The following is a 53051-nucleotide window of genomic DNA, read 5'->3' on the forward strand; positions in this document are numbered from 1 at the left end:
GTGCCAGCGGAACGAGGCTTGGCTGCGCGGCAGCTAGGGCGCAAGGTCACCCAGGGCCTCGGCATCATCGTCGGGAATGGGTCGCTGCCGCGGCCGGCGAGGCGGGACGCCGTTCTCGTCGAGGCCGACCAACTGGTTCACGTAGAGCGAAAGGGCCCGAACGTCCTCCAGCTCGGGCGGATCGTGGAGCTTGCTCGTGACCCAAGTCTTGTCCCGCGACATGCCTAACCAGTCGCTGGAGTAGATCGGCACTTGAAGTAATCGAGTGAACGAGTACTCGCCTTGGCTCGGGATTTGCAGCCCCTGCCATGCCTTTACGAAGTGCTGCGGCAGCTTGATGATAATTGCTTCCGGGTCACGGTCTCGTTCCAGTCGGACTTCCTTGATCAGGAGGTCGCGTTCCTTCGCGATGATCTCCCGGAAGTGTTGGGCCAGCGGAGCGACTTGGAACACGGGGAGCCATGGTAGCGCGTGCCCCTCCAGCCTCTCGACAAAGAGCTGCCGACCTGGAGGCTTCTCCGGCCTGAGGCGCTGCCTCCTGCGTTCGAGGTTCCTCTCATCGAGCTTTCCCTTCAAGTCATAGCTGAGGTTGGCGTAGATGACGCGACGGGTGATCGGCATGGCGCCGTCCTACCGCGCCGCGGTTGACGCTTCGTCTATGCCGCCTCGCCCAGCGAGGCCACCGTCTCGTCGAGACTGGGAGCGAACTCCTGACCCTTTCCCGACCTTGAGCTTCATGCTCTCCTTGATCCGCTGTGCTGCTAAAAGCGAACACCCTGCAGGTGAACATAACGCCCGGATATCATTGCCATTAGGCGACGCGGCTTTGCCCTTGCATCCGCGCATTCTTTGGCTGTCAAAGGACAGCCTCGGTTCCTTGCCTGCGTCGAGAAACTGAACCGACTGTGCCGCTACGTCTGCGCTGGACCGCCGATCTGAAGCCTTTCGGTCGCACGAGCGTTCATGCCACTCTTGTGCGGTCGCCCCGGGATCGCGCATAAGCACCGCGATGGACACTGGCGGTCTGCATAGGCGTCGCGTCGCGGCGCGAGAGTGGTGGGTGCTCAGCGCCCGCGCGCTCGTGCTCGCCCTGGCCCTGTTCATCGTCGCTCCCGTCGCGGGCGTCGGTGAGGACCTCGCGTTCCACGCCCCCCGTCACCACGGACTGACCGAGATGGCTGCCCTCGACGCGGCCGCCCCCGAAGAGGCTGCCGACCCGGGCTTCGCCTGTCATCTCCATTGCGGCTGCCACCAGGTGGCTCCGCCACAAGTGTCGGCCGACGTCACGCTGGCACCGGAGTTCGCCGCCCTGACCTATTCCTGGGTGGCCGAGATGCCGGCCTCCGTTGCTCCCGACCGCCTGACGAGACCGCCCCGCGCGTGAGGTGACGCCGCGCCCATGAGCGCGCGTTCGCCCGGCCGTCCGACGCGGCGCCGGGCTCGTCTCCTCACCTGAACCAACGGGAGCGACCGCGACCGCCCAGAGGGGCCGTCCGGCATCCCGGCCGAGCGGTCCCCATGCGCATCCTCCTGTTCGCGGTCCTCCTGGCCGCCGGCATCGCCATCGGCGCAGCCGTCCCCGCCGTCACCGGCTTCGTCCAAGGCAGCCTGTCCGCCGCCGGCCTGCCGAAAGACCTGTTCGCTTTCACCGCGGGCCCGGCTCCCGCCAAGCCCGAGCCCGAGCCCGCACGAGCCGGGGCCGGGCAGGACGGCGATGACGACAAGGGAGCCGCGTCCCCCGAAAAGGCCCACGGTAAGGAACCCGGAGTGCACGGGCACGAGGCGGCCGAGGGGCACGCCGAGGCCGAGGCAGGCGTGATCAAGATGGCCCCAGAGCAGGTCTCGGGGCAGGACATCTCGGTCGTGAAGGTCGAGGGCGGCACCCTCGCCCGGCACCTTCTGGTGCCCGGCACCATCACCCCCGACACCGACCGGATCGCCCGTGTCCCGGCCCGGGTCGTGGGTACCGTCGCGGAGATGCGCAAGCGTCTCGGCGACCGGGTTGCCAAGGATGAGGTCGTCGCCGTCCTCGAAAGCCGGGAGGTCGCCGACGCCAAGAGCGAGTATCTCACCGCCTCCGTGCGGGCCGAGCTGGAGAAGACCAACTACGATCGCCAGCAGGCGCTCTGGGACAAGCGCGTCTCGTCGGAGCAGGTCTACCTGCAGGCCAAGGCGACCTATACGGAAGCCACCCTGCGCGTCGACCTCGCCCGCCAGAAGCTCTCCGCCCTGGGGCTGAGCGCGACCGAGGTCGCGGCCGCGCAGAAGCGGGACGAGGCGACGCCGAACCAGTCCACCCTGCGCCGGTACGAGCTCCGCTCGTCGCTCGCCGGCCGCATCGTCGAGCGCAAGGTCGACGTCGGGACGAAGGTCGGCGGAGAGGGGGACCCGGCCGACGTCTACACCGTCGCCGACCTCTCGACCGTCTGGATCGAACTCTCGGTGCCGACCACCGAGCTTGCCAAGGTGCGGGAGGGCGCACCGGTCGCGGTCACCCCGGCCCAGGAAGGCGGCGACCGCCACGCCGACGGCAAGGTCGTCTTCGTCAGCCCGTTCCTGAACCCGGACACCCGCTCGGCCCGGGTCATCGTCGCCCTGCCGAACCCGGACCTCGCCTGGCGCCCCGGCACCTTCGTCACCGCCGAGGTCGAGATCGCGCACGACGCGGTCGAGGTGCGCGTCCCGAAGGCTGCCCTGCAGACGGTCGGGGGCGAGCGCGTCGTCTTCGTGCGCACGGAGGAGGGCTTCGAGAAGCGCGAGGTCGAGCTCGGGCGCTCGGACGACGATTCCTACGAGGTCGTCTCCGGCCTGAAGCCGGGCGACCCCATCGCGGTCGCCAACTCCTTCCTCCTCAAGGCCGAGCTCGGCAAGTCCGAAGCCGGCGACGACGACTGAGCGGGAGACCGGACATGATCTCCCGCATCCTCGACTTCTCCGTCCGGCAGCGCTGGCTCGTCGTGCTCCTGTCGCTGCTGGCCGCCGGCTTCGGCGTCCACGCCCTGACGAAGCTGCCCATCGACGCGGTGCCCGACATCACCAACAACCAGGTGCAGATCAACACCGTCGCGCCCGCGCTCTCGCCCTTCGACATCGAGAAGCAGGTCACCTACCCGGTCGAGACCGCGCTCGCCGGCATCAAGGGCCTCGAATACACCCGCTCCCTCTCGCGCAACGGCTTCTCCCAGGTCACGGCGGTCTTCGCCGACGACGTCAACGTCTACTTCGCACGCCAACAGGTGGTGGAGCGCCTGAGCGAGGCGCGCGAAGGGCTGCCGTCGGAGATCGAGCCGCACATGGGGCCGATCACGACCGGCCTCGGCGAGATCTACATGTGGACCGTGCGCTACGCGGCGCCCGGCGAGCGGAAGGCTTCGCGCCCGGGCAAGCCCGGCTGGCAGGCGGACGGCAGCTACCTGACGCCCGAGGGGCAGCGGCTCGCGACCGAGCTGGAGCGCGCGGCCTACCTGCGGACGGTTCAGGACTGGGTGATCCGGCCGCAGGTCAGGACCGTGCGGGGCGTCGCCGGCGTCGACAGCATCGGCGGCTACGAGAAGCAGTACCATGTCCAGCCGGACCCGACGAAGCTGACCGCGCTAGACCTGTCCTTCGGCGACGTCGCCCGGGCGCTCCAGGCGAACAACGCGAACCAAGGCGCCCGCTACCTGGAGGACAACGGCGAGGGCTACGTCGTCCGCTCCTCCGGCCGCCTGGAGAGCATGGACGAGATCGGCAACGTCGTGGTCACGACCCGCGGCGGCGTCCCGGTCCGGGTGAAGGACATCGCCGAGGTGCGGATCGGACGCGACCTGCGCACCGGCTCGGCCAGCGAGGACGGCCGGGAAGCCGTCGTCGGAACCGCCCTGATGCTCATCGGCGAGAACAGCCGCACGGTCGCGGCCGCCGTCGACGCCAGGATGCGCGAGATCCGGCGCTCGCTCCCGCCGGGCATCGAGGTCCAGACGGTCCTCGACCGGACCCGTCTGGTCGAGGCGACCATCCGGACCGTGGCGACGAACCTCACTGAGGGAGCGGCCCTCGTCGTCGTCATCCTGTTCCTGCTGCTCGGCAACATCCGCGCCGCCGTCATCACGGCCCTGGTGATCCCGGTCGCGATGCTGATGACGACGACCGGCATGGTCGAGGCCGGCATCTCGGCCAACCTGATGAGCCTCGGGGCGCTCGACTTCGGCCTCATCGTGGACGGGGCGGTGATCATCACCGAGAACGCGCTGCGCCACCTCGCCGAGCGGCAGCACGCCCTCGGGCGGGTCCTCACCCTGGAGGAGCGCCTGGCCACGGTGCGGGGCTCGGCCGAGGAGATGATCAAGCCCTCCCTCTACGGGCAGGCCATCATCATCCTGGTCTACGTGCCGCTACTGACCTTCACCGGGGTCGAGGGCAAGATGTTCGAGCCGATGGCGCTTACCGTCATCATCGCCCTCGCGGCGGCCTTCGTCCTCTCCCTCACCTTCGTCCCGGCGATGGTGGCCATCGTGGTCACCGGCAAGGTGACCGAGAAGGACAACCTCATCATCCGCGCCCTCAAGGCGGCCTACCGCCCGATGCTCGGCGCCGCGGTCCGCGCCCCGCTGGCCTTCGTGGCGCTGGCCCTGCTGCTCCTCGCCGGGAGCGGCGTGCTGCTGGCCCGGCTCGGCACGGAGTTCATCCCCACCCTCGACGAGAAGAGCATCGCGCTGAACGCGCTGCGCATCCCGTCAACCTCGCTGTCGCAGTCCCAGGCGATGCAGCTCAAGGTGGAGGAGGCCATCGGACGCTTCCCCCAGGTCGCCTACGTCTTCTCGAAGACCGGCACGGCGGAGGTGGCGACAGACCCGATGCCGCAGAACTCCTCGGACACCTTCGTCATCCTCAAGCCCCAGGAGGAGTGGCCCGACCCGGGCCTGTCGAAGGCAGAGCTGCAGGAGGAAATCGAGAAGGCGGTGGGCCGGCTCGCCGGCAACGTCTACGAGTTCTCCCAGCCGATCCAGCTCCGCTTCAACGAACTCCTGGCCGGGGCCCGCGGCGACCTTGCCGTCAAGGTCTTCGGCGACGAGTTCGAGCCGATGACGCGGGCGGCCGACCGCATCGCCGACATCCTGCGGGGCACGCAGGGCGCGGAGGACATCAAGGTCGAGCAGACGGCCGGGCTTCCGATCCTGGAGATCAAGGTCAACAAGACCGAGGCCGCACGCCTCGGGCTCAGCACCGGCGCCATTCAGGAGGTGATCGGCGCGGCCATCGGAGGCCGGCAGGCGGGTCTCCTGTTCGAGGGCGACCGGCGCTTCCCCATCGTGGTGCGGCTCACCGACAAGGTGCGCGAGGACCGCGAGGCGCTGGAGAATATCCCGGTTCCGCTGCCGCCCGGGCCCAACGGGCGCTCGACCTCCGTCCTCCTGAAGCAGGTGGCGAGCTTCTCGGTCTCGGAGGGACCGAACCAGATCAGTCGCGAGAACGGCAAGCGGCGCGTCGTCGTCACCGCGAACGTGCGCGGGCGCGACATCGGCTCGCTCGTGGCCGAGGTCCAGGGGAAGGTCGCCGAGCAGGTCCGGATGCCGCCCGGGTACTACGTGACCTGGGGCGGTCAGTTCGAGAACCTCGCCTCGGCCAAGCGCCGGCTGACGGTGGTGGTGCCGGCGTGCTTCTTCCTGATCTTCCTCCTGCTCTACTCCGCCCTGGGCTCGGTCCGGGACGCGCTTCTCGTGTTCAGTGCGGTGCCGCTCGCCCTGACCGGAGGCATCGCGGCCCTGTGGCTGCGCGGCATGCCGTTCTCGGTGCCGGCCGCCGTCGGCTTTATCGCCCTGTCCGGTGTGGCAGTCCTCAACGGCCTCGTGATGCTGACGTTCATCAAGCAGCTCGTCGCCGAGGGACGCCCCCGCCGGGAGGCGATCCTGGAGGGCGCCATGACCCGGCTGCGGCCCGTCGCCATGACTGCCCTCGTCGCCTCGCTCGGGTTCGTTCCGATGGCGTTGGCGACTGGGACAGGCGCGGAGGTCCAGAAGCCGCTCGCGACCGTGGTCATCGGCGGCCTGATCAGCGCCACCCTGCTGACCCTAGTCGTCCTGCCGGCCCTCTATGCGCGCTTCGGCGGCTCCCGCGCTACGCCGCCGGTCAACCATGACGAGGACGCCGGTGGCGCCGCGCCGTTCCGGCAGGCCGCCGAATAGCCCGCCTGCCGCAGGCATCGAGGGGCAGCCCGAGCCCCTCGATGTCTTCTCCGTTCAGCCGATCCGACCTAGCGCCGGAAAGGTCTCCATGATGAGGGAGGCCACATCGGTCATGCGGTCGGTGACCATCAGCAGCCCCATCGCCACCATTACGCCCCCGCCGACGAGCTGAAGCGCACGGCCGAACCAGCGTAGGGTCCGGAGGTGCGCCACGAAGCCGGACATAAACAGGGCCGCCGCCACGAACGGCACGCCGAGCCCGAGCGAGTAGACGGTGAGCAGGGCGACGCCCTTGCCCGAGGCCGAGGAGGCCGTGACCGCCAGGATGGCACCGAGGACGGGACCGATGCATGGGGTCCATCCGAAGGCGAAAGCCGTTCCGAGGAGATAGGCGGCGACGGGTCCCCGACCCGGCGGATCGCCGTGCCAGCGCAGCTCGCGCTGCAGCCAAGCGGGCCGCAGCAGACCGGCAGTGAACAGGCCGAACAGGATCACCAGCAAGCCGGAGGCGAGGTTCAGCGTCTCGCGATGAGCGAGCAGGGCGAAGCCGAGCGCGCTCGCCCCCGCGCCGAACGCGACGAAGACGGTCGTGAACCCGAGCACGAAGCAAAGGCTCAGGCCGAGCGTGCGAAGGCTGTCGCGCTCGCCGGCGGCCGACTGCCCGGCGACGTAAGACACGTAGCCCGGAACGAGAGGCAGCACGCAGGGCGATAGGAACGATACGGCGCCGGCCGCGAAGGCCGCGAGGAAGCCCACGCTTGAGGCGTCGATGGCCATCGGTTCAGCCCCGGCGGAGTGATGGACGCAGGATCGTCACTCCTGATCGGCCCCGGCCGCGGCGAAGATCTTGAGAATGCGTTGGCGCTCCGCCTCGGTCCCGCCGGGCCCCGTCGGCTTGAGCGCCGCCGCGCCCCGGACCGGATCGCGCTTGCCGGCGAGAGCAACCGGGCCCGCGGCCGGCACAGCGACCTCACGCGGCCCTGCGGCCAGAGCCTCGGGGCGGCTCACCTCGCCGAGACCGCCTCCGGCCGCGACCATGGTCTCTCGGAACGACCGGTGCTGGCCGCCGTCCTCGTACACCAGCCGGACGGCGGGCGTCCCGCTCGCCACGAGGGCGGCGACCTGCCGCTCGTCATCCGCCTGCTTCCGCGCGACCGCGCCAGCCGTGGCCTCGTCGCCGGCATCGAACACGTATCGGCCATCGGCGACGCCGACGCCCGGCTCGGCCCTCGTGACCTCGAACCGGTCGGACCCCTCCTTGAGGTTCCTCCAGAACGCGATGTTTGGGTCCTGCCGGTGCCGGGCCATGTTTTCCGGCGTCATACGGAACGGGTAGGACTGGAACTGGACGGCGCGCTGGCCGCCCGCGAAGGCCTCCCGCACCACGGCATAGAGTTCCGAGATCGCCTCGTCCGTCATCGCGAAGCAGCCCCGCGACGAGCACGAGCCGTGCACCATCAGGTGCGCACCGGTGCGTCCCAGGGAGCGGTCGTACTCGTTCGGGTACCCGAGATTGAACGAGAGGTAGAGGCTCGAATTCGGGTTCATGGACGCGGGCGTCACCGCGTAGAAGCCCTCCGGCGCCTGCCGGTCCCCCTCCCGGGTCTTGGGCCCCAGCTGACCCGACCAGCGGCACATCGGGTAGGTCTTCAGGAGGGCGTACTTGCCGTCCGCGCCGCGCTTCCAGAGCTCGATCTCGGACTCCTTCTTGTAGGCCCGCATCAGGATCGGGTCCGCCGGCGAGACACCCTTGGCCGACATCAGGGCCAGGGTCGCCGGCGGGATCGGCGCGAGGTGGCGCGTCGAGGCCGCGTATTGGCCGTCCTGGCAGGCGGACAGCGCCAGGAGGAGGGCCAGACCGAGCGTTATCGTCTTCAGCATGTCGGCCTCGCCGAGGTCGGCTTCCGAGCCTGGGCTCGAAGGATTGATGACAGGTTGCCGTGGGTGCGGTTCGGCGGAATCGGGCCCCTCACGGGATTGGCCCCCCGGCACTGCGATGCCCCCGCCGCAGAGGAAGTCCGTCGAGGAGCAGCAGCACCACACCCGCCGAGATCCAGACGTCCGCCAGGTTGAAGGTGAACCAGCGGATGCCGCCGGTGTGCAGGTCGAGGTAGTCCGTGACGACGCCGTCCATGAGCCGGTCGACGAAATTGCCGGCGGCCCCGCCCGCTATCGCGGCGAGCCCGAGGCGTTCGAGCCCGCCGCCCGCGGCCAGGGCCCAGCCGGCCACAAGGCAAGTGAGCGTGCCCTGGATGGCGAGGAGCAGCGCCAGGGAGGACTGGTCGTGCGCCGGGAACAGGCTGAAGCTGATGCCGTGGTTGAACGACAGGCTCAGGTCGATGAAGGGCAGCGCGCCCCTGACGGCGCCTTCCTCCAGCCACGCCTCGGCCACCGCCTTGGCGACGAGGTCGATGGCCGCAGCGGCCCCGGCCACCCCGGCCACGGTCGCGGCCCGGCCGGCCCACCCTGACAGGGAGATCATCAGGCCCTCAGGAGACGGAGCGCGTTGGCCGTCACCAGGACGGTCGCGCCGGTGTCGGCCAGGATGGCCGGCCAGAGGCCGGTGATGCCGGCGATGGTCGTCACCAGGAACACGGCCTTCAGGCCGAGGGCGATCGCGACGTTCTGGCGGATGTTGCCCAGGGTCGCCCGAGAGAGGGAGACCAGCGCGGCCACGTCGCCCACCCGGTCGTTCAGCACCGCCGCGTCCGCCGTTTCCAAGGCCGCGTCGGTGCCGCCGCCCATCGCGATGCCGACGCTGGCGGCGGCGAGCGCCGGCGCGTCGTTGATGCCGTCGCCGACCATCGCCACCGGACCCGCCGCCTTCAGGGCCGCGATCTCGGCGAGCTTGTCCTGGGGCAGGAGCTCGGCCTTCACGTCGAGCCCGAGTTCGGATGCGACCGCCTCGCCCGTGCGCCGGTTGTCGCCGGTCAGCATCACGCTGCGGACGCCGAGCTTCCGCAGGGCCGAGATGCCGGCCGCCGCGTCGGCGCGGGGTTCGTCCCGGACCGCGATGGCGCCCAAGGCCTCGGCGCCGCGGACGACGATGACCACCGTCTTGCCGGCGGCTTCCAGGTCCGCGATCCCGCCCTCGGCCTCGGGGCCGAGCCGCGCGCTCTCGGCGGCGTGGCGTGGGGAGGCGACGAGCACCGTCTGACCCATCACCGTGGCCGACACCGCCTTGCCGGGGATGGCGCGGGCGTCCCGCGTCGGGCGCAGCGGCACCCCGTCCGCGCTCGCCCGGTCGAGGATGGCCCGGGCGATGGGGTGGCTGCTTCCGCTCTCGACCGCGGCGGCCAACCCGAGAAGCGAGCGCTCCGACGCGTCCGGGGCGAAGACCAGGATGTCCGAGACCCGCGGTCGTCCGGCGGTCAGCGTCCCGGTCTTGTCGAACGCGACCGTGCGAACCCGCCCGATGACCTCCAGCGCGGCGCCGCCCTTGACGAGCAGCCCGCGTCGCGCTCCAGCGGCCAGTCCGGAGGCGATGGCCGCCGGGGTCGAGAGCACCAGCGCGCAGGGGCAGGCGATGAGGAGGAGCGCCAGGCCCCGGTAGATCCAGGTGCCCCAGTCGGCGCCGAGCAGCGGCGGCACGACCGCGACCGCGGCCGCGAACGCGAACGCGATGGGCGTGTAGACCGCGCTGAACCGATCGATGAAGCGCGCCGTGGGCGATTTCGACGCCTGCGCCTCCTCGACGAGATGCAGGATGCGGGCGACCGTGTTGTCGGCCGCCGTCTTGGTGACCCGGACCTGGAGCGCGCCGTCGGCATTGACGCTGCCGGCGTAGACAGGGTCGCCGACCTCCTTGGGCTTCGGGACCGACTCGCCGGTGATGGGGGACTCGTCGAGGCTCGAAGCGCCGTCGGTGATCACCCCGTCGGCGGGCACGCGGTCGCCCGGCCGCACGACCACGACCTGACCGACGGCCAGCGACGCGGCGGCCACCTCGCGGATGGTGCCATCGGCCTCGTCGACCAGGCGGGCGGTCTTCGGCACCAGGGCGGCGAGCGCCTTGATGCCGGCCCGCGCCCGGCCCGCGGCCACGACCTCCAGCATCTCGCCGACCGTGAAGAGCAGCACGACGATGGCGGCCTCCTCGGCGGCGTGGATGGCGAGCGCCCCCGCGGTCGCGACCGACATCAGCATCTCGATGGAGAAGGGCGTGCCGGCGAACGCCGCCACGGCCGCGCGGCGGCCGTAATAGGCGAGGCCGACGAGCGCCCCTGGCCAGTAGGCGTACTCGCCCACCACGCCCGGCGCGACCCGCTCGACCAGGAAGCCGGCGGCGAACAGGGCGCCGATCAGGATGCCCAGCAGCGCCTTCCGGGTCCGCCAGAGCGGCGGCTCGGGCTCCTCCGCGGTCTCAACGGGCGGGGCCCCGCCCGAGGCTTGCGCCAAGGCCAGTTCCGCGGCCGTGGGAAGCGGCGCGACGCCGTAGCCCAGGCGCTCGATGCGCCCCTCCAATTCGGTCCTCGGCGTCGCGGCCTCGTCGAGCGCGAGATCGAGGACTTGGCTGCCGTAGTTCACGCGCACGTCCGCGACGCCCGGCAGCCGGGAGACGGCGGTCTCGATCTTCCCGGCGCAGGTCGGGCAGTCCATGCCCTTGACCCTGTAGCGCAGAGCCTGCGGTCCGTTCGTGGGGAAGGATGTGCGGTCCGCGCCGGCGGCCTGGTTCATGGTGCGCTCCGTTCGCCGGGCTCCTGGTCCGGACTGGGAAGGCCCCCTACATGCACCCTGTAGTCACTACAGGGTCAAGGCCGTGCGGACTGCCTCTTCCATGACCATCGGCAGCCTCGCGGAGGCCACGCAGACCCGTGTCGAGACGGTCCGGTGGTACGAGAAGGTCGGGTTGCTGCCCCCGCCGGCGCGGTCGAGCGGGAACTACCGGCTCTACGGGCCCGAGCACCTGCGCCGGCTGAGCTTCATCCGCCGCGGTCGCGCCCTGGGGTTCACCGTGGAGCAGATCCGGGACCTGCTCGCCCTGGCGGACGACCGTGAGCGCTCCTGCGGCGAGGTCGACACCATCGCCCGCGCCCATCTCGCCGATGTGGAGCGCAAGCTGGCCGACCTGACCCGGCTCGCCTCGGAACTCCGCGAAGTCATCGGCCAGTGCGGCTGCGGGTCGGTCGCGGATTGCCGCATCATCGAGGCCCTGTCGCCGTTGGGTGAGCCCGCGTGACGGACCTGGGCCCAGGTCAGCGAGCGACGTAGGGGGGCATCAGCACACGGCTCTCGAACAGCCCCTTGGCCACGAACCCGCAGCACGCGACGGCGAGGACGGCGACCGTAATCGCGACGAAGGCTCGGCGCGCGGCGGCCCGGACATGCGGCCTGACGCGACGGCGACGACCCGCGTTCCTCTGGCCCCAGGAATGACGCTCCTTCATCACCAGCTCGGCCTTTCCTGAAATGGAGGCTTGTCACGATTGCACCGTCACGACGCCCGCTAGGCACTAGCTCCGCCTTAGAACCGAGAGGCGGATTTGCGGTGAGATGTATGCCCGACCTGCCACCGTGAGGTAATTACGGAGGCTGGCAGATGTACACCAACCAGCCGACGCTTCGCCCAGGAGCGGCTAGGCATACGGGGATCCGCAGCGACCACATAAGCGCAAGCCGAGCGACTACTTCGACCCAACTGGCATGGGGGCGAAATTCCTCGGTGATTGACCCGCGACGTCAGCGTTTAGGCCAGGAATGCGCGACCAACCCTGCGAGCCGGGGAAGCTGAGCGCCCTGATTACCTCCTCGAACCGGGCTCGCGCGTCCGACCAGCCCTGCGCGAAATCAAACAGCTCCCGCAGGGCCGGCGAAATCTCCTTGTAGGCCGCGAGTGCGGCGACCAGCGCCCCGAGCGAGAGCCGTCCCTGGATGACAAGGTAGCCGCCGACCGAGAAGAAGAAGAACGGCGTCAGGTTGGCCGTGTAGTTGTAGATGCCCTTGAGCCGGCCCTTCAGATCGGCGATCTCGACACGCACCCGCTCCAGCGCCTCGGCCTGGCGCATCTGCCGGAGGAGGACCGGGGGATGTTCCGCGGTTCCGGCTTCAGGCGCGGTCAGGAGGCCGCCGAGAGTCCGGGTCGCATGCACCCGCTCACGCACCTTGGCGTTCAGGCGCCGCTGCAGCCGCGGCAAGAGCGTGAGCTGCACCGGCAGCATCACCAACGCGGCCAGCGCCAGGGCGGCATCCTGGAGGAGTAGGAAGGCCACGCTGGTCAGGAGCGTGCCGCCCTGGACGAAGGGCACGGCCACCAGGCCCGCGCCGGCGTAGCCGATGGGCTCGACCTCCTGCACGGCGACGGCGGCCAGCGCGGCGCGGCGCTCGGGCGACCGCTCCCCACGGGCACGCCGGAAGACGGCGAGGCGTAACCGGCGCACGAGGCGCTCGTTGAGGCCGCCGCGCGTCCGGTTGACCGCGTACTTGGCGAGGCCGCCCAGCGTCAGCACGGCGAGGTAGCTCGCGCACAGCGCGAACAGGAGTTCGACACGTCCCAGTTCGAGCCCGAGGAAGGCCATCCCGGGATGGCCGTCGCCCTCCGCGTCCGAGAGGGCGTGGTTGATGATGTGCTTGGGGATCTCCAGGAGGAGCCACGCGGCCGGCAGCGTCAGGAGCGAGAGCAGCAGCAGCCGCAACTGCGGGCGCAGCGTCGCCCGCAGGACGAAGCGCTCAAGGCGCCACTCTTCGGGATTTCCCGCGCCGCGCCGGCGCCGTTCGCGCAGCGTGCGCCAGGCGAGGCGCAGCGCCATCCACCCCGTCCAGGCCGGCGCCACGACGAGAGCAAGGACCGACACGAGCTCCATCCACCAATGGCCGTGGGGTCCGTCGAGGCCGGCGACACGGTGGATCAGGTCGTGGACGACGATGGGCGTGAACAACAATGGCACCGCGACGGGAAGGTGGATACAGGCGGAACAGGTCCCCCCGCGCAATCAAGCCGGATGGGAGGCCGTGCCGGCCTACATGCGTTCCTTGATGCCGGAACCGACGAGCCACCAGTTGACGGGGTAGCTGGTCAGGAATCCCGCGACCATGGCGAGCTGCATGGCGGCCCAGAACTCGACCGAGTTCACCGGGGCCCGCTGCCCCGCGAGGTGCGGGAACAGGTAGAACTGCGCGAAGGCCATGAAACCGTACATGCCGACCTGCCAGGCGATCAGCGAGGCGGTGTCCGCCTTCACGGCCGCCACGAGGCCCTCGCCGGGGGAGAGCCCCCGCATCGGCACGATGGCGTAATACTGGAACACGATCCCCAGCGCGTAGGCGAAGACGAAGTCCAGCACCCAGACCGCGTACATCTTCTCCTCGAACAGGGAGTGCCAGCCGAACCAGACCGCCACCGCCGGCACCAGGAAGGCGAGCCACTCGGCGGCGACGTCGCCCAGCATGCAGCCGCTGCCACAGTGGAGCGCGCCCTTGCCGACCATCACCGAGAACGGAGTGCCGGTCATGTTCGGCGGCTCCTCGCCCCGCTCCTTGGCGTGGTGGTGCGCCTCCATCGTGGCGAGGCGACCGTATCGGAAGTAGGCCCACACCACGGCGACAGTTCCGAACAGGGCGCTGACCGGCCAGACCACGTTCATCACGGTCATGTGCTGCGGATGGCGGATGACCTGCACCGACAGCAGCAGGGCGCACGCGACCCCCAGCAACAGGGACGCGACGGCGAGGGCGTGGAGCCAGGTCGGGAACATGCAGGCTCCTAGCGGGCGGACGAGGGGTCGAGCTTCGTCGCCCGCAGGCGCAGGGCGTTGCCGATCACGCTGACCGAGGACAGCGCCATCGCCGCGGCCGCGATGACCGGCGAGAGCAGGATGCCGAGGAACGGGTAAAGCAACCCAGCCGCCACCGGCACACCGGCGGCGTTGTAGACGAAGGCGAAGAACAGGTTCTGGCGGATGTTGCCCATCACCGCCCGAGATAGCCGCCGCGCCCGCACGATGCCGAGGAGGTCGCCCTTGAGCAGCGTCAGGCCCGCGCTCTCGATGGCCACGTCGGTGCCGGTCCCCATTGCGATGCCGACGTCCGCCGCGGCGAGCGCGGGAGCGTCGTTCACGCCGTCTCCGGCCATCGCGACGACCTGACCGGCGGCCTTGTGCCGCTCGACCACGGCGGCTTTCTGGTCGGGCAGCACCTCGGCCTCGACCTCCTCGATGCCGAGCCGGCGCGCCACAGCGTCGGCAGTCGTTCGGTTGTCCCCAGTCAGCATCACGACCCGGATGCCCTCGGCCCGAAGCGCGGCGAGCGCCTCGGGCGTCGTCGCCTTGACGGGGTCGGCGATGGCGATGACGCCGGCCACGCGCCCGTCGACGCCCGCGAAGATCGCCGTGGCGCCGTCGCGCCGGAGCTCGTCGGCCTCGGCCGCGTGGGCCGAGACATCGACGCCCTGCTCACGCAGGAAGGCTGCGTTGCCGAGGGCCACGCGGCGGCCCTCGACGGTGCCGAGCGCACCCTTGCCGGTCGGGCTGTCGAAATCCTCGACGGGGGAGGCCGCGATCCCGCGCTTCCCGGCGGCCGCCACGATGGCCAGGGCGAGCGGATGCTCGCTCGCCCGCTCGACGCTCGCCGAGAGGCGCAGCACGGTAGCCTCGTCGAAGCCTGTCGCCGCCACGACCCGCGTCACCGCCGGCTTGCCCTCCGTCAGCGTCCCCGTCTTGTCGACCACCAGCGTGGTGACCCGCTCCATGCGCTCCAGGGCCTCGGCGCTCTTGACCAGCACCCCGGCCTGGGCGCCGCGGCCGACCCCGACCATGATCGACATCGGCGTGGCGAGGCCGAGCGCGCAGGGGCATGCGATGATGAGCACCGCGACCGCCGCAAGCAGCGCGAACGTGAAGCGCGGCTCAGGCCCGAACGCCATCCAGGCGACGAATGCGAGCACCGCCACGCCGATGACCGCCGGCACGAACCAGCCGGCGACCTGGTCGGCGAGGCGCTGGATGCGCGCGCGCGAGCGCTGCGCCTCGGCCACCATCTGGACGATGCGGGCCAGCATGGTGTCGCGCCCGACCTTGGTCGCCTCGACCACGAGCGAGCCGGACTGGTTGAGGCTGCCGCCGATGACGCTGGCGCCGACCTCCTTGCCGACGGGCATGGATTCCCCTGTCACCAGGCTTTCGTCCACCGAGCTGCGGCCCTCCACGACGGCGCCGTCGACCGGCACCTTCTCGCCGGGGCGCACGCGCAGACGGTCGCCGACGCCGATGGCGTCGAGCTGCACCTCCTCGTCCGTACCGTCGGGGTGGATGCGCCGGGCCGTCTTCGGCGCGAGGTCGAGTAGCGCGCGGAGCGCGCCACCGGTGCTCTCGCGGGCGCGCAGTTCCAGCACCTGCCCGAGCAGCACCAGCACGGTGATGACCGCGGCCGCCTCGAAATAGGCCGGCACCGCCCCGCCATGCCCGCGCAGCGCCTCCGGGAAGAGCCCGGGCGCGAACGTCGCGACCACGCTGTAGGCCCAGGCCACCCCCGTCCCGAGGGCGACCAGGGTGAACATGTTCAGGTTGCGCGAGACCACAGAGCGGTAGCCTCGCACGAAGAACGGCCAGCCGGCCCAGAGCACGACCGGGGTCGCCAGCGCGAACTGTATCCAGTTGGACGTCTGCTGGCCGAGGCGCTCGGTGAGGCCGAACAGGTGGCCGCCCATCTCCAGCACGAACACCGGCAGGGTCAGGACGAGCCCGACCCGGAACCGCCGGGTCATGTCGATGAGCTCCTCGCTCGGTCCTTCGTCGGCGCCGACCATCGCCGGCTCCAGGGCCATTCCGCAGATCGGGCATGCCCCGGGGCCGACCTGCCGAACTTCCGGATGCATCGGGCAGGTGTAGATCGTGCCTTCGGGCACCGGGTCGGCCTTCGTCGCGGCTTGGCCGGGATCGACGTAGCGGACCGGGTCGGCCTCGAACTTGGTCCGGCAGCCGTTCGAGCAGAAGTAGTACGGGTGGCCGCCGTGCTCGGCCCGGTGCTTCGTCGTATGCGGGTCGACCATCATCCCGCAGACCGGGTCCTTCACACGGTCGGCACCCGCGTCGTTCGCCGCGATGCCGGCTTGGTCGCCGTGCGCTTGGCCATGTGCATGCCCGTGCCCGTGACTGGCATGGCCGTGGCCGCCCGCGCAGGCGTGGCCTCCCGGGGCGGGGTGATGTCCCTGTGGCGCGTCGCTCATGACCGCTCCTTCCGCATGGCCGAGGAAGCGCCGCCGGGCCACGAGCGACCCGACGGCAGCCGGCGGCTTACTGGCGGCCTTCCTTCTGGGCGTTCTTGTCGAGCCAGGACGTAAGTTCCTTGATGCTCTTCTCCTGCTCCTGGATGGTCTTCTCGGCGATCTTCTTCGCCTCGGGATTGTCGCCGTTCTTGAGCCCGACCTGGGCCATCGCGATGGCGCCCTGGTGGTGCGGGATCATCGCGCAGATCCAGGCGACGTCGGCGTCCTTGGCCATCATCCCCTGCATCATGGGACCGTTCATCGACATCATGGCCTGCTGCAGGCCCTTCTGGGCCTCGGTCATCTGGCCGCCCATGCCCTGCATGGCCTGGGACATGTGACCCTGCATGTCCTTCATCGAGTCCTCCTTGGCGGCCGACGCCGCCTTGCAGGCCGCGGGAAGCTCGAACGAGGGCCCCTGCATGGAGCCGTGGTCGTGGTCGGCGGCGAAGGCCGCTCCGGTGCCGGCGAGCGCCAGGGTCGCGGCGAGGGTCAGGGTGCGAACGAACAAGATTGCCTCCTCAGGTTGGTTGGCGGGGGCGGCCGGTCGAGCCGCCGCGTCGGGTTCAGGCGGCCATCTTCCGGCAGCTCTCGGCGCAGGCCCGGCACTGCCGGACGCAGTCCTGCATGTCGCCGACCTGCTCGCAGCTCCTGGCGCAAGCCTCGCAGACCTCGGCGCAGGCCCGGCAGGTGTGCTTGTGCTCGGGGGTGCCGATCAGCATGAAGTGCGCCGAGGTCCGGCAGATCTCCGCGCAGGCCATCATCAGGCGGAAATGCCCCGGCTCGACGTGCTTCCCGCCGGCCGGCAGGCAGTGGTTCGAGGCCATGCCCAGGCAGGTCTGGTAGCAGCGCAGGCACTCGTCGATGCATGATTGCATCTCGCTCGACACGTGGCTCATTCAGGCATCCTTCTCGCTTATATTGGCGAATGAGGGCAAAGCTAGAGATCTGACAAAGTATTAACTCGATCAGCCAGCTATAACCTGGATAGCAAACTCCCCAATCCGCGAAGCGTTCAGAAATAAATACTCTGGACGATCACGGATTTGGGAGAGCCGCCTACCTGCGCGAGGGCGACCTCACTGGGTGCCCTTCTTCTTGAGGAAGGCCTCCATCTGGGCGATCTCGACGTCCTGGGCCTTGATGATCTCCTCGGCCAGCTTCCGGATCTCGGGGTCCTTGGAATGCTGGAGGGCGACCTTGGCCATGGCAACGGCCCCCTTGTGGTGGGGGATCATGCCGCGCACGAAGTCGACGTCGACGTCGTTCGTGTAGCGGATGTCCATGTCCCGGTGCATCTCGGCGCCGACGTCCCGGAACGCCTTCGTGGCCGGCGTGTCCGCCTTGTCCGTCGCCGTCATCGTGGCGTGGTCGTGCCCGGCATGTCCGGCATGGTCGTGGGCCTCGTGCGCCAGGGCGATGCCCAAGAGACCGAGGGCCAGGGCCGCGGCGGCGAGTGTCGAGGTCAGCGTCTTCATCGAAGGATTCTTCCTGGTGCTTCGGGTCAGTTGAACTTGCCGCTGGCGGTCGCGCCGTCGGGGCCTGTGAGCTGCACCGCGCCCTTCGGGCTGTCGCCGAGGGCCGCCGCGGCCTTGCCGGTCAGGCGGTTGCCGTCGGCGGGCTCCAGGGGCACGCGGGTCGGCTTGCCGCCGACGACGAGGATGGCCGTGCCCTTGAAGCCCGCGGCCGGGACCGGCTTCTGGCCCTCGTCGGACACGAACACGTTGACGGTCTCGCCCTTGGCGACGAGCTCGACGTGGAACTTGCCCGCGTCCGCCACCCGGCCGCCGTGCTGGCCGGCGGTCTCGTGGGCGTAGGCGGCGGTCGCGGCCAGGAGGGCGCCGGCCAGGGTCAGTCTCGGAAGCATCATGCTCAGGTCTCCTCTCGGGGTTCAGTAGGCCTCGGCCGGGCGCGGGCGCGCTCCGTCCGGGGATGGGTGGGCCGGCGCCTCGGCGTGGAGGGCGCGCAGCCGCTCAAGCGGCTTGCGTCCGAAGCGCAGGAACAGGACGGGGGTGAGGAAGGTGTCGAGCAGCGTCGCACTGACGAGGCCGCCGAAGATCGTGACCGCGACCGGGTGCAGGATCTCCTTGCCCGGGCTCGCCGCGTCGTAGAGCAGCGGTACCAGGGCCACGCCGGCCGAGAGCGCCGTCATCAGTACCGGGGTCAGCCGCTCCAGGCTGCCGCGCACCACGAGGTCGGGGCCGAACGGCACGCCCTCATGCAACGACAGGTTCAGGTAGTGGCTGATCTTCAGGATGCCGTTGCGCGCGGCGATGCCGGTCAGCGTGATGAAGCCGATCATCGACGCCACGGACAGCGGCTGCCCGACGAGCCACAGCGCCGCCACCGAGCCGATCAGGGCGAGCGGCACGTTGCCCATGATGATGAGCGCCAGCGCGGGCGAGCGGTATCGGCTGTAGAGGATGGCGAAGACCAGGGCCAAGGACAGCGCCGAGAGCGCCGCGATGGTCCGGCTCGCCTCCTCCTGCGCCTGGAAGGTGCCCTCCAGGCTGGTGAAGAAGCCGGGCGGCAGCGGCTCCTTCGCCACGGCCTCGCGGATGGCCGCCACGATGGTGGCCATGTCGCTCTCGCCGTTGGTGTTGGCCTGGACGACGATGCGGCGGCGGGCGTTCTCGCGCAGGATCTGGTTCGGCCCGTCCGTCTCGCGGATGTCGGCCACCTGGCGCGCCGGAACCCAGCCCGAGGGCGTCTCCAGCAGCAGGTCGCCGAGGCCCGTGGTGGTCCGGCGGTTCTCGGAGAGGCGCAGCACCACGTCGAAGCGGCGCACGCCGTCGACCACGGTCGAGACCACCCGCCCGTTCGAGAGGCGGCTGATCTGCTCGACGACGGCGGCCGGCTGCACGCCGTAGAGGGCCGCCCGGGTGTAATCGACCCGAACCTCAAGCTGCGGGATGCGGACCTGCCGCTCGACCTGAAGGTCGACGAGCCCCGGGATCGCGGCCATCCGGTCGCGCAGGGAGTTGGCGACCCGACGAAGGGCGTCAAGGTCCTCGCCGAACACCTTGAGCGCGATCTCGGCCCGCACGCCCGAGAGCATGTGGTCGAGCCGGTGCGAGATCGGCTGGCCGACGTTGACGGCCACCGGCAGGGCCGCGAGGCGCCCGCGGATGTCGGCGACGAGCGCCTCCTTCGGACGCTTGGCGCCTTCGTCGAGCGCCACCTCGATCTCGGACGAGTGGACGCCCTCGGCGTGCTCGTCGAGCTCGGCCCGGCCGGTTCGGCGGCCGACCGCCTTCACGCCCGGGATGTCCAAGAGCAGCTTCTCGGCGATCAGCCCGACCCGGTTGCTCTCGGCCAGCGAGATCCCCGGGTTGAAGGTCATGTTGACCGTGAACGAGCCCTCGTTGAACGGCGGCAGGAAGGCCCGGGGCAGGTTCCAGGCGGCCACGCCCGCGGCCACCACCGCCGCCGCGACGGTGCCGACCAGCAGGCCCTTGTGGCGGAAGGCGACCCGCAGCAGGGCGGCGTTGCCGCGCTTGAGCAGCTTGAGGAAGCGGCTGTCGTGCTCCTCCAGGTTCCTGAGCCCCGGCAGCAGGAGCGAGGCCAGCACCGGGGTCAGGGTGATCGAGGTGAGCAGGCTCGCCAGGATCGAGATGATGTAGGCCTGCCCCAGGGGCGCGAAGAGCCGGCCCTCGATGCCGGACAGCGCGAAGAGCGGCACGAACACCAGGATGATGATCAGCGTCGCGTAGACGATGCCGGAGCGGACCTCGTTCGAGGCCTCGACCACCACCTGGAACACGCTCTTCGGGTTGCCGGCCCGCCGGTTCTCGCCGAGCCGCCGGTAGATGTTCTCCACGTCCACGACCGCGTCGTCGACGAGCTCGCCGATGGCGATGGCGAGACCGCCCAGCGTCATCGTGTTGATCGACAGGCCGAACAGGTGGAACACCACGGCGGTCGTCAGCACCGAGACTGGGATGGCGAGCAGCGAGATGGCCGTGGTGCGCACGTTCAGCAGGAAGGCGAACAGCACCACCGCCACCACCAGCACGGCCTCGAAGAGGACGCGCTCGACGTTGCGGATCGAGGTCTCGATGAAGTCGGCTTGGCGGAACAGGACCTGGTCGGCCCGGATGCCGGATGGCAGGGTCGGCGACATCTCCTTCAGGGCCATCGCGATGCTGCGGGTCAGCTGCACGGTGTCGACGTCGGGCTGCTTCTCGACCGAGACGATGACCGCGGGCTTGGCCATGTAGCCGGCGTCGCCGCGCTTCGTCCGTGCGGCGAAGGAGACCTCGGCCACCTGGCGCAAGTGGACCGGCGTCTCGGCGACCGTCGCGACCACGAGGTTGCGCAGGTCGTCGAGGCTCATGGTCCGGCCGATGTTCCGGATGAGGTACTCGCGGGAATGCTGGTCGGTGAAGCCGCCGCCGGCATTGGTGCCGAACTGCGCCAGCGCCGTCTCAAGCTGGGCGTTCGTCACCCCAAGCGAGCGCATGGCGGCCGGGTTCGGGCTGACCCGGAACTGGCGCACCTCGCCCCCGATGGGGATGACCTGCGCCACGCCCGGGATGGTGAGGAGCCGCGGCCGGATGGTGAAGTCGGCGACCTCGCGCACCTGCATCGGGGTCGCGGTCTCGCTGGTCACCGCCACCAGCAGTATCTGCCCCATGATGGAGGAGATGGGGCCCATCACCGGGGTCACGCCCCGCGGCAGCTGGTCCTGCACCAGGGCGAGCCGCTCGGCGACCTGCTGGCGGTTGCGGTAGATGTCGGTGCCCCAGTCGAACTCGACGTAGGTGATGGACAGGCCCACGCCCGAGACCGAGCGCACCCGGGTCACGCCGGGCAGCCCGTTCATCCGGGTCTCGATGGGATAGGTGACGAGCTGCTCGACCTCCTGGGGGGCGTAGCCCTCCGCCTCCGTCATGATGGTGACGGTCGGCTTGTTCAGGTCGGGGAAGACGTCGACCGGCAGCTTGGTCGCGGTGAAGGCGCCGAAGAGCACCAGCACCGTGGCCAAGGCGAGGACGAGCAGGCGGTTGCGGACCGACTGGCTGACGAGGAAGGTGAACATCGGGCGCCTCCTCAGCGGACCTGGTCGAGGAGCTCGGCGCCCTGGGTCACCACCCGCTTGCCGGGTCCGATCCCCTCGGCGACCAGCACGCGGCCGCCGTCGAGCGGCTCGACCCGCACGGGCCGGGCCTCGAAGCGCTCGGCGGTGGTGTGCTCGTAGACGACGTCCTGCCCGTTGCCGGTGCGCACGACGGCCGCGCGCGGCAGCGCCAAGCCGGACTGCTCGGTGTCCGTCCCGGCCAGCACCGTGACGAACTGGCCGACCCGCAGGCCGGAGGCGTCGCCGGACACCGCGAATTGCACCGGGATGGCCTGGTTGCGGTCGGCGAGACCCGTGCCCTGGTAGGCGAGCTTCAGGCTGCGTCCGTCGGCGAGCCGCGCCGTGGCGTTCTGGGCCGCGGTCAGGGCGTCGAAGCTCAGGGCCTCGACCCAGAGGCGGTTCGGGTCGACGATCTGGAAGACCATTGCCCCCGGCGCGGCCATCTGGCCGGCCACCGCGGTCGCCTGCGCCACTACGCCGTCGACGGGAGCGACCAGGGTTTCGGGCTGCTGCCGGATCTTGTCGAGGGCCGCGCGGCGGTCGTGCAGGCCGTTGAGCTCGGCGACCGCGTCGTCGAGCTGGGTCGTGGCGACCGCGCCGGTGGTGGCGAGCTTCCTGTAGCGCTCGACCCTGCGCTCGACGATGGCGATCTGCTGGTCGAGCTCGCCCTGGCGCTGCCGCATGTCGGAGACGTCGACCGCCTGCACGGGCGGCGTCACGGTCGCAAGCACGTCGCCCTTGCGCACCTTCGTGCCCAGGCGGGGGAACAGGCCGGAGGGCGGCGGCGAGAGACGGCCGCCGACCGAGGACTGCACGACGCCGCTGGCGTTGGGGTCGGGGATGATGCGGCCGGGCAGCTCGACCGAGCGGTGGAAGCTTCCCTGCTCGGTCATGGTGGTGCGCAGGACCAGCAGCCGTTGCGTCGGCTTCGGCACGAAGACGGAGCCGTCGGGCAGGCGCTGCGCGAGGTCCGACGAGCCAGGGGCGCGCGGCTCGATCAGGGCGGCCCCCTGCACGGGTGCTCCATGATCCTCGTCGCCGTGAGCGAAGGCGGCGGTGCCGAGGACGAGGGTGATACCGATGGCGAGCAACGCCACCGCCGGCGCGCCGCGGCGACCGCGCGCGAGTGCCGTCACAAGCACGCCGAGCAGGAAGGCCACGGCGACCGCGGCCACCAGGATCGGGTCCTTGGCCGTCAGTCGCTCCCGGAGCCCGCGGGCGAACTCGGAGGCACGCGACAGGGCCGCCTGCGCCGGCGCCGGTTTGGCTGGAGCTGCGGTTGCCTGTGAGGCGGGATCGGGCACGGTGACCGCGACGGTAAGCACGTCGACTGCATCCCCGGCCGTGACAGTCGCCACGAGGTCGTGCCGACCGGGTTTCGCCAGCCATGGGGCTGGCAGCGCGTAGCCGCCCTCATCCGTGGCGGCCGCGGTCTTGGGCCCCTCGGGCGTCTCCACCTCGATGGTGGCGCCGGTCACCGGCTCGTTCGTCCGGAAGCGGTCGAGGAACAGCGTCAGCGTGCCGTCCCGGGGGATGGCGACGAGCTCGAAGGCGTCGGACAGCGCCTCGCCGCGCGGAGCGATCGTCTTCGAGACAGGCGGCGGTGCGGTGCCGTGGTCGTGGCCCTCGTGGGCGAGCGCGGGCCCCGCCAGGACGGCGGCAAGCAGCGCCACCGCGTGCAGGGCGGCGGCAAAACGGGTCGACATGAACAGGAATCCTCGCGTCGGGAAGTCCGGGCGCGCCGCGCTCGCGGACGCACTCCGGGCGTTGCGCGCCTCAGGCGCGCCTCACCTCACGCGAGGGATCGTGGGGGCTTGGGCAGGGCCTCGGGGCCGGCACCGGCGCGACCCGAGACGTCGCGCGGGATCAGCGTGACGGTTCGGACCAGGGTCGGCGCCAGGGTATAGGGCCCGGAGAGGACGCCGATGGCGCAGCAGGCCATCGTTCCGCAGCAGCGGGTCTTGCAGCCGACCGGGCAGCATTCGTCCTGACCCGGCTCGATGCGCGCACCCTCGACCCTGGTCGGGGTGAGCGCGAGCTTGGCCCATGCCGGCGAGACGGTCCGGACCACGACCTCAGGCGCCACGTAGACCGAAGGCGCGGTGGCCTTGGGCGCCGACTGAGCGATCTTAGGCTGCGCCGCGGCGTGGTGACCGTGGTGCGCGTGTCCCTCGTGGGCCTGGACGGCGGACGGCGCGACGTAGGCGATGATCGCGAGGATCATCGCCGCCATCAGGCGCACGATTTGCCGGTCGAGGCTCATGAGGTCTGGCTTACACCGGTTCGAGTGGCGGGACTATGTCCGCGGGTGGGACGTGAATGCCCAAACGGAGGTTTGGTTGCCGTCGTCGGGTTTCAACCCGCCGCGCGCAGCGGCTCTGCGGGGTAGCCGGCGGCAGCGATGGCCTGGGCGATCTGGTCGACCGGCCCCGCGACGCCGGACACGGTGACGATCTTGGCCCCCAGGTCCACGTCGATCCGGGCATTGGGCTCGACGGCTTGGACGGCGCGGGCCACGGCCTTGGTACAGCCGCCGCACCCCATCTTCTCGACCTTTAAGCGGTACATGACGCTCTCTCCTGGATGGCGTCCCATCCAGATGGGGCTTCACATGATGGGAAGGTCAAGGGATCACCTGCCTGGCCGGACCAAGTTACTGATGCCTGAGGGGCTTTCGCTTGACCGCGAAACCGCAAACCGGCTGAACATCCCAAGATTGCCGGGGAGGCGGCGGGCGGCATCATGCGGGCCTTTCGGTGGATCCCACGGCCACCGTCCAGCGAACAGCGACGCTGCCGCTCCCACTTACCGACATCCTCGTCCCAACTTGCGGACCGCTCCGACGAATGCCCCTTGACCCCGTACCACGGTACGGACCGTAGGCTTGTGCAGCATCGGCATCGCGGGGACGGAAGATGAGGAACCTGACGATCGGCAGGGCGGCGCGGGAGGCCGGTGTCGGCGTTGAGACCATCCGGTTCTACGAGCGCCAGGGCTTAATCGCGCAACCGGCCAAAGGGTCTGGCTATCGGACCTATTCGCCTGAGGTGGTCGCTCGCATCCGATTCATCCGGCAGGCCCAGAGGATCGGGTTCTCCCTCAAGGAGGCGCAAGAGCTCCTCGCCCTACGCGCCAATCCAGAGGCCGACTGCGCTGACGTGCAGGCCCAGGCTCGGCACAAGATCGCCGAGGTGGACGAGAGGATCTCCGAGCTCCTGCGCGTCCGCGCCGCCTTGGAGGCTGTGGTCGCCTCGTGCCCGGGCCACGGCGGCCTGAGCGGCTGCACCATCCTGGAAGCCCTCGACCAGGCACCGCCGGAAGCGGCCGCGTGTCGATGCGACGAGCCGATGAAGAGGAAGTCACCATGAGGACGGTCACTTTGAAGGTCGAAGGTTGGCGGTGCGCTGCCTGCTCCGCCTCGGTCGGTTCGCTTTTGGAGGCCCATCCCGGCGTCCGTGGCGTCGATGTCTCCTTCGATAAGGGGCGCGTCCGCGCCCTCTTCGACCCCGTGACCACCAGCGAGGATCGCCTGGTCGAGCTGATCGAGAAGCGCGGCTTCCGGGTCGTGGCCCGGACTTCGGCCTGATCTGGCTGGCTGGACATTCCTGGAGACGGACCGATGGCCGCAGCGGCACTCGACACCGACCTTTCCCTCTGGAGCGAGGAGCCGGCGAGCCGGCCCGACCGGGCACGCATCCGCGCCCGGATCGGCGGCCTGCACTGTTCGCTCTGCACCGGCACCATCGAGAAGGCGCTGGGTAGCCAGCCGGGCGTCGACAAGGTGGCGGTCAGCCTGACCCACGAGCAGGCCCTCGTCGAGTACGACCCGGCGGTCGCGCGGCCGGCGAAGCTTCTGGGGATCCTGCGCGACATCGGCTACACCATCTCCGATCCGCGCAAGGTCCGGCCCTACGAGGAGGAGGAGCGCGATCTCGTGCGCGAGAGCCGCCGCTTCGTCGTGGCGGTCGCCCTAAGCGTCGCCTCAATTCCCATCATCGCGGACCCCACCCTCGGCTGGATCGGCTTCCTGCCCGCCCTGGTCTGCCTCAGCCTCGGCGCGATGGTCTTCCTCGTCCTGCGGAAGACCAGCCTCCTCGCCGCGGCGGCCAGCACCGCCGGTCTCGCAGTCCTGGCACTCGGCCTGCTCTACCTGAACCTCCAAGGCTACCTCGCGGCCTCCGCTCCCTGGCTCGTGGCCGCGCTCGCGGTCGTGCTCGTCTTCGGGGTCGGGCGCCACATCCTGCACATGGCCGTCCAGGCCCTCCGCCGCGGCATCCTGAACCAGCACGTGCTGCTGGAGATCGGCGCCTTCGCAGGCATGCTCGGCGGCGTCATCGGGCTGGTCCTCGACCGGCCGGACTACCCGACTGCGCCGTTCTTCGCCGTCTCGGTCATGGTCGCGACCTACCACATCTTCTCCGAGTGGCTGTCGCTCATCGTCAAGACGCGCAGCTCCCAGGCCGTGAAGCGCCTCCTCGACCTCCAGCCGGAGACCGCCCGCGTGGTCCGGGACGGCCAGGAGCGGGATGTGCCACTGGAAGCCGTCGCGGTCGGCGACCTCGTCCGCATTCGCCCCGGGGAGCGGGTGCCCGTCGATGGCACAGTCGCGGGCGGCCGCTCCGCCGTCGACCAGGCCCTCGTCACCGGTGAGCCAATTCCGGTCGAGCGCGCTGAGGGCGACGCCGTCATCGGCGGCTCGATCAATGGCACCGGCACCCTGCTGGTCCGGGTGACCGCAGTGGGAGCCGGCAGCTTCCTGCAGAAGGTGGTGCGCGAGGTCGAGGACGCCCGCGCCCTCAAGCCCGGCCTGCTCCACCTCGTCGACCGCGTCCTGCAGGTCTACACTCCGACCGTGCTCGTGGTGGCCGCGCTGGCCTTCGTCGGCTGGCTCGCCGGTTCGTGGTTGGCCGGCGGTGAACCCGACATCGAGCGGGCCGTGTTCGCGGGCCTGAGCGTCCTAGTCATGGGCTATCCCTGCGCCGTCGGCATTTCGGCACCGCTCTCCATCGTGCGGGGGGCCGGCGAAGCCGCCGAGCACGGCATCCTGATGCGGACCGGCGAGGCCTTCCAGGGCTATCGCCTCGTCGACACCGTCGTCCTCGACAAGACCGGGACCCTCACCGAGGGTCGGCCCGCGGTCCGCGAAGTCGAGGCGTTCTCCGGGAGCGAGGCCGATCTCGTCGCCCTTGCCGCCGCGGCCGAGGCCTCGTCCGAGCACCCACTCGCGCAGGCAGTGGTCAAGGCCGCGTTCACGCGCGGCGCCGTGCCCCCGGACGTGATCTCGTTCGAGGCCATCCCGGGCAAGGGCGTCGTCGCCCAGACCGTGGCGGGCGAGGTCCTGGTCGGCAGCCCGGCGTTCCTGGCAGGCCGTGGCGTCGACCTATCGTCCGCGGCGGCCCGCACCCAGGACCTGGAGGGGGCCGGGCGCACCGTCATCATGGTCGGCCGGGACCGTCGCCTGCTGGGCCTGCTCGCGCTTGACGACAGCCTACGGTCCGACGCGGCGCAGGCGGTTGCGGCGTTGCGGGCTGAGGGCCTGCGGACGGTCCTACTCACCGGTGACAACGAGCGGGCTGCCCGCCGGATCGCCGCCGAGGCGGGCATCGACGAGGTCCACGCGGGGGTACTGCCCGACGGCAAGGCGGAGACCGTGCGGCGCCTGCAAGCGACGTCCAAGGTCGCGATGGTCGGCGACGGCATCAACGATGCGCCCGCCCTGATGCAGGCCGACGTCGGCATCGCCATGGGCGGGGGCACCGACATCGCCATCGAGGCCGCCGACATCATTATCCTGTCGAACCGCCTGGCCGCGCTGCCGCTCGCCCGCCGCATCAGCCGGCGCAGCTACGCCAAGATGCTCCAGAACGTGTGGCTGGCCTTCGCCTTCAACGGCCTCGGCATACCGGTGGCCGCGACCGGGCTCATCAACCCGATCTGGGCCATGGTCGCCATGGCGGTCAGCGTCACCGCGATCTTTCTCAATTCCCTCTGGGGCCAGCCCGGACTGTTCCTGGGTGCGATTACGAGCGTCGGCAGCCTGCCCGCCACGAACGGGCTCGCCATCGAAGGAGGTCGGCGATGAGGTTCCTGATTTCTTCGAGCGGGGCGGCCGCGCTGGCAGCCCTCCTCCTGGGACCGGTCGGGCCGGTGCGGGCCCAGGATGACACGCCGGCCATGTCACGCCGCGGCTCCGACCTGAAGGTCGCGACCATCCCGGTGGAAGGCATGGTCTGCCTCTCCTGCGCCGCCTCCATCAAGCGGGCGGTCCGGAAGGTGGACGGCGTGACCGACGCGGAGATCGATTTCGTCGGCCGCACGCTTCGCGTCACTTACGCCGCCGGCCGGCCCCTCCTGCTCGGTCGCGTGCGGACGGCCATCGCGGGCCTTGGCTACACCCCCGGCACTCCCGTGGTGGCGCCGTGACGCTCGAACATCTCGTCCAGCCCCTGGCGGCCGGCGCCGGCGGGCCGGCCGCCCTCTGGATCGCGTTCCTCGCCGGGGTCCTGGCCAGCGCGGTCTGCTCTTGCACCCTCCCAGTCGGGCTCGGCCTGGCCAGCGTCGCCGGGGCCTCGGAGGCAGGGGCCCGACGTGCCGGCCTGCAGGTCGCCGCGTCCTTCTTCGCCGGAATCGTCCTGAGCCTCGCCGTCCTCGGCTCCGCGGTAGGGCATCTCGGCGCGCTCGCGACGGAGGCGTTCGGCCGGAACTGGGCCCTGCTCATGGCCGTCGTCTCGCTTGCGGCGGCGCTTCTCGCCTTCTGGTGGCCGCGTCTGCGCACCCGAGCCCTGACGGCTTGGCGCCGCCCCGGCCTCCTCGGCGCCTTCGCCTACGGCGTGGTGTTCAGCGTCGGCACCTCGGTCGCGCCGCTGCTGCTGCTGCTCACGGTGGCGGCCGCGGAGGGCCGGTCCGGGCGCGGCGTCGTCCTCGCCCTCGCATTCGGCCTCGGTCGGGGCCTGCCCTTCCTCGCCGCGGGTGCGGCCGGGAGCGCGATCACCCGCCTGGCCCGCCTCGGCGTCTGGGGCCGAGCCCTGCAGCTCTTCAGCGGCGGCGCCCTCCTGTTGGTCAGCGCCTACTACGCACGGGTCTACGCGGACCTGCTCTGAACCCTGGAGACCTCATGAGTGACGAAACCGCCTCCCTGACGGAGGTCATCTTCTCCGTGCCGGGTATGATGTGCGACGGCTGCGCCGAGACGGTCCATGACGTACTGACGGCCGTGCCGGGGGTCCGCCAGGCAAAGCCCAGCACCTGGCGCAAGCGCGTCGCCGTTCGCTTCGAGCCGTCCCGCGTCGGACCTGCGGAGATCCGGTCGGCGCTCGCCAAGGGCGGGTTCGACGCCGTCGAGGTGCAAGCATGATTCCCGGAGAGACGGAACCCGCGGAGGCTGACCGCGAGCGCCTGCTCCGCGTCCTCGCGGCGGCGGCGTTCGTGATCTTCTTCCAGGCGTTCATGGTCGCGCCGGTCCTGCCGCAGTTGGCGCAGGGGTTCGGCGTCTCGCCCGAGCGGGTCGGGCTCATCGTTCCGGCCTACTTGATCCCGTACGGAGCGGCGACGCTGGTCTACGGGCTGCTGGCGGACCGCCTAGGCGTCTGGCGCGTCATGGCTGGCTCCCTGGCCGCCTTCGCGGCGCTCACGGCCCTGACAGCCACGGCGAGCTCGGTCGGGCAACTCGCCACGTGGCGCTTCCTGACCGGTTTGGGGGCGAGCGGGGTCGTCCCCCTCGGCCTCGTTCTCGTCGGCCGGCTCTTCCCCTACGAACGACGGGGGCGCCCCCTGGGATGGCTGTTCGGCGCCATGGCCGGCGGCATGGCCTTCGGGTCGACCTTCGGCGCCCTGCTCGAACCGGTGGTCGGGTGGCGCGGCCTCTTCCTGACCGTCGGCGCCGCCGGGGGGGCGCTCCTGCTCGTCCTCGCGCCGACACGGGGGATCATCCCCAGCGCCACGGTGACCGGGACACGGTTGCCCGACCTGTTCCGCGGCTACCGCGACCTCCTGCTCAACCCACGCGGACGTCGCACCTACGGCTTTGTCCTGCTCAACTCGATGTTCCACTCCGGCGTGTTCACCTGGCTCGGCCTGTACTTCGAGCAGCGATACGGGCTCGGTCCCGTCGGGGTCGGGCTGGCGCTCCTCGGCTATGGCATCCCGGGCTTCCTCCTGGGGCCCGTCATCGGCCGCATCGCGGACCGGCGAGGGCGCGGCCGCCTCCTCCCGGTCGGGCTGCTCCTGGGGGCCTTCGCGGCGGCGGCTCTGACCCTCGACGCGCCGCTTCTCCTGGCGGCGGTGGCGGTGACGGTCCTGTCGCTCGGCTACGACATGACCCAGCCGCTGCTCGCCGGCGTCGTCACGGCACTCGGGGGCCAACGTCCGGGCCAAGCCATGGGGCTCAACGTCTGCCTGCTGTTCACCGGGTTCGGGCTAGGAAGCCTGCTCTTCGGCGGATTGCTCCGTCTCGGGTTCGGTACGACGCTCGCCCTGTTCGCGGCGGCGGAGTTGGCGCTCGCCGCAGCTGCCGTGCGTCTCTTCCGGTCCGAGACGCCGTCGGTCGAGGGAGGACGCCCATGAACGCGCCAAGGTCCGAATTCGGCGAGGCAGCCCTCGACACCCTCATCCTCGCCGCACTCCGGCAGGCGCAGCGGGAGGGGGCAAGCGGCGCGGCCGAGCATCTCCTCTGCGCACTGGAGGCACTCGTCCTCGACACCGGGAGCCCGGCATGTGCCTCGGCTTGCCTCGACGAGGCCTATCTCGACCTCGCCGGGGCGGCCCGAGGTACGGCGCGTGCTCGCCACCGCGGCACGATGTGAGGGTCACCCGCCTGCTCAGGCCACCTCAGCTCCGCGGTACCGGGCGAACACGCTCCGCCCCTCGGGTCCGAAGAGGGTGACCTCGTAGGTGTCGGGCTCCATGCCATCGACCTCCATGCCGGGCGAGCCGACCGGCATGCCCGGCACAGACAGCCCGGTGCCCTTGGGCTTCTCCGCCAGGAGCCGCTTGATCGCGCCGGCCGGCACGTGGCCCTCGACCACGTAGCCGCCGACCTGGGCGGTGTGGCAGGAGGCAAGCTCGCGCGGCACCCCGAGGCGGATCTTGAGCGGGTTCACCGGGCCCTCGGTCACGGTGACGGTGAAGCCGGACTCGCGCAGGTGCGTGACCCACTTCTCGCAGCAGCCGCAGTTCGGGTCCTTGGTCACCGCGACCGGGGGCAACCCCTCCGCCAGGGCGCCCCGTCCGAGGGCCAGCCCCGCCGCCAGGCCCGCGAGCAGGGCACGCCGGGACGGCATCGTATCGCTCCGCATCGTCAACTCCCGTTCGCTCTCACTCGGCCGCCTGCGGCAGCCTCACGTTCCCGTCCGCGGCCTTGCGAGCGACCAGATCCGCCGGCGGCAACCCGCGCCCTTTCACCAAGGCGTAGACCGCCGGGATCACCACCAGCGTCAACACCGTCGAGGAGACCATCCCACCGATCATGGGAACCGCGATCCGCTGCATGACCTCGGAGCCCGAGCCGGTGCTCCAGAGGATGGGCAAGAGGCCAGCCATGATGGCGACCACCGTCATCATCTTCGGGCGTACCCGCTCGACGGCACCGACCATGATGGCCCGCTGCAGGTCCGCCCGCGCAAGTGGGCGGCCCTCGCGCGCGCAGCCGGCGCGGACCTCGTCGAGGGCATGGTCGAGATAGACCAGCATGATCACGCCGGTCTCGGCGGCGACGCCGGCCAGGGCGATGAAGCCGACCGCCACCGCGACCGACATGTTGAAGCTCATCCACCAGAGCAGCCACACCCCGCCGACCAGGGCGAAGGGCAGCGACAGCATCACGATGAGCGTCTCGGTCAGCCGCCGGAAGTTGAGGTAGAGGAGTAGGAACACGATCAGCAGCGTCAGCGGCACCACGAAGGAGAGGCGCGCCTCGGCCCGCTCCAGGTACTCGTACTGCCCGCTCCACTGCAGGCTCGTGCCCTGCGGCAGCTTGACCGTGTCCGCCACGGCCTTGCGCGCCTCGGCCACGTAGCCGCCGAGGTCTCGCCCCGCGATGTCGACAAACAGGTAGACCGCGAGTTGCCCGTTCTCGGTGCGGATCGAGGTCGGCCCGCGTGTCAGTTCGACCTTGGCCACCTCGCCAAGCGGCACCGTGCCGCCCCCCGGCAGCGGCACTTGCACCTCGTTCGCGATGGCCCTGGGGTCCGAGCGGAAGGCCCGCGGGTAGCGCACGTTGACGGTGTATCGCTCGCGGCCCTCGACGGTGTTCGTCACGGTCTGCCCACCGAGGGCCGTCGCGACAACGTCCTGCACGTCCCCGACCATCAGACCATAGCGCCCGAGCGCCTCGCGCTCCGGCGTGACGTCGAGGAAGTAGCCCCCGATGACCCGCTCGGCATAGACGCTCGACGTGCCAGGCACGGTCCGCACCACCGTCTCCACCTGGCGGGCCACCCCCTCCATCGCCGTGAGGTCGGTGCCCAGCACCTTCACGCCCACTGGGGTGCGGATGCCGGTCGAGAGCATGTCGATGCGGGCGCGGATCGGCTGCGTCCAGGCATTCGACACGCCCGGGAACTGCAGGGCCGCGTCCATCTCGGCCTTGAGGCTCGCGAGCGTCACGCCCGGCCGCCACGCCGCCTTCGGCTTCAGGGCGATGACCGTCTCGAACATCTCCATCGGCGCAGGGTCGGTCGCGGTGTTGGCGCGCCCGGCCTTGCCGTAGACCGAGGCCACCTCGGGGAACGACTTGATGATGCGGTCCTGGGTGGCGAGGAGCTCGCCGGCCTTGGTCACCGAGATGCCCGGCAGCGTCGTCGGCATGTAGAGCAGCGTACCCTCGTCGAGCTCCGGCATGAACTCCGAGCCGAGTTGCCGGGCCGGCCATGCGGTCGCCGCCAGCACGCCCACGGCGAGCAGGATGGTGAGCACTCGGGCCCGCAGCACACCGGCGATGAGCGGCCGGTACAGCCAGATGAGGAGGCGGTTCAGCGGGTTGCGGTGCTCGGGGACGATGCGCCCGCGCACGAACAGCACCATCAGCGCCGGCACCAGCGTGACCGAGAGGAGCGCCGCCGCCGCCATGGCGAAGGTCTTGGTGTAGGCGAGCGGTCCGAACAGCCGTCCCTCCTGGCTCTCCAGGGTGAAGATCGGCAGGAAGCTCACCGTGATCACGAGGAGCGAGAAGAACAGGGACGGCCCGACCTCGCTTGCCGCCTCGACCAGGACCTCGACCCGAGGTTTGTCCGGTGGCGCCCGCTCCAGGTGCTTGTGGGCGTTCTCGATCATGACGATGGCGGCGTCGACCATGGCACCTACGGCGATGGCGATGCCGCCCAGGCTCATGATGTTGGCGCCGATGCCGAGCGCTTTCATACCGGCGAAGGCCATCAGGATGCCGACCGGCAGCATCAGGATGGCGACGAGCGCGCTGCGTACGTGCAGCAGGAAGACGATGCAGACGAGGGAGACGACGACGCTCTCCTCGACCAGCGTGTGCCGCAGTGTGTCGATGGCCGCGTCGATGAGCTGCGAGCGGTCGTAGACCGGCAGGATCTCGGTGCCCGCCGGCAGGCTCTTGGCGACCTCGGCGAGCTTCGCCTTCACGCCCTCGATGACGTTGAGGGCGTTGGCCCCGAAGCGCTGCAGGACGATGCCACCGGCAACCTCGCCCTCGCCGTTCATCTCGGTTAGGCCGCGCCGCTCGTCCGGCCCGAGCTCGACCCGGGCGACGTCCCTGACCCGCAGCGGCGTGCCGCCGGAGGTCTTCAGCACGACGTTCTCGATGTCGGCGAGGCTCCGGATGTAGCCGCGCCCGCGCACCATGAACTCGAATTCGGAGAGCTCGACCGTGCGGCCCCCGACGTCGGCGTTACTTGACCGGATGGCGTCCCGGAGCTTGTTGAGCGAGATGCCCTGGGCCCGCAGGCGGTTCGGGTCGACGACGACGTTGTACTGCTTGACGAAGCCGCCGACGCCGGCGACCTCGGCCACACCCTCGGCGCGCGAGGCCCCGAACCGGATGACCCAGTCCTGCATCGACCGGAGCTCCGCAAGCGTCCGCTCCTTCGCGACCACCACGTACTGGTAGACCCAGCCGACGCCGGTCGCGTCGGGCCCCAGCATTGGCGTCACCCCGGCCGGCAGGCGGCTCGCCGCGCCGTTGAGGTATTCGAGCACGCGGGAGCGACCCCAGTAGGGGTCGGTGCCGTCCTCGAAGATGACGTAGACGAAGGACACGCCGAAGAAAGAGAAGCCGCGCACCACCTTGGCCTTCGGCACCGTCAGCATCGCGGTGGTCAGCGGATAGGTGACTTGGTCCTCCACCACCTGCGGCGCCTGTCCCGGGTACTCGGTGTAGACGATGGCCTGTACGTCCGAGAGGTCGGGGATGGCGTCGAGCGGCAGAGACCTGAGCGCCAGGATGCCGGCCGCCACAGCGAACACGGTCCCGAGCAGCACCAGCACGAGGTTGCGGGCCGACCAGCCGATCAGGCGGGCGATCATGGCGTCGCCCCCGTGCCCGCCGCCTGCCGGTCGTCCTTCGGTGCGGCGATGGACTGGAGCGCCGCCTTCAGGTTGCTCTCGGCGTCGATCAGGAAGTTCGCCGCCGTGACCACCCGGTCACCGGCCGTGACCCCCTCGCGGATCTCGACGTAGCCCCGGCCGCGCAGGCCGACCTTCACCGCCTTCGGCTCGAAGCGCCCCTCGCCGTGGTCGAGCAGCACGACCTGACGCTCGCCGGTGTCGATGACCGCGTCGTCGGGCACCGCCACCACCGGCTTGGCGTCGCCCGTCGCGATCTCGACGTCCGCGTACATCGACGGGCGCAGGACGCCGTCGGGGTTCGGCAGCTCGATGCGCAGCCGGGCGGTCCGGGTCTCCATGTTGAGGTGCGGGTAGATCCGGGTCACCGTCCCGCTGAAGGTCCGGTCGGGGAAGGCCCGCGCCCGGACCGTCGCCTTCTGCCCCTCCGCCACCCCGGCGAGGTCGCGCTCGGTCACGTCGGCCAGCACCCAGACACGCGTGTGGTCGACGATGCGGAACAGGACGTCGCCGGACTTGGCCTTCATCCCGTCCGAGACGTTGCGCTCGACCACGACGCCGTCCCGGGGCGCGGACCATGTGATGGAGGGTGGCACCTTATGGGTCCGCTCGATCTCGTCGATGACCTCCGGCGGGATGGCGAGGTTCTCTAGACGCCGACGGCCGCCCTCGTAGCCGATGGAGGTCAGGTACTGGGCCGCGACCGCGTTGATCTCGGGCGCGAACAGGCGCAGCAACGGCTGGCCCTTGCGGACGTGGTCGCCCGTTGTGACCGGCTCGACCTTCTCGATGAAGGCGTCCGTGCGCATGGCGATGACGGAGACGCGGCGCTCGTCCTCCCCGACGCTGCCCGGCGCCCGCACCGGCACCGACAGGACCCGGCGCTCCGCGAGCTCGGTCCGCACGCCGGTGCGCTGGACCTTGCCCGGCGAGACCTTCACGACGCCGGCCTCGTCCTCGCCCGCGTAGACGGGAATGTAGTCCATCCCCATCGAGTCCTTCTTCGGCACCGACGAGGTGTCGGCCAAGCCCATCGGGTTCCGGTAGTAGAGGACGCGCCGGGCGTCACCGCCGGGCTTGGCCGCCTCGCCCGGCTCCGCGTGGTGCCCGGCCATGTCTGCGGGCATGGTCTCGCCGTCCCCGTCGTCGAAGCGCACGTCCTCGCTGGCGCGGACGGCCCGGAACTCCCGGCCGTCCGCCGTCACCATCGGCGACGCCGAGTAGACGGGCTTCCCGTCCGGGTCCCAGTAGTAGACCACCGGTCCGGACGCGGGCTTGGACCGGGCCGGCGCCTGCGCGGCGGGCAGCAAGCGGGCGACGCCGTGCCGGACCCGCTCGACGAACGCCGGAACGGGACCGTCCTGCTGTCCGGCCCAGTAGCCGAGGCCCCCCGCCGCGAGCGCAGCGAGGGTGCCGGCGAACCATGCCGAGCGGGTCATTTCGCGGCCTGAAGGACCAGCTTGTCCTCGACCGTGCCGGTCTCGCCCTGGACCTTGGCGGCCAGCGACAGGCGCCAGCGGCCCTGCATCGAGAGCTTGGCCTTGAAACGGTAGATGCCGGGCTCGGTCGAGGGGACCTGCTCGACCTTGGTGGCCATCTCCTCCATGGCATCGGGGGCCATGTCGAGGCGCTTGGCGAAGACTACGGCGTCGGTCACCGGCTTGCCGCTCCGCTGGTCGACGAGCCGGACGGCGATGACGGCCTCGCCGACCTTCGCCTCCTGCTGCACGAGTTCGAAGCGGTAGTCCTTGATGTCCGCCAGGGCGGGCGGGGCGAACGTCGATGCTGACAGGGCGGCGCCGAGCAGCGCGGCCGGCACGGCGCGCGCGAAGGGGTTCTTGGTCACGGGTCTCATCTCCTGAACACGATGGATGGCGAGGCGCGGACGCGCGTCACCGTGCCGGCGCGAGCGCCGGCGGCATCGGGTTCAGGCTCGGGGGGGCTCGGGTAGCGGTGGCCCGTGCAGGCTGGCGAAGGACGCCGTGTCGGGCCAAGCCGGTGCCGCACGCGTCGCGCTTGGCGCCGCGATGGCGATCGCGCTCGGCAGCAGAGAGGCGACGCTGGCGAGGCAGAGCGCCATCAACGGGCAGCCCGACTTGGCGCAGTCCGACTTGTCCGCCTTCTCCGGCGGGCAGCAGGGCATGTCGTCCATGTTCATGCCGCCCATGTCCATGCCGGCATGGTCCATGGCAGGCATCGGCTCGTGCGAGCCGCGAGCCTGAACCATCGCGGACGCGTGCATGCCCGTGGCGGCCGCGGAGGCGGTCACCGGCGTCAAGGCGAGGCTGAGAACCGCCAGGAGCGGGAGCAGCCGCCGGAGGGCGAGCCAGAACGTCACGAATCGACGATGCCAGTTTTCCGGGTCACGCGGAAGGTCGATGGCCGCCCTGGTGCACCTTCCAACGGTGGGAAGGTCAAGAGCCCGCGACGGCCGGGACCGGTACGGTCGATCCCGGCGATCTTCCGAGGTCGTCAGTACCCGTGATGGTGATGGTGGTGGCCCCGGTCGAAGTGAACGGGACGGTCGTAACCGTGGTGATGGTGCCGCTCGTGACCATGGCGGTGACCGTAGCCATGGTGCTGGTGGTGCTCCCAGTGATGGTGGTGGTGCCGAGGACCATGGCCATACCACTGCGCCGAGGCGGCGCCGGGAACCAGGATGAGCGCCGCGACGGCGAGACCTGCGAGACGTGCCTTCATGGTGATGACCTTCCGGTTCGAGAGTGAAGGCAACCTGGACGTGCGGCATTGAACCGGTTCTGAAGCGGGCGCGCAGCTTCCGTTCAGCGAGCGGCGTGCCTTCGCCGGTCAGCCTGCGGCGCCCGGCGGAGATATCTTGGCCGCCTCTACCTCGCGCTCCAGAGGGCTCCCACTAGCGCGACGTTGGCCAGGGCGAGCGCCAGCAGCAGGGCGTAGGCCGCGTCCACGCCGCCGTAGGCAAGCACCATGGCCCCGAGCGACGGGGCGAGCGCCTGCGCTGCCAAGCCCGGCCGGGCGAGCCGCCCAACCAGGGTCGCGTAACGTCCGGGTCCGAACAGCGCGAGCGGCACGGTGCCGCGGGCGATGGAGTAGATCCCGTTACCGGCCCCGTAGAGCACCAGGGCGACGCCGACTGTCGGCACGCCCACCGCAAGGACCGCGAGGCCGGCTGCCACCAGCACCATGGCCACGGTCAGCGTCCATAGCGGGTGATGCCGGCCCTTGTTGGCCATCTCCACGATGCGGGCGCCGACCTGGGCTGGCCCAATCAGAGCGCCGTAGCACACAGCCGCTGCGAGCGCGACGCCGCGGGCCTGGAGCAGCGTGATCAGGTGAACCGAGACCAGCGTCATCACCGTACCGCCCAGGACCAGCACGCCGGCCATCAGCAGGAAGGCCCGCCGCTCGCGCGGCGTCAGCGGATCGCCGTGCCCGTGCGTCCCCTCCGCGCCAGGGGGCGCCGCGGGCGCCGGCGGGATCAGACCGAGCACCAGCGGCAGGGTCACGGCGAGGTGCAGCCCGGCATAGGCGAGGCAGGCGCCGCGCCAGCCGACCTGCTCGACGAGGAAGGCCGAGAGCGGCCAGCAGACGGTGCTCGCGAACCCGCCCCAGAGGGTCAGCGTGGTGATGGCCGGGCGCGCCTCGGCGCCGTAGAGCCGGCCTAGCGTCGCGAAGGCCGGGTCGTAGAGGCCGCAGCCCATGCCGAGGCCGAGGAGAAGCCAGCCAGCGAGGAACGCCGGCAGGTTCGGCGCCAGGCCGATCACGACGTGTCCCGCCGCCAGCAGCAGGGCGGCCAGCGCCAGGACCGGGCGCCCGCCGTGCCGGTGGATGGCGATTCCGACCCGGGGCGAGGCAATTGCCGCCACCAGGAGCCCGATCGAGAGGCCGCCGACCACCCAGGCCAGCGGCCAGCCCGTGTCGGCGGCGATGGGGCCGGCGAGCACCGCCGGCAGGTAGAACGACGAACCCCAGGCGAGGATCTCCACCACCCCCAAGGCCGAGATGACGGTGAGGCGGCCGCGGCCGCTCATGCCGGCGCGCCGCAGCAGGACGCCGATACCGGGCGCCGCGCCGGTGCGGGCGGGCAACAGGTGTCCGTCGCGGCCGGTTCGGGGCCGCCGCAGCATCCGTCAGCGGCGGGGTCCGCCCGGGACGTCGAGCACACCCCGGTCTGCGGCAGGACGAGGTGCACGTCGTCGGCGGCGGCAAGGTCGCCCGCCAGCGCGGCGGCCACCGAGCGGACCTGCTCGAAGCCCGTCAGCATCAGGAAGGTCGGCGCCCGCCCGTAGCTCTTGATGCCGACCGTGTAGAAGCCGGGCTCGGGGTGGGACACCTCGCGGTGCCCGTGCGGCTGGACCGAGCCGCAGGAGTGCAGGTTCGGGTCGATCAACGGCCCCAACGCCCGCACGCTCTCCAGCCAGGGATCGAGGTCGACGCGCAGCTCCCGCGTGAGGGCGAGGTCGGGGCGCTGCCCGGTCGCGGCGACGATCCGGTCCACCGGCCCGAGGGTGCGTGGCCCTTCCGCGGTGACGCAGTCGACTAGGAGGCGTCCGCAGCACTTCCGAATGGCGGTGACCGCGAACCCCAGCGCCAGGGGCAGCCGGCCACCCTCGACCAGGCCGCGCAGCCGCGTGCCGAGGTCGCCGCGGCCGGCGAGCTCGTCGGCCGCCCCGCCTCCGTAGACGCGCGACAGGTCGGTCCCGCGGGTCGCCCAGAGGGCCATGGTCCTCTCCGCCTCGTCGGCGAGGCGCGCGAGGTCGAGCAGCACGTTGGCCGCGGAGTGGCCGGCGCCGACCACCAGGGTGGTCTGGCCGGCGTACACGGCCCGCTCGCGACCGAGCACGTCCGGGATGCCGGTCGCGATCCGGTCGGCGAGCCCGGCCTCGCCGACCGCCGGCAGGCCGCCCGCGCCGAGCGGGTTCGGCTGGCCCCAGGTCCCCGACGCGTCGATGACGGCGCGCGCAAGGTCGCGGCGCGTGTCCCCGCCGGCCCCGGCGACCGTCAGGACGAACGCCGTGTCGGCGCGGCCGCGGCCGGTCACCTTGTCGATGCCGAGGCGCCCGAGCTGCGTCACCCGCGCGCCGGTCTCGACGGCGCCGGCCAGCCCGGGCGTGGCGGCTAGTGGCGCCAGGTAGCGGTCCACGAACTCATGGCCAGTCGGGAAGCCATCCTCGGGCGGGGCGTCCCAGCCCGTCCCCAGGAGCGCCCGGGCCGCCGGGTCGACGTTGTACCGCCACGGCGAGAACAGGCGCACGTGCCCCCACGCCCGCACGTGGGCGCCGACCTCCGGGCCCGCCTCGTAGACCCGCACCGGCAGGCCGCGGGCAAGGAGGTGGGCGGCCGCCGCCAGGCCGACCGGACCGGCGCCAATGACCGCGATCGGGAGCGGTGACGTCGTCTCGAACATGCTCTCCTCCCTAGTTTCCGGAACTATCGAAATAGAGGGCACGGCATCAGGCTGCCTCGCCCGTCCCGGAGCAGGTCTCGTCGGCGCAGCATTCGTCCGCGAGGAACCCGACGAGGGCGTTCATGGCGGGGTAGACGGCCCGGCAGATCAGGGTGGTGGCCTGCCGCTCCTGCGAGACCAAGCCGGTGAGGATCAGCCGGTGCAGGTGGTGCGACAGCGTCGAGGCGGCGGGAATGCCGACGCGCTCCTGCAACTGGCGCACCGGCAGGCCGGCGTGCCCGGCCCGCACCAGCGCCCGGTAGATCCGGAGCCGGGCAGGGCTGCCCAGCGCCTCAAGCTGCCTGGCGGCTTGTTCGACGTTCATGGAACAACCCTGAGGCCAGCGCTCCGCTCGGTCAAATGCTATTTCGATGGGGGTCGAATTAACTGCGGAACCATAGCATCGCCAAGCTGCTTGAAGGGGCCTCACCCATCCGTCGCATCCCTCTCAGTCGCAGGTCCCGCCGGGACCTGCGCAAGGCAAAGTTCGATGACCACCCCTTCTCTGTTCTGGCTGCACGTGCCTTTGGAGACGACCCGCGGCGACTACCTGGAGGTGCCCTTCGGTGGAAAGTTGGTCGTGTTGGGCAAGCCTGCGGTCCTGTGCGAACGACCCCTCCATGTGCCGGATTCGCTCACTGCCGCGACGACGGCCGTCGTGCGTCAGTGGCTCCTGTTCGACCCGCTCCCGGAAAGCGACGCGCGGGCGCTTTTGGAGGAACTCCGGGCGAAGTTTCCGGTCCTCTCCCTTCGCCAGGATGCAGCTCTCAGGGTCGGTGCGTCGGACCTTCATGTAGCGTCGCACCATCTCTACACCGGGATTATTCCCACCCTGATCCCTGCCCACCTGACACCGTCGCCTACCTGGGTCGATCTTCAAATCAGGAGCCACATGGATGGGCGGTCGACGCTCGGGTCCATCCTCGCTGGCTGCCCGTCGGTGACGGACGAGCGCATCCTCACCGCGCTCGATCTCCTTGTTGCGTCACGCTACGATGTCCTCCCGCGCTCGATCTTCCTGGCGCAACTGACGATCTTGGATGCTCTCGCGGTGCGGGCTGAGCGCCCACCGGGAATCAGGGCGTGGCTTTCTGAGAAGATCGAAGAGGCCAAAGCCTTGCAGGACGGGGGGCTTCTGTCGAGCCTCGAAAACCTCAAGCTCGGCTCCCACGGTGCCGCCGTCCGAGCCCTTGTCGGCAGAGCAGCCGAGGCCAAGGGCATGAGTGGCGAGAAGCAGAAAGCGCTTAAGAGCTTGGCGGGAAAGCTTTACGGGGTTCGCTCTAGCCTCTCTCACGCCGGGGCCGGAAGTGACTTGGATGTCCAGGGTGCAAAAAATCTTGCTAGGTTGGTCCTAGACGCCGCGATTGAGCACCCGGCCGTGCTTGATCCGGCTTACGGCACGCGCTCAGTGTAGGCCACGGGCGGAAGCGCCGACCGGTTCGCTTCAAACCTCGCGCGGAGCCGGCCTTGGGGCAGCCCCGCGCTCGTACCAGCCCTGGCTGCGGTTCACGATCCACACGACCGAGAGCATGACCGGCACCTCGATGAGGACGCCGACCACGGTGGCGAGCGCCGCGCCCGAGTTGAAGCCGAACAGGCTGATGGCAGCCGCGACCGCCAGCTCGAAGAAGTTCGAGGCGCCGATCAGGGCCGAGGGGCCCGCGACGCAGTGCTGCTCTCCCGCGGCGCGGTTCAGGAGGTAGGCCAGCCCCGAGTTCAGGTAGACCTGAATCAGGATCGGCACGGCGAGCAGGCCGATGACCGCCGGCTGCGCCAGGATCTGCTCGCCCTGGAAGCCGAACAGCAGCACCAGGGTCGCCAGGAGCGCGACGAGCGAGGCGGGCCCGAGCTTGGCGAGGAGCCGGTCCAGCGCCGGCTGGCCTCCCGAGGCAAGGAGGCTGCGGCGCACGACCTGCGCGATGATCACCGGGATGACGATGTAGAGGACCACCGAGAGCACTAGCGTGCCCCAGGGCACGGTGATGGCCGAGAGGCCGAGCAGCAGGCCGACGATCGGCGCGAAGGCCACCACCATGATGGTGTCGTTGAGCGCGACCTGGCTCAGGGTGAAGTGCGGCTCGCCCCGGGTCAGGTTCGACCACACGAACACCATCGCGGTGCAGGGCGCCGCCGCCAGGATGATGAGCCCGGCGATGTAGCTGTCGATCTGATCGGCCGGCAGGTAGGGCTGGAACAGGTAGCCGATGAACAGCCAGCCGAGCGCCGCCATCGAGAACGGCTTCACCGCCCAGTTGATGAACAGCGTCACGCCGATGCCGCGCCAGTGCCGGCCGACGTGGCGCAGCGAAGCGAAGTCGATCTTGAGCAGCATGGGGATGACCATGAGCCAGATCAGCACCGCGACGGGCAGGTTCACCTTGGCGACCTCGGCCGCGCCGACGGCGTGAAAGAAGCCGGGCATGACGTGGCCGAGCGCGATGCCGGCCACGATGCAGAGGGCGACCCAGACGGTCAGGTAGCGTTCGAACAGGGACATCGGGCTTCCTCAGGCGGTGGCGACGCGGCGGCCGTGCTCGTCGACCACGCGCTCGCCGCCCTCCTTCACGAACTCCCCCCGTTGGTCCGGCAGCAGGTCGAGCACGGCCTCGGACGGCCGGCACAGGCGCACGCCCTTCGGGCTGACCACGAGCGGGCGGTTCAGCAGGACCGGATGGGCCTCAATCGCGTCGAGGAGCTGCTCGTCGGTCAGCGACCGATCGGCGAGGCCGAGTTCCGCGTAGGGCGTGCCTTTCTCGCGCAGCACGTCCCGGACCGAGAGGCCGGCACGGGCGAGCAGTTGCTTGATGAGCGCCCGGCTCGGAGGCGTCTTCAGGTACTCGACCACGTGCGGCTCGACGCCGGCGTTGCGGATCATCGCCAGGGTGTTGCGCGACGTACCGCAGGCGGGGTTGTGGTAGATGACGACGTCCATCACGCGACCTCCGGGTGGGCCGAGGTGGCGCCGGCGAGCTGGCCGATCTCCCGGACCTTCGACGACAGGGCGACCTGGTCAAGGCTGCCGAGCGGCAGGGCAACGAAGGCCGCGATCCGATTCTTGAGGTAGCGCTGGGCGGTGACGAAGGCGCGCTTGCGCTCCATCTCCGAGCCCTCCGCCTCCGCGGGGTCCTCGATGCCCCAGTGGGCCGCCACCGGCTGGCCGGGCCAGTACGGGCACGCCTCGCCAGCGGCGTTGTCACAAACGGTGAAGACGAAATCCATGACGGGGGCGTCAGGCCCGGCAAACTCGTCCCACGACTTCGAGCGCAGGCCCTCGGTTGGGTAGTCAATCTCTCGCAGGACCTGCAGCGCCAGCGGGTGCGGCTCGCCCTTCGGTTGGCTGCCGGCCGAGAAGGCGCGGAAGCGCCCGCCGCCCTCCTTGTTGAGCATGGCCTCGGCCAGGATCGAGCGGGCCGAGTTGCCGGTGCAGAGGAAGAGGACGTTGTAGGCGGGCTCAGGCATGGAGGGTGTCCCCGGTGGTGCAATCGCAGGCGGCGAGCGCGGCGACGGCCGGGTTGCACACCTCCGGGTGGCCCTGGCAGCAGTCGCGCATCAGAAACTGGACGAGGTCTGATAGGCCGGCATAGGCGGCGCTGTAGATGACCGACTTGCCCTCGCGCCGGGACGTGATCAGCCCGGCATGCGAGAGCTCCTTGAGGTGGAAGGAGAGATTGGTGCCGGCGACGCCCACGGTCTCCGCGATGACGCCGGCCGCGAGGCCGTCGGGACCGGCCGTGACCAGGGCGCGCACGACCCGCAGGCGATGCTCCTGTCCGAGGGCCGCGAAGGCGGCGAGGGCTTGCCGTTCGTCCATCGAATGACCTACATATCAACTTCTGTTGAAACGTAGAGGAATCAAGCGCCTTGGACAAGCCCCAGCAGCCGTTCGCCGACGGGATGCCCAACCTCTCCGAGGCGCATTTCGAGGTGCCGACCGCCGAGCGCGTGGAGGTGTCGATGCCGCTCGCCCACGCGCCGCGCTTCCTGATCCTCTACGGCTCGCTGCGCGCGCGCTCGTTCAGCCGCTTCCTGGCCTACGAGGCGGCGCGCCTGCTGGAAGCGATGGGTGGCGAGGTGCGGATCTACGACGCCCACGGGCTGCCGCTGCCCGACGACGCCACCGCCGACCACCCGAAGGTGCAGGAGCTGCGGCAGCTCTCGATCTGGTCCGAGGGCCAGGTCTGGGTCTCGCCGGAGCGCCACGGCAACCTGACTGGCGTGATGAAGAGCCAGATCGACTGGCTGCCCTTGAGCGAGGGCTCGGTCCGGCCGACCCAGGGGCGGACGCTCGCGGTGATGCAGGTCTCGGGCGGCTCGCAGAGCTTTAACGCCGTGAACTCTCTGCGGGTGCTCGGGCGCTGGATGCGGATGATCACCATCCCGAACCAGTCGTCCGTGCCGATGGCCTACAAGGAGTTCGACGACGCCGGCCGCATGAAGCCGGGCCCCCTGTACGAGCGCGTGGTCGACGTATGCGAGGAGCTGATGAAGTTCACGCTCCTGACCCGCGGGAGGGCCGACTACCTCGTCGACCGCTACAGCGAGCGCAATGAGCGCGAGCCGGAACGGCTCAAGGCCATCGCTTCCGACATCGGTTTCGCCAAGCCCTAGGCTTGCGTCGTCGACGATGATCGTTCGCTGGACTCCGGCCCTCACGAGTGGGCGCGGTAGGCGCGACGGAGCAGGCGCGTGTTATGCCGCGCCTGTTCCTCGACCGGGAGCGGGCTAAGGCATCAGGCGAAGTCCTCGTCGTAATACATCGAGTCGTCCACCTTGCCGTCGGTCTCAAGCTCCGGTTCCATGTAGGCGATCCGCCCTGCGACGCGCTCGAACGTCATCACAGTCGTGAAGACGATCTTGTCGCCATGGAACGCCCGATCCTGGTCGTTCTCGCCGTTCAGCGATCCGGTCAGGGTCGCGACCAGCGCGTCGTCACTCGGCTTGAAATCGTATTCCTCGATGTAGAGCTCATCGAAGTAGGCGTTCGTCGAGGCGATCTCGCCGTCCAGGCCCCCCTCGATCATCATCGGGTCGTCCTGGACGAACGCGTTGACATCGTCGCTCAGATGCCTGGACCTCCAGAACCGGCCGTCGAAGTGGCCCTGGCTCGCGAGGAAGTCGCACAGCTCGGACGTGAGATCCTCGACGCCGGGCAGGTCGGCGGGAAGCCCCCGGAGCGTTCCGACTCGCTCGTCCATTAGGCGCAGGTCCGGGATGAGGATTTCAGCCTTGCCGATGTCGCTCAGGGGAAACCTGGTTTCCGCCCGGAGCGCCGCGGCCGTCTTGTATCCGAAGAATGCGGCCACGAGTTCGTGCGCGTGAGAGGAGCCCAGCTTGTTGCCGGTCAGGAGGCGATAGCGCGCGCGCAGGTGGTCCGCGCAGTCCTTGGGAAGGGACATGGCACATCCATTTCACACCGGCGTCTTGAGGGGGTGGTCACAAGCGCTTGATGATCACCCTGCGCCGGCAGAGATGGTTGCCGTTCAGGTATCGATCCGAGATCGAGTTCGCCGCCTTTTGGGTCGCTTGCAGCCCGGGCATCGGCTCCGGTTTGGAATGTAGCCGTCGCGACCACGCTCGGCAACTGGCATCCCGCGATCGGGCGTCTGGTTATCCCGCACCGGACGGGGCTTCGCCCTGCGGGCCCCCATCGGACGCGCCGCGGCGCGTGCGCCCGTCCCGCGCCCCGCTCCTGGCCTTCGCACGCGCGTCCGTGCGAAAAGCCCGGCACCAAGCTCGACAGGGCGGCAACTGGGGGGATGCGGTGATCACCATCGGGATCAGGGCGGCGCCACGCGTGGTCACCTTCGCGGTCTACGACACGGACGCCAAGACGGTCATCAACGTCGAGGAGATCAGGATCCCGGCGGCCTTTGGGACCCCCGACGGGCTGAAGTACCTGCGTAGCAACCTCCTGGACGTCCTGCGCGAGTTCCGGGTCGAGAGGGCCGGCGTGCGGCTCACCGAGCCCAGCGCGCAGTCCCTCAGCATCGACCGCGTCCAGATCGAGGGCGTCATTCAAGAGGCCTTCGCCAGCAGCGAGCTCTCGGCCTATTTCGCAGGCCCGATCGCCACCGGGGCGGCCCGCCTCGGTATCGAGCGGACGCGGTTCAAGCCACTCGCCGACGGCGAGGACGGGTACGGCATCGAGAACTGGGGAAAGATGTCGAAGGAGGAGCGGGAGGCGATCCTGTACGCCATGGGGGCCGAAAATGCTTAAGCCGTACAACAAGGCCGAGCTGACCTTTGAGCGGGTGCGGGACATCGGCGCGGACGGCCGCAACTCGGAGACCTTCCTCTCGCGCGATCACCAGCTCAACGCGGAGATCGTAACGAAGCGGATCGCGAAGGCGAGCCTGGCCTCGCCGGCCGAGTTCTTCGCGGAGTCGCAGGCCCTCTACGCGAGCGCTCATCAGAACGTCGTCCAAATCCACTACGCCTGCTACGACGAAGACCATATCTACCTAGCGATGCCGTTCTACCGCCGCGGCTCGGTGAAGGGCCTCATCACAGGCCGCTACATGACCGTCCGCGAGATCGTCACGGTCGCCTGCCAAGTCCTGAGCGGGCTCCACCACATCCACTCGAAGAAGCTCGTCCACTTCGACGTGAAGCCCGACAACATCCTGCTGTCGGACCGGGGCGAGGCGCTGGTGTCGGACTTCGGGCAGGCCAAGCAGATGAACTTCGTCGGGAAGGCCGAGCAGGACCGGCATTACACCCCCATGATCCCGCCCGAGGCCCTGGCGGAGGATCGGTTCGACCTCACCTTCGACATCTACCAGTTCGGGCTGACCCTCTACCGGATGTGCAACGGGAACGAGGCCTTCCACGCGCAGCTGGCGAAGTACGGTCCGCCGGGACCCGGTTTCGACCGGGCCGGCTTCCGGTATGACGTCCGGAACGGGCGGTTCCCTGACCGCCGGGCGTTCGCGCCGCACATCCCGTCGAAGCTCCGCAAGGTCGTCCGCGCCTGCCTGGAGACAGAGCCCTCCGATCGATACGGTTCCGCCCTGGACGTGGCCAACGCACTGGCCGACATCGACGGCTGCCTGCTCGACTGGCGCCTGGAGGCAACAGCTGATAAGAGAGTTTGGAGGAAGAACGAAAACGGAACGTCGTACGAGTTCACCGTAAACGGGGACGGGAGCTCCGAGTGCTACAAGACGAAGGACGGCGGACGGCGGCAGCGCGTGACCGCCGCATGCCAGACCAAAATCTCCGAGCGGGACGTGGAGCGGCTGCTAGGTTCCTACTGATGGCCAAGATCAAGAACGACCCGAGCCGATACGTCAGGCGCTCCAGCCTTGCTGGGCGCCCGGCCGCCTGCGCGGGCGAAAAGGGCGATCAGGCGAACCGGAAGCCCGAGCGGGATTTCCTGGCCGCCCCCATCGGCGACGACTTCTACGTGGATTTCCGACCTCAGGGCCGTCGAGACAACACATAGAGATCCGCGTGACTGCGCCGCGGATCGCATTCGGGCCGTCCGGACGTGAGACGGGGCGAGCGACCGGCCCCGCACCGGCGCGACGATGTCACCGCTTTGCACTGCAAGGCCGGCCGTAAACCGTGCCGTCGTGCTCCAGGGTGCCGTCCGGGCGCACGACGAGATCGACATCGTACGGGACCTCCGCTCCCCCCATGCCGTAGCACTGGGGCGACCGGACGCGGCCGCCGCCAAAGGTGGCCCGTCGGCAGTCCATCAGGTCGATGCCGACCTCGCCGGGTCCGGAGCCAACCTCGATCGTGGGTAGGTCCTGCCCGACCGCGCAGTAGCGGCCCGGCACCGGCTGGGGCTCCGCGGCGGCCGGCGCGGCGGCGAGCAGGGCGATGAGGGTCAGGGCGCGCACGGTCAGATCTCCAGGGTGAGGAAGGGATCGAAGGCAGAGTTCTCCAGCTCGACCCGCCATTCGCCGTTGCGGCGGCGGTGAGAGGTGTCGTGCCCGCGGGCGTTGGCGAGCACCCTCGTGCGCCCGAGCCGGTAATCGACCGTCCGGTGCACGTGCCCGTGGATCCAGAGATCCGGGGCGTGCTCGCCCTCCAGGATCGCGGTCAGGTCGCTGGCGTACGCCGCGTCGATCGGCTCGCGAACCTCGCCGTGGAGCAGGCTGCGCGGGTGGGGCGCATGATGGGTCACGACGATCCGCGGCCCGTCCCAGGGCTCGGCGAGGCATCGCTCGATCCTCGCGCGGTGTTCGGCGTGCAGCGCGGCCGCGGCCGGGGGCCGGAATGCGGCCGGCGTCCCCAGCCGATCGCGGGTCTGGATGAGGCGATGATCCCGCATGCCGGTCTGCCGGTCCCCCGCGACCCGCATCGCGAGCGCGCGGTGGTCCGCCCCGCCGACGGCATAGTCGGTCCAGAGCGTGGCGCCGATAACCTGGACGCCGTCGACATGCCGGGCTTGCCCGCAATCGAGCAGCGTCACGTCCGCGGCGATCGCGGCGTCCCGGGCGCGGGCGAGCTCGTCGGGCAGCCTCGTCCGCCACAGGTCATGATTGCCCGGCACATAGATGACGTGCCGCGCCCGCGGGACGACGTGCTCGGCGAGCCACGGGAGCGCCCTGCGGCACAGGCCGTCGGCGACGTCGCCGGCGACGATCGCGACGTCGACGCGCGGGCCGGGGGGCGGCGTCCAGGGCGACGCGTCGATGTGCAGATCAGACATCACCCAGACGGTCGTCATCTCACTCTCCCCCGACGGCCCACGCCGTCCCGTCCGCCTCGAACCACGCGGCCGCCGCTCGAACGACGACCCGCCCCTCGACCCGGAAGCCGCTCTCCTTGATCCGGTAGCGCAACCGCTTCGCCCCCTCCGGCCGGGGCAAGTCCGCGAGCTCGCCCGCGGCCCAGGCGTGGACGTCTCGGGCCCCCGTTCTCAGGCACCGGAGCCGGGCTGCCTCGCTCGCCCGGAGCGTCACGCCGACGAGGACGACGCAGAGCCGGTGGCCGTCCACGCGTCCGGAAATGCGGACGGACCACCGGGACCGCGTCCTGTTGCGGTACACCTCAACCACCCCCGACCACCCGACGCCCGTTGGCGTGCTCGGGGCACAGGCAGCGCAGCCATCCGCCCTGGCGGACCCGACCCGGCTTGCCGCATTCCTCGCAGATGTACGCGCTGAGGTGCTCGACGCTGTCGACTAGGCTCTGCGTGTATTCGCAGTTCTCGTTGGCGTCGTAGTACCAACGAATACTGCCGAACTTCTCCTTCATCTGCGTCGAGTGGAAGCCGTCCGGAACGCCGGTCTCCTTCATGAGCTCGGCGGCCCCTTCCCAGAGCCATCTCCAGCCGGGGCCGCACTCGAACCCGCCCTGGCCGAACACCTTCCTGTGGCGCCGGGCGAGCTTCTCGCGCCAGTCGAGGGGGCTGCGTGGGGCGCCGTCGCGCCATCGGCACGCGAGCGTCCGCGCCAGGAGCGTCAGCATGAAGGGGCCGGGCACGGGCCCGACGAACTGTGAGCCCCCATCGTCCCGTCGCTCGCGCTCGACCGCGAGGAGGGGCGCGCTCCACCGCACGAGCGGGCCGTGGCGGGACGGCTCGACCGCCGAGACGGTGACGCTGTCCGCGCCCCGGTACGTGCGCAGCGCGGCCGCCGCAATGCCAAGGAATTCTTCTGCGATCATCGGTCTGCTCCTTCGTGCGGGGGGGGGCGCGGATCCGTTTCACGACCTCTCCTCCCGAGGCTCGCGGCGGTTGTCGCTGGGCGGTAGCATCCGGGCGAGGCGGAGGAGCTGCTGGCAGAGCAGGCGGACCTCCCCGCTACCGACGCGGTCGAGGGCGTATGAGCGTTCGGCGTGCCGCATGACGACGATGACGGCGTCCGCGAGCTCGGGGCGGACCCGGTCGCTCAGGGTCTCACCGCGGACGGTCTCGACGGTCATCGTGACGACGGGCATCGACTTTCGGGCGTGTTGCATCGTGGGTCTCCGAGCGTTGGGGGGGTGGTGAAGGGGGAGGTCAGTGCCGGGGCGCGAACGTCTCGCGGCTCGCGAGCACGGCCTGGAGCATCCGGCGCAGGGGGCGCAGGGAGCCGCCTGCCCACGGGACGAGGGCGAGTTCGTCGGGCGAGAGGTCGGGCATCCAGGCCGGATCGACGCCGCGCTCCTGCCGCATCTCCTCGACCATCCCCGCCGCGATGACGGGCAGGTCCTCGGCACGGGGCGCGGGCATCTCCACGCACCGGAACCGGTCGCGCAGGGCCGCCGGGACGCGCCCCAGCTCGTTGACCGTGGCGAGGAACGACACGCCCGAGCAGTTGACCTCTGCCTCAAGGTACGGGTCGAAGATCCTTGCGCTCGTAGACCGCTCCAGGAACGGGAGCAGCACGTCGACGAGAGACCCGTTGCGGCGGTCCGGAGACGCCTTGTCGAGCTCGTCGAGGTTGATCAGCGCGGACGCCGACATGGCCTGCAGGAGGACCTGAAGCGGGACGCAACCCCGGCCGGATCCCCACTGCCGGGACGTGCCGCCGAACGCCGCGTCGGACACGCCCCCCGCGCCGTAGATCACCGTGCGCAGGCCGAGGCGCCCGCCGAGCCAGGTCACGAGCGACGTCTTCCCGAGGCCGGGCGGGCTCACGATCAGGGTCGGCTGGATCCACGTGTGCCGGGCGCCGACCAGGTCCGAGGCGATCGTCTCCAGCACGGGGCGCGCGAACGGGTACCGGCGGACTCCGTCATCGACGAGGGCTTGCGGGTCGACCGGCGCGGCGAGCGGCAGGGGCTTGCCGGCGATCGCCTCGTACTCGGCCCGCGGGGTGTCGCGCCGCTGCTGCCCCGTGGAGCTCGGCTTCGGCAGGTGGTCGAGCGCCGGCACGACGACGAGCGACGGCGCCGCCCGGGAGGCCTTCGCGTCCGCGAGGATCTCCCGAACCCCGCGCGCCGGCGCCTGCGCAGGGGGCGCCTCTGGCCTCGGCGGGTCGAGGAGATCAAGGTCGAGGTCGCCGTCCGACGCCGGGGGCGCGACCTGCCCCGCGCCCCCACGCAGGATCTCGTCCTCGTCCTCGACCATGCGGAGCCCTGCGCCGATGGTCGTCCAGGCCTGGATCCAAGCGGCGGCTTCGACGTCGAAAGTCTCCAGGCGCGGGAAGCTCGGGCCGGGCACGTACGGGACGTCATCGTGGGGCGCCTGAGCGTCCTCGGCGCGGAGGAGAGCGTGCCTGATGATCAGGAACGCGCGGTCGAGCTCGGCCGCTCGGACTTGCGCGGCCGCGATAGACAGGAGCTCCGCCGCGAGCCGGGCCGAGGCGATCTCGCAGCCCAGCTCCGCCTGGTGGAAGACTAGGACCGCCGCGACGTCCCGGACGAGGGCGAGCGTCGGCGCCGGCAGGCTGGCGCGGAGGCCTTCTCCGGAGAGGCGGCGCTCCAGCTCCGCGACCCGCGCGATCGTGGCGTCCTCGTAGGCGGCGGTGATCGCCGCGACGGTGCGCTCGCGCAGGCCCGCCGCGCTGCGCAGCGGGTTGAGGCGGGTGCGCAGGTCGTCGACGGCGCTGTGACCCGCCATCCCGCCGCCGTAGAGGAGCTGCACCCGGGTCCGGGTGTCCCGGCCGTCGCGGGGCCCGGCGAGGTCGCGCGGGTCGATGGCGACGGCGCGCACGGCGGCCGCCGTCGAAGAGGCGTGCTTGGGCATGGGGGTACTCGCAGGTACGGAAGAAAGGATGCGCGTAGAGGCGCGCCGAGCAGGGCTCAGGCGGCTAAGGCGGTCCGTTTCCGTATCAAGCGAGCGGTCATCACGGCGGGGGTGTCCCTGCGAGTTGAGCACCCACGATGCCCTGGCCCCGCCCCCCTGTCGAGCCGTCCCGAGCGCGGTCCTGTGGACACCCTCCCGGCCTGGTCAACGCCCCCTCAACAGGGCCGCTCGAATCCCGCGGATCGGCCAGACTGACAATATGTCGCAGGCGCCCCGCACCGCCTTGGGACGCCCTCTCTCTCACGGGGCCGCCCTACGAATCGGTGCCGCTGCGAAATTCCGCGTACAGAGTCCAGTGCGAATCGGACGAACGCGCTAACCCTGATCCCGGGATCACGGGACGGGGTGGAACATGGCGCAGGACAACTCGGGGACGTCGTCGGGGATCGGCTTCTTCGGCCTCCTCTGCATCCTCTTCATCGGGCTAAAGCTCACCGGCTACATCGAGTGGTCGTGGTTGTGGGTGCTCGCCCCGATCTGGGGGCCGGTCGCGATCGGTCTCTTCTTGATGGCGGTCGGCGCTCTGGGCCTCCTCTGGAGCAGGCACGCGGACCGGGAGCGCCGGCGGATCCGCGAGCGTCGCTCGGGACGGTCGGCATGACCCGCGCCCCGATCCCGCCGGAGCTGCGGGCCCGCCTCCACGCGAGGTTCCCCAAGTCGCCGCTGTGGGCGCCGGTCGAGCCGGCCCCCTCGCCGTGGGAGGTCATCCGCAACGCGCTCGTGACGGGGCGCGACCACGGCCTGAATGAGAGCGAAACGGCGGTAGGCATCTACGGGGTGCTCGTCGCCCGCGGGCTGATCACCGAGGGCCGGGTATGAGCAGCCGCGCCTTCTACGCCGCCCTCGTCCCCGAGCAGCAGCACGCCTTCCGCGCGGCGGTCACGGACATGCGGGAGGGCCGCGCCCCCGAGGCCGTGCGGGAGGCCTGGGCCGCCCTCGACATCGGCGAGGAAATCCTCGACCGCCGGGTGACGATCGTCATCTGGGAGCTCGTCGAGGAGCGGCTCGCCCTGCTCCCGGAGAGCGAGCGCGCCCCGATCGCGACCGCGCTGCTCGGGGGTGCCCCATGAGCACGACCGACATCGTCGTCCTGACCTCGGCCGCCCTCCTGTGCGTGGCCGTCGCGATCGTCGCCGTGATCGCCCTCCAGGAGCTGCGCCGGCCCCTGCTGAAGGGGCGCCTCGACGACCTTCTGCGGGAGGTCTCGGCCAAGAAGGACAACTGCCCGTGAGCGAGAACCGCGACGCCGACGGCTTCCGACGCTTCATGGTGGAGCACCTCGCCCGGTGCGTCGGCCTCTCCGTCGAAGAGTTCGAGACCCCCTCCGTACCTGCCGTGCCGGAGATGGAGAGCTCCGCGGCGCGGATGATCCGCGCCACGGGCTGCGGCCTCCCGCGAGAGAGGAAGGCCCCGGCGGGCGAGCTGCCGGCGGTGGCGAGCTTCTGGAGCTGAGGGAGGAACCCATGATCGACCTGCTGGCCATCGTCCGGCTCGCCATCAGGGCGTCCGAGCAGACCACGTCCCCCAAGATCGAAGCCATCAAATGGCTGCGCCGCGCCTTGGGCGTCGGGCTCAAAGAGGCGAAGGACATGGTCGAGGACGCCTACATGTGCGGCCCCGTCCGGTTCGCCGAGAAGCACGCCCGCATCGCGGGGATCGAGCACACCTGCCCGAACCGACCGCTGGAAGACTTGGAGGGGAACGCGCTGGACCAGGCGCGCGAGGCTCAGCGGAGGTTGCTCCAGCTTGCCAGCGCTGTCGGCATCAACGCCGAGGCGCTCCTGCAACCGGCGGCCTACAGCCCGGCCGAGTGCATCGCGCAGGCCCGGGTCGAGCGACGCGCCCGCGAGCTCTACGAAGCCGGCAGGAAGCGGGTCAGGGGTCGCCCGGCCTGGGACCAGCTGGATCCGAACTGCCCGTACGATCTCGGCATGAAGGCTTACGCCCTCAGCGAGGCCAAGCGCGAACTGGCG

59 protein-coding genes (1 of these 59 only partly in view) are annotated in these 53051 nt (G+C 70.5%); 24 read left to right on the top strand and 35 right to left on the bottom strand.

From position 1 onward, the window contains the following. Positions 1-33 precede the first annotated feature (33 nt). Positions 34-621 carry a hypothetical protein gene (locus tag MTDSW087_RS08410; RefSeq protein ID WP_109951737.1) on the bottom strand — a complete coding sequence of 196 codons (588 nt, stop codon included), beginning with the start codon at positions 619-621 and terminating at the stop codon, positions 34-36. 439 nt (positions 622-1060) lie between these two features. Between MTDSW087_RS08410 and MTDSW087_RS08415 the strand changes: the two genes are divergently transcribed. From MTDSW087_RS08415 to MTDSW087_RS08425, 3 genes are all read left to right on the top strand, one after another. Next, entirely contained in the window at positions 1061-1384 is a 324-nt protein-coding gene (locus MTDSW087_RS08415; RefSeq protein ID WP_238178671.1) for a hypothetical protein, read from the top strand. Between the two features lie 134 nt (positions 1385-1518). Beyond that, positions 1519-2895 carry an efflux RND transporter periplasmic adaptor subunit gene (locus tag MTDSW087_RS08420; RefSeq protein ID WP_109951735.1) on the top strand — a complete coding sequence of 459 codons (1377 nt, stop codon included), beginning with the start codon at positions 1519-1521 and terminating at the stop codon, positions 2893-2895. A 14-nt stretch (positions 2896-2909) separates the two neighbouring features. After that, positions 2910-6164, top strand: coding sequence for an efflux RND transporter permease subunit (locus tag MTDSW087_RS08425; RefSeq protein WP_109951734.1), 3255 nt, complete (start codon positions 2910-2912; stop codon positions 6162-6164). Between the two features lie 54 nt (positions 6165-6218). Here MTDSW087_RS08425 and MTDSW087_RS08430 read toward each other — a convergent pair whose 3' ends face one another. The 4 genes from MTDSW087_RS08430 to MTDSW087_RS08445 all read right to left on the bottom strand — a co-directional run bounded on the left by MTDSW087_RS08430 (position 6219) and on the right by MTDSW087_RS08445 (position 10841). Continuing rightward, positions 6219-6941, bottom strand: a complete 723-nt coding sequence (locus tag MTDSW087_RS08430) for a cytochrome c biogenesis CcdA family protein (RefSeq protein ID WP_144762839.1) — start codon at positions 6939-6941, stop codon at positions 6219-6221. A 36-nt stretch (positions 6942-6977) separates the two neighbouring features. Beyond that, positions 6978-8045: a L,D-transpeptidase family protein gene (locus tag MTDSW087_RS08435; RefSeq protein ID WP_109951732.1), complete on the bottom strand. Its 1068-nt coding sequence runs from the start codon at positions 8043-8045 to the stop codon at positions 6978-6980. 88 nt (positions 8046-8133) lie between these two features. Continuing rightward, positions 8134-8646 carry a signal peptidase II gene (lspA, locus tag MTDSW087_RS08440; RefSeq protein WP_109951731.1) on the bottom strand — a complete coding sequence of 171 codons (513 nt, stop codon included), beginning with the start codon at positions 8644-8646 and terminating at the stop codon, positions 8134-8136. Beyond that, positions 8646-10841 carry a heavy metal translocating P-type ATPase gene (locus tag MTDSW087_RS08445; protein WP_109951730.1) on the bottom strand — a complete coding sequence of 732 codons (2196 nt, stop codon included), beginning with the start codon at positions 10839-10841 and terminating at the stop codon, positions 8646-8648. Before MTDSW087_RS08445 ends, lspA begins: the two co-directional genes overlap by 1 nt. Positions 10842-10941: 100 nt before the next feature. Here MTDSW087_RS08445 and MTDSW087_RS08450 point away from each other — a divergent pair, with 100 nt between their 5' ends. Then, on the top strand, positions 10942-11343 hold the full coding sequence (locus MTDSW087_RS08450; protein ID WP_063110606.1) for a MerR family transcriptional regulator: 402 nt from the start codon (positions 10942-10944) through the stop codon (positions 11341-11343). Positions 11344-11788: 445 nt separating this feature from the next. Here MTDSW087_RS08450 and MTDSW087_RS08460 read toward each other — a convergent pair whose 3' ends face one another. From MTDSW087_RS08460 to MTDSW087_RS08510, 11 genes are all read right to left on the bottom strand, one after another. Continuing rightward, on the bottom strand, positions 11789-13048 hold the full coding sequence (locus MTDSW087_RS08460; RefSeq protein WP_238178672.1) for a multidrug ABC transporter ATPase: 1260 nt from the start codon (positions 13046-13048) through the stop codon (positions 11789-11791). Positions 13049-13120: 72 nt separating this feature from the next. Further along, the gene (locus tag MTDSW087_RS08465; protein WP_024830745.1) at positions 13121-13855 is read right to left on the bottom strand and encodes a DUF4396 domain-containing protein; all 735 of its coding nucleotides are present in this window, start codon (positions 13853-13855) and stop codon (positions 13121-13123) included. A gap of 8 nt (positions 13856-13863) precedes the next feature. Continuing rightward, positions 13864-16323, bottom strand: coding sequence for a heavy metal translocating P-type ATPase (locus tag MTDSW087_RS08470; RefSeq protein ID WP_109951729.1), 2460 nt, complete (start codon positions 16321-16323; stop codon positions 13864-13866). A 67-nt stretch (positions 16324-16390) separates the two neighbouring features. Further along, positions 16391-16873, bottom strand: coding sequence for a DUF305 domain-containing protein (locus MTDSW087_RS08475; protein WP_024830747.1), 483 nt, complete (start codon positions 16871-16873; stop codon positions 16391-16393). Between the two features lie 55 nt (positions 16874-16928). After that, positions 16929-17261, bottom strand: coding sequence for a four-helix bundle copper-binding protein (locus tag MTDSW087_RS08480; protein WP_109951728.1), 333 nt, complete (start codon positions 17259-17261; stop codon positions 16929-16931). Between the two features lie 180 nt (positions 17262-17441). Further along, positions 17442-17840, bottom strand: coding sequence for a CopM family metallochaperone (gene copM / locus MTDSW087_RS08485; protein WP_109951727.1), 399 nt, complete (start codon positions 17838-17840; stop codon positions 17442-17444). 26 nt (positions 17841-17866) lie between these two features. Beyond that, entirely contained in the window at positions 17867-18232 is a 366-nt protein-coding gene (locus MTDSW087_RS08490; protein ID WP_109951726.1) for a hypothetical protein, read from the bottom strand. Between the two features lie 21 nt (positions 18233-18253). After that, on the bottom strand, positions 18254-21403 hold the full coding sequence (locus MTDSW087_RS08495) for an efflux RND transporter permease subunit (protein WP_144762841.1): 3150 nt from the start codon (positions 21401-21403) through the stop codon (positions 18254-18256). A gap of 11 nt (positions 21404-21414) precedes the next feature. After that, positions 21415-23148: an efflux RND transporter periplasmic adaptor subunit gene (locus MTDSW087_RS08500; protein ID WP_109951724.1), complete on the bottom strand. Its 1734-nt coding sequence runs from the start codon at positions 23146-23148 to the stop codon at positions 21415-21417. A gap of 86 nt (positions 23149-23234) precedes the next feature. After that, on the bottom strand, positions 23235-23705 hold the full coding sequence (locus MTDSW087_RS08505) for a hypothetical protein (RefSeq protein WP_109951723.1): 471 nt from the start codon (positions 23703-23705) through the stop codon (positions 23235-23237). Between the two features lie 92 nt (positions 23706-23797). Beyond that, positions 23798-24010: a heavy-metal-associated domain-containing protein gene (locus MTDSW087_RS08510; RefSeq protein ID WP_109951722.1), complete on the bottom strand. Its 213-nt coding sequence runs from the start codon at positions 24008-24010 to the stop codon at positions 23798-23800. A gap of 347 nt (positions 24011-24357) precedes the next feature. Between MTDSW087_RS08510 and MTDSW087_RS08515 the strand changes: the two genes are divergently transcribed. The 8 genes from MTDSW087_RS08515 to MTDSW087_RS08550 are packed head-to-tail and all read left to right on the top strand — an operon-like array spanning position 24358 to position 30243. Next, a complete protein-coding gene (locus MTDSW087_RS08515; RefSeq protein ID WP_109951721.1) occupies positions 24358-24810 on the top strand; it encodes a MerR family DNA-binding protein in 453 nt (150 codons plus the stop codon). Next, positions 24807-25028: a heavy-metal-associated domain-containing protein gene (locus MTDSW087_RS08520; protein WP_109951720.1), complete on the top strand. Its 222-nt coding sequence runs from the start codon at positions 24807-24809 to the stop codon at positions 25026-25028. Before MTDSW087_RS08515 ends, MTDSW087_RS08520 begins: the two co-directional genes overlap by 4 nt. Positions 25029-25061: 33 nt before the next feature. Then, a complete protein-coding gene (locus MTDSW087_RS08525) occupies positions 25062-27524 on the top strand; it encodes a heavy metal translocating P-type ATPase (RefSeq protein ID WP_109951719.1) in 2463 nt (820 codons plus the stop codon). Beyond that, positions 27521-27865 (top strand): heavy-metal-associated domain-containing protein, encoded by a 345-nt coding sequence (locus MTDSW087_RS08530; RefSeq protein ID WP_109951718.1) that lies wholly within the window; start codon positions 27521-27523, stop codon positions 27863-27865. Before MTDSW087_RS08525 ends, MTDSW087_RS08530 begins: the two co-directional genes overlap by 4 nt. After that, positions 27862-28542 carry a cytochrome c biogenesis CcdA family protein gene (locus MTDSW087_RS08535; RefSeq protein WP_109951717.1) on the top strand — a complete coding sequence of 227 codons (681 nt, stop codon included), beginning with the start codon at positions 27862-27864 and terminating at the stop codon, positions 28540-28542. The genes MTDSW087_RS08530 and MTDSW087_RS08535 overlap by 4 nt, the downstream gene beginning before the upstream one ends. A 14-nt stretch (positions 28543-28556) precedes the next feature. Then, a complete protein-coding gene (locus MTDSW087_RS08540; RefSeq protein WP_109951716.1) occupies positions 28557-28796 on the top strand; it encodes a heavy-metal-associated domain-containing protein in 240 nt (79 codons plus the stop codon). Continuing rightward, positions 28793-30004 (top strand): MFS transporter, encoded by a 1212-nt coding sequence (locus tag MTDSW087_RS08545; RefSeq protein WP_109951715.1) that lies wholly within the window; start codon positions 28793-28795, stop codon positions 30002-30004. The genes MTDSW087_RS08540 and MTDSW087_RS08545 overlap by 4 nt, the downstream gene beginning before the upstream one ends. Further along, entirely contained in the window at positions 30001-30243 is a 243-nt protein-coding gene (locus MTDSW087_RS08550) for a hypothetical protein (protein ID WP_109951714.1), read from the top strand. Before MTDSW087_RS08545 ends, MTDSW087_RS08550 begins: the two co-directional genes overlap by 4 nt. A gap of 15 nt (positions 30244-30258) precedes the next feature. On the opposite strand, the gene MTDSW087_RS08555 is transcribed toward MTDSW087_RS08550, so the two are convergent. The 5 genes from MTDSW087_RS08555 to MTDSW087_RS08575 all read right to left on the bottom strand — a co-directional run bounded on the left by MTDSW087_RS08555 (position 30259) and on the right by MTDSW087_RS08575 (position 36305). Then, entirely contained in the window at positions 30259-30735 is a 477-nt protein-coding gene (locus MTDSW087_RS08555) for a DUF411 domain-containing protein (RefSeq protein WP_186383785.1), read from the bottom strand. Positions 30736-30754: 19 nt separating this feature from the next. Then, on the bottom strand, positions 30755-33928 hold the full coding sequence (locus tag MTDSW087_RS08560; RefSeq protein ID WP_109951712.1) for an efflux RND transporter permease subunit: 3174 nt from the start codon (positions 33926-33928) through the stop codon (positions 30755-30757). Beyond that, positions 33925-35406: an efflux RND transporter periplasmic adaptor subunit gene (locus tag MTDSW087_RS08565; RefSeq protein WP_109951711.1), complete on the bottom strand. Its 1482-nt coding sequence runs from the start codon at positions 35404-35406 to the stop codon at positions 33925-33927. The genes MTDSW087_RS08560 and MTDSW087_RS08565 overlap by 4 nt, the downstream gene beginning before the upstream one ends. Then, positions 35403-35813 carry a FixH family protein gene (locus tag MTDSW087_RS08570; protein ID WP_109951710.1) on the bottom strand — a complete coding sequence of 137 codons (411 nt, stop codon included), beginning with the start codon at positions 35811-35813 and terminating at the stop codon, positions 35403-35405. Before MTDSW087_RS08570 ends, MTDSW087_RS08565 begins: the two co-directional genes overlap by 4 nt. An 81-nt stretch (positions 35814-35894) precedes the next feature. Further along, entirely contained in the window at positions 35895-36305 is a 411-nt protein-coding gene (locus MTDSW087_RS08575) for a hypothetical protein (protein ID WP_109951709.1), read from the bottom strand. A gap of 143 nt (positions 36306-36448) precedes the next feature. On the opposite strand from MTDSW087_RS08575, the gene MTDSW087_RS08580 reads away from it, so the two are divergent. Next, entirely contained in the window at positions 36449-36694 is a 246-nt protein-coding gene (locus MTDSW087_RS08580) for a hypothetical protein (protein ID WP_144762843.1), read from the top strand. A 119-nt stretch (positions 36695-36813) separates the two neighbouring features. Here the strand turns inward: MTDSW087_RS08580 and MTDSW087_RS08585 are convergent, their stop codons facing one another. From MTDSW087_RS08585 to MTDSW087_RS08595, 3 genes are read right to left on the bottom strand one after another with little or no spacing between them, the layout of a single operon-like run. Continuing rightward, entirely contained in the window at positions 36814-37977 is a 1164-nt protein-coding gene (locus tag MTDSW087_RS08585; RefSeq protein ID WP_109954149.1) for an MFS transporter, read from the bottom strand. Continuing rightward, positions 37974-39353, bottom strand: a complete 1380-nt coding sequence (locus tag MTDSW087_RS08590) for an FAD-dependent oxidoreductase (RefSeq protein ID WP_109951707.1) — start codon at positions 39351-39353, stop codon at positions 37974-37976. The genes MTDSW087_RS08585 and MTDSW087_RS08590 overlap by 4 nt, the downstream gene beginning before the upstream one ends. A gap of 46 nt (positions 39354-39399) precedes the next feature. Continuing rightward, complete coding sequence (locus MTDSW087_RS08595; protein ID WP_109951706.1) at positions 39400-39717, bottom strand: ArsR/SmtB family transcription factor; 318 nt, start codon at positions 39715-39717, stop codon at positions 39400-39402. A gap of 165 nt (positions 39718-39882) precedes the next feature. On the opposite strand from MTDSW087_RS08595, the gene MTDSW087_RS08600 reads away from it, so the two are divergent. Continuing rightward, complete coding sequence (locus MTDSW087_RS08600; protein ID WP_109951705.1) at positions 39883-40806, top strand: hypothetical protein; 924 nt, start codon at positions 39883-39885, stop codon at positions 40804-40806. Positions 40807-40836: 30 nt separating this feature from the next. Here the strand turns inward: MTDSW087_RS08600 and arsB are convergent, their stop codons facing one another. Genes arsB through MTDSW087_RS08620 form a run of 4 tightly spaced genes read right to left on the bottom strand, consistent with a single transcriptional unit; the run spans position 40837 to position 43203 of the window. After that, positions 40837-41889, bottom strand: a complete 1053-nt coding sequence (gene arsB / locus MTDSW087_RS08605) for an ACR3 family arsenite efflux transporter (protein WP_109951704.1) — start codon at positions 41887-41889, stop codon at positions 40837-40839. A gap of 9 nt (positions 41890-41898) precedes the next feature. After that, the gene (gene arsC, locus MTDSW087_RS08610) at positions 41899-42324 is read right to left on the bottom strand and encodes an arsenate reductase (glutaredoxin) (protein WP_091882014.1); all 426 of its coding nucleotides are present in this window, start codon (positions 42322-42324) and stop codon (positions 41899-41901) included. Further along, positions 42324-42851, bottom strand: coding sequence for an arsenate reductase ArsC (locus MTDSW087_RS08615; RefSeq protein WP_109951703.1), 528 nt, complete (start codon positions 42849-42851; stop codon positions 42324-42326). Before MTDSW087_RS08615 ends, arsC begins: the two co-directional genes overlap by 1 nt. Continuing rightward, a complete protein-coding gene (locus MTDSW087_RS08620; protein WP_091882020.1) occupies positions 42844-43203 on the bottom strand; it encodes an ArsR/SmtB family transcription factor in 360 nt (119 codons plus the stop codon). The genes MTDSW087_RS08615 and MTDSW087_RS08620 overlap by 8 nt, the downstream gene beginning before the upstream one ends. A gap of 50 nt (positions 43204-43253) precedes the next feature. Here MTDSW087_RS08620 and arsH point away from each other — a divergent pair, with 50 nt between their 5' ends. Beyond that, the gene (arsH, locus tag MTDSW087_RS08625) at positions 43254-44000 is read left to right on the top strand and encodes an arsenical resistance protein ArsH (protein ID WP_109951702.1); all 747 of its coding nucleotides are present in this window, start codon (positions 43254-43256) and stop codon (positions 43998-44000) included. A 122-nt stretch (positions 44001-44122) separates the two neighbouring features. Here arsH and MTDSW087_RS08630 read toward each other — a convergent pair whose 3' ends face one another. Next, positions 44123-44788: a hypothetical protein gene (locus MTDSW087_RS08630; RefSeq protein ID WP_109951701.1), complete on the bottom strand. Its 666-nt coding sequence runs from the start codon at positions 44786-44788 to the stop codon at positions 44123-44125. A gap of 365 nt (positions 44789-45153) precedes the next feature. On the opposite strand from MTDSW087_RS08630, the gene MTDSW087_RS08635 reads away from it, so the two are divergent. Genes MTDSW087_RS08635 through MTDSW087_RS08645 form a run of 3 tightly spaced genes read left to right on the top strand, consistent with a single transcriptional unit; the run spans position 45154 to position 46836 of the window. Continuing rightward, positions 45154-45609, top strand: a complete 456-nt coding sequence (locus tag MTDSW087_RS08635) for a hypothetical protein (protein WP_091882029.1) — start codon at positions 45154-45156, stop codon at positions 45607-45609. Positions 45610-45643: 34 nt separating this feature from the next. Then, on the top strand, positions 45644-46648 hold the full coding sequence (locus MTDSW087_RS08640) for a serine/threonine-protein kinase (RefSeq protein WP_238178673.1): 1005 nt from the start codon (positions 45644-45646) through the stop codon (positions 46646-46648). Continuing rightward, entirely contained in the window at positions 46648-46836 is a 189-nt protein-coding gene (locus tag MTDSW087_RS08645) for a hypothetical protein (protein WP_109951700.1), read from the top strand. The genes MTDSW087_RS08640 and MTDSW087_RS08645 overlap by 1 nt, the downstream gene beginning before the upstream one ends. An 88-nt stretch (positions 46837-46924) precedes the next feature. Here the strand turns inward: MTDSW087_RS08645 and MTDSW087_RS08650 are convergent, their stop codons facing one another. Genes MTDSW087_RS08650 through MTDSW087_RS08675 form a run of 6 tightly spaced genes read right to left on the bottom strand, consistent with a single transcriptional unit; the run spans position 46925 to position 51018 of the window. Further along, positions 46925-47239 carry a hypothetical protein gene (locus MTDSW087_RS08650; RefSeq protein ID WP_238178676.1) on the bottom strand — a complete coding sequence of 105 codons (315 nt, stop codon included), beginning with the start codon at positions 47237-47239 and terminating at the stop codon, positions 46925-46927. Positions 47240-47241: 2 nt separating this feature from the next. Further along, the gene (locus tag MTDSW087_RS08655; protein ID WP_109951699.1) at positions 47242-48072 is read right to left on the bottom strand and encodes a metallophosphoesterase; all 831 of its coding nucleotides are present in this window, start codon (positions 48070-48072) and stop codon (positions 47242-47244) included. 1 nt (position 48073) lies between these two features. Further along, a complete protein-coding gene (locus MTDSW087_RS08660; RefSeq protein ID WP_238178678.1) occupies positions 48074-48343 on the bottom strand; it encodes a hypothetical protein in 270 nt (89 codons plus the stop codon). Positions 48344-48395: 52 nt separating this feature from the next. Then, positions 48396-49013 carry a hypothetical protein gene (locus tag MTDSW087_RS08665; RefSeq protein ID WP_109951698.1) on the bottom strand — a complete coding sequence of 206 codons (618 nt, stop codon included), beginning with the start codon at positions 49011-49013 and terminating at the stop codon, positions 48396-48398. Positions 49014-49052: 39 nt separating this feature from the next. Next, positions 49053-49307: a hypothetical protein gene (locus tag MTDSW087_RS08670; RefSeq protein ID WP_109951697.1), complete on the bottom strand. Its 255-nt coding sequence runs from the start codon at positions 49305-49307 to the stop codon at positions 49053-49055. A 40-nt stretch (positions 49308-49347) separates the two neighbouring features. Beyond that, complete coding sequence (locus MTDSW087_RS08675; RefSeq protein WP_109951696.1) at positions 49348-51018, bottom strand: AAA family ATPase; 1671 nt, start codon at positions 51016-51018, stop codon at positions 49348-49350. 412 nt (positions 51019-51430) lie between these two features. Between MTDSW087_RS08675 and MTDSW087_RS08680 the strand changes: the two genes are divergently transcribed. The 6 genes in view from MTDSW087_RS08680 to MTDSW087_RS08700 are tightly spaced (at most 11 nt apart) and all read left to right on the top strand, a layout consistent with a single transcriptional unit that may run on beyond the window. Then, the gene (locus tag MTDSW087_RS08680) at positions 51431-51679 is read left to right on the top strand and encodes a hypothetical protein (RefSeq protein ID WP_109951695.1); all 249 of its coding nucleotides are present in this window, start codon (positions 51431-51433) and stop codon (positions 51677-51679) included. After that, complete coding sequence (locus MTDSW087_RS08685; protein WP_109951694.1) at positions 51676-51897, top strand: hypothetical protein; 222 nt, start codon at positions 51676-51678, stop codon at positions 51895-51897. Before MTDSW087_RS08680 ends, MTDSW087_RS08685 begins: the two co-directional genes overlap by 4 nt. After that, entirely contained in the window at positions 51894-52148 is a 255-nt protein-coding gene (locus MTDSW087_RS08690) for a hypothetical protein (protein ID WP_144762845.1), read from the top strand. The genes MTDSW087_RS08685 and MTDSW087_RS08690 overlap by 4 nt, the downstream gene beginning before the upstream one ends. Beyond that, complete coding sequence (locus tag MTDSW087_RS30080) at positions 52145-52309, top strand: hypothetical protein (protein ID WP_162559797.1); 165 nt, start codon at positions 52145-52147, stop codon at positions 52307-52309. The genes MTDSW087_RS08690 and MTDSW087_RS30080 overlap by 4 nt, the downstream gene beginning before the upstream one ends. Beyond that, positions 52306-52530, top strand: a complete 225-nt coding sequence (locus MTDSW087_RS08695; protein ID WP_091891827.1) for a hypothetical protein — start codon at positions 52306-52308, stop codon at positions 52528-52530. Before MTDSW087_RS30080 ends, MTDSW087_RS08695 begins: the two co-directional genes overlap by 4 nt. An 11-nt stretch (positions 52531-52541) precedes the next feature. Beyond that, positions 52542-53051 carry the 5' portion of a ribosomal protein L7/L12 gene (locus MTDSW087_RS08700; protein ID WP_109951692.1) on the top strand. The gene runs 12 nt beyond the window's last position, so the window shows 510 of its 522 coding nt (coding positions 1-510); it begins with the start codon at positions 52542-52544; its stop codon lies off the right edge, out of view.

It is taken from the genome of Methylobacterium dankookense (assembly GCF_902141855.1).
Classification (GTDB): Bacteria; Pseudomonadota; Alphaproteobacteria; order Rhizobiales; family Beijerinckiaceae; genus Methylobacterium; species Methylobacterium dankookense.

Excerpts from the sequence above, each read along its gene's own strand:
- MTDSW087_RS30080 (WP_162559797.1), top strand. The coding sequence starts at position 52,145 with ATGAGCACGACCGACATCGTCGTCCTGACCTCGGCCGCCCTCCTGTGC.
- MTDSW087_RS08675 (WP_109951696.1), bottom strand. The coding sequence starts at position 51,018 with ATGCCCAAGCACGCCTCTTCGACGGCGGCCGCCGTGCGCGCCGTCGCC.
- MTDSW087_RS08615 (WP_109951703.1), bottom strand. The coding sequence starts at position 42,851 with ATGCCTGAGCCCGCCTACAACGTCCTCTTCCTCTGCACCGGCAACTCG.
- MTDSW087_RS08540 (WP_109951716.1), top strand. The coding sequence starts at position 28,557 with ATGAGTGACGAAACCGCCTCCCTGACGGAGGTCATCTTCTCCGTGCCG.
- MTDSW087_RS08565 (WP_109951711.1), bottom strand. The coding sequence starts at position 35,406 with ATGACCCGCTCGGCATGGTTCGCCGGCACCCTCGCTGCGCTCGCGGCG.
- MTDSW087_RS08550 (WP_109951714.1), top strand. The coding sequence starts at position 30,001 with ATGAACGCGCCAAGGTCCGAATTCGGCGAGGCAGCCCTCGACACCCTC.
- MTDSW087_RS08685 (WP_109951694.1), top strand. The coding sequence starts at position 51,676 with ATGACCCGCGCCCCGATCCCGCCGGAGCTGCGGGCCCGCCTCCACGCG.
- MTDSW087_RS08620 (WP_091882020.1), bottom strand. The coding sequence starts at position 43,203 with ATGGACGAACGGCAAGCCCTCGCCGCCTTCGCGGCCCTCGGACAGGAG.
- MTDSW087_RS08665 (WP_109951698.1), bottom strand. The coding sequence starts at position 49,013 with ATGATCGCAGAAGAATTCCTTGGCATTGCGGCGGCCGCGCTGCGCACG.
- MTDSW087_RS08560 (WP_109951712.1), bottom strand. The coding sequence starts at position 33,928 with ATGATCGCCCGCCTGATCGGCTGGTCGGCCCGCAACCTCGTGCTGGTG.
- MTDSW087_RS08480 (WP_109951728.1), bottom strand. The coding sequence starts at position 17,261 with ATGAGCCACGTGTCGAGCGAGATGCAATCATGCATCGACGAGTGCCTG.
- MTDSW087_RS08545 (WP_109951715.1), top strand. The coding sequence starts at position 28,793 with ATGATTCCCGGAGAGACGGAACCCGCGGAGGCTGACCGCGAGCGCCTG.
- MTDSW087_RS08410 (WP_109951737.1), bottom strand. The coding sequence starts at position 621 with ATGCCGATCACCCGTCGCGTCATCTACGCCAACCTCAGCTATGACTTG.
- MTDSW087_RS08645 (WP_109951700.1), top strand. The coding sequence starts at position 46,648 with ATGGCCAAGATCAAGAACGACCCGAGCCGATACGTCAGGCGCTCCAGC.
- MTDSW087_RS08435 (WP_109951732.1), bottom strand. The coding sequence starts at position 8,045 with ATGCTGAAGACGATAACGCTCGGTCTGGCCCTCCTCCTGGCGCTGTCC.
- MTDSW087_RS08500 (WP_109951724.1), bottom strand. The coding sequence starts at position 23,148 with ATGTCGACCCGTTTTGCCGCCGCCCTGCACGCGGTGGCGCTGCTTGCC.
- copM (WP_109951727.1), bottom strand. The coding sequence starts at position 17,840 with ATGAAGACGCTGACCTCGACACTCGCCGCCGCGGCCCTGGCCCTCGGT.
- MTDSW087_RS08530 (WP_109951718.1), top strand. The coding sequence starts at position 27,521 with ATGAGGTTCCTGATTTCTTCGAGCGGGGCGGCCGCGCTGGCAGCCCTC.
- MTDSW087_RS08425 (WP_109951734.1), top strand. The coding sequence starts at position 2,910 with ATGATCTCCCGCATCCTCGACTTCTCCGTCCGGCAGCGCTGGCTCGTC.
- MTDSW087_RS08430 (WP_144762839.1), bottom strand. The coding sequence starts at position 6,941 with ATGGCCATCGACGCCTCAAGCGTGGGCTTCCTCGCGGCCTTCGCGGCC.
- MTDSW087_RS08670 (WP_109951697.1), bottom strand. The coding sequence starts at position 49,307 with ATGCAACACGCCCGAAAGTCGATGCCCGTCGTCACGATGACCGTCGAG.
- MTDSW087_RS08690 (WP_144762845.1), top strand. The coding sequence starts at position 51,894 with ATGAGCAGCCGCGCCTTCTACGCCGCCCTCGTCCCCGAGCAGCAGCAC.
- MTDSW087_RS08590 (WP_109951707.1), bottom strand. The coding sequence starts at position 39,353 with ATGTTCGAGACGACGTCACCGCTCCCGATCGCGGTCATTGGCGCCGGT.
- MTDSW087_RS08510 (WP_109951722.1), bottom strand. The coding sequence starts at position 24,010 with ATGTACCGCTTAAAGGTCGAGAAGATGGGGTGCGGCGGCTGTACCAAG.
- MTDSW087_RS08445 (WP_109951730.1), bottom strand. The coding sequence starts at position 10,841 with ATGAACCAGGCCGCCGGCGCGGACCGCACATCCTTCCCCACGAACGGA.
- MTDSW087_RS08585 (WP_109954149.1), bottom strand. The coding sequence starts at position 37,977 with ATGAGCGGCCGCGGCCGCCTCACCGTCATCTCGGCCTTGGGGGTGGTG.
- MTDSW087_RS08495 (WP_144762841.1), bottom strand. The coding sequence starts at position 21,403 with ATGTTCACCTTCCTCGTCAGCCAGTCGGTCCGCAACCGCCTGCTCGTC.
- MTDSW087_RS08680 (WP_109951695.1), top strand. The coding sequence starts at position 51,431 with ATGGCGCAGGACAACTCGGGGACGTCGTCGGGGATCGGCTTCTTCGGC.
- MTDSW087_RS08555 (WP_186383785.1), bottom strand. The coding sequence starts at position 30,735 with ATGCGGAGCGATACGATGCCGTCCCGGCGTGCCCTGCTCGCGGGCCTG.
- MTDSW087_RS08595 (WP_109951706.1), bottom strand. The coding sequence starts at position 39,717 with ATGAACGTCGAACAAGCCGCCAGGCAGCTTGAGGCGCTGGGCAGCCCT.
- MTDSW087_RS08420 (WP_109951735.1), top strand. The coding sequence starts at position 1,519 with ATGCGCATCCTCCTGTTCGCGGTCCTCCTGGCCGCCGGCATCGCCATC.
- MTDSW087_RS08525 (WP_109951719.1), top strand. The coding sequence starts at position 25,062 with ATGGCCGCAGCGGCACTCGACACCGACCTTTCCCTCTGGAGCGAGGAG.
- MTDSW087_RS08600 (WP_109951705.1), top strand. The coding sequence starts at position 39,883 with ATGACCACCCCTTCTCTGTTCTGGCTGCACGTGCCTTTGGAGACGACC.
- arsC (WP_091882014.1), bottom strand. The coding sequence starts at position 42,324 with ATGGACGTCGTCATCTACCACAACCCCGCCTGCGGTACGTCGCGCAAC.
- MTDSW087_RS08450 (WP_063110606.1), top strand. The coding sequence starts at position 10,942 with ATGACCATCGGCAGCCTCGCGGAGGCCACGCAGACCCGTGTCGAGACG.
- lspA (WP_109951731.1), bottom strand. The coding sequence starts at position 8,646 with ATGATCTCCCTGTCAGGGTGGGCCGGCCGGGCCGCGACCGTGGCCGGG.
- MTDSW087_RS08520 (WP_109951720.1), top strand. The coding sequence starts at position 24,807 with ATGAGGACGGTCACTTTGAAGGTCGAAGGTTGGCGGTGCGCTGCCTGC.
- MTDSW087_RS08515 (WP_109951721.1), top strand. The coding sequence starts at position 24,358 with ATGAGGAACCTGACGATCGGCAGGGCGGCGCGGGAGGCCGGTGTCGGC.
- MTDSW087_RS08655 (WP_109951699.1), bottom strand. The coding sequence starts at position 48,072 with ATGACGACCGTCTGGGTGATGTCTGATCTGCACATCGACGCGTCGCCC.
- MTDSW087_RS08505 (WP_109951723.1), bottom strand. The coding sequence starts at position 23,705 with ATGAGCCTCGACCGGCAAATCGTGCGCCTGATGGCGGCGATGATCCTC.
- MTDSW087_RS08470 (WP_109951729.1), bottom strand. The coding sequence starts at position 16,323 with ATGAGCGACGCGCCACAGGGACATCACCCCGCCCCGGGAGGCCACGCC.
- MTDSW087_RS08465 (WP_024830745.1), bottom strand. The coding sequence starts at position 13,855 with ATGTTCCCGACCTGGCTCCACGCCCTCGCCGTCGCGTCCCTGTTGCTG.
- arsB (WP_109951704.1), bottom strand. The coding sequence starts at position 41,889 with ATGTCCCTGTTCGAACGCTACCTGACCGTCTGGGTCGCCCTCTGCATC.
- MTDSW087_RS08630 (WP_109951701.1), bottom strand. The coding sequence starts at position 44,788 with ATGTCCCTTCCCAAGGACTGCGCGGACCACCTGCGCGCGCGCTATCGC.
- MTDSW087_RS08490 (WP_109951726.1), bottom strand. The coding sequence starts at position 18,232 with ATGATGCTTCCGAGACTGACCCTGGCCGGCGCCCTCCTGGCCGCGACC.